Raw genomic sequence first — 57,671 nt, 5'->3', positions numbered from 1 at the left:
GGTGAACGGCGGCGCGCCCACCGAGGTCAAGGTCAGCGGCGTCGGGAACAACACGCCGTACACCACTTCGGTCCCGGTGACGCTGAACGCGGGCGCCAATACGATCCGGATCGGCAACGACCGGAGCGGCGCCCCGGATCTGGATCGGATTTCACTGGGTTAGCTCGCGCAGCACCCGGGCCGGATCGATGTCGATGGCGACGGCCGTGCCCGGGTGCTCGCTCGGCTCGCTCCACGCGACCGAGACCCACACGTCGGCGTAGTCACCGCGCTCGACGCGGGGCAGCCGCCAGGTGAGCCGGCCCCCGACCCGCTCGACGGCGTCGCCGCCGAGCAGCCGGGACCAGTACGGCGGCACGTGCTGCCCGGCTCGCGAGCACCGCCGCAGCATCTCGGCGCTCGGACCGCCGACGCTCACCACGGCGTCGGCGGTCTCGGCGCTGAAGGCGCTTTCCCACCGGCTGCCGTCTTCCGGCGCGCCCGCCAGTTCGGCGCGGACGACGAAGTCGTCGACGGATTCCCTGGCCAGCACCCGGAAGACGGTGACCTCCCGCGCGACGACCGGGTAGCCGCCGGGCAGCCGCGGCACGGTCGGCCCGGCCACCACGTCGAGCCGCACGAACGGGTGCCGCCACCGGCACAGGCGGGCGCCGGAGGCCAGCCCCCAGGTCAGCTCCGGTCTCGCGGGGACGTCCCAGCCACCGACGCGCACGGCGAACCGCACGGCCCCGAGCGGGGTGACGACGTCGAGCGCCCGCGGATCCGTCCGCGGCAGGACTTCGGTGTCCACCATGGACACATCCTTACCCCGCGCGGGGACCCGCGAAAACGCGCTGCGCGAACGTCACCCTTCCGGGGAGGATCGACGTCATGCAGGAAGCATTGGACCGGCTGCGTGGCGCGGTACCCGCGCTGCCGCCGGAAGGCGCGGTGGTCGAGCGGGACGGTCCGGTCGTCCGGACCCACTACGGCACGCACGGCGAAGCCGGTCACGGGCCGCTGCCCGCCGGTGACCTCGACACGCTCGTCGCCCGCCAGGTCGAGGCGTTCGCGCGCCGGAACGAGCCGATCGTGTGGCCGGTGTACGGCACCGACGCCGGACTCGCCGAAAGCCTGCGCGCTGCGGGCTTCACACCTGAGCCGGAACGCGCGGTGCTCGTCTGTCCGATCGGGACGGATCGCACGGAGCTGCCCGGGGTCGGTCACCACTGGCCGTGGCACCAGCGCGTCGCCGAGCTGGCCGCCGCGTCCGGTCCGCACCGCCGGCCGTACGCCGAGTTCCTCGCCGACGCGGCTCACCTGAGTCAGTCGAGCGAGGTGATCCTCGACGGCGACCGGGCCGCCTGGGCCGAGGCGGCCGGCGAGTTCATGGTCCTCGGCGGTGTCACCGACCCCGGCTTGGCCGCCGCGCTGGCCACTCACGACTGGCGCAGCCCGGAGCGTCCCGCCTGGTCGCGGCGCCCGCACGTGCGGTACTTCCTCGCCGAAGCCACCAGTGACCTGCGTGCCGCCTTCGAAGCGGCCGGGATGCGCGCGCTCACCACGGTCACCCGGTACCACCTGCCGTCACCCGGCGAACCCGCCCGGAGCCGTCCTGTTCGGACGCTGTTCTCCGAGCCGGAGCACGACGACATCTGGGCGCGCTTCGAGGAGCGGTTCGCCTTCCGGCCGGACACGAGGGTGTACCCCGGGATCACCGAACCCGCGGGCTCGGCGACCTGGCACGTCGGCGACCTCGACGACGCCCAGCTGGACGCGCTGACCGAGATCGTCCACACGGGACTGCGAGCGTGCGTCGAGCCCGGCGAAGAGCTGTACTGGCTCGACTGGCACCACGCGGGTTACCGCTTCGACCCGGCACGGGTCGACGGCGCCGGGCCACGTTGGCCCGGCGCCGTCTTCCCGGACGGGGACTACTACATCCACCTGACCGGCGACCTCCGCCTGGGCACGTTCGGGCACCCGTGGGAGGAGACGGTCTGCGTCTTCGGCGACCTGCTCACGCGCATTGCCCCCGACCTGACCACAGCCCTCGGCGCCCCCTTCCGCTCCACCCCAAGGCCGTGAAGGCCTCCTTACCGGCTCTTAGCGCCGGTAAGGAGGCCTTCACGGCTTTTGGCGAGAGGCGAGGTCAGAACCCTGAGGTGCCGTGCGGCGTGCCCAGGCCGGTCGGCCCGTCGTAGCCCGCGCCCGCCGTGCAGAGGTACGTCCCGCCGCAGCTGCCGTTCGATCCGGACGTCACGTCGTAGAGCCCGCTGGTGTGCGCGTACGGGTACGAACCCGACGTGACCGAGTTGCCCGCCAGCGCGTACACGCTCGCGATCACCGGCGAAGACAGGCTCGTGCCGCCGACCTGGACCCAGCCGTCGGCGCCCTGGGCGAGGCCCAGCGACAGCAGGAAGTCGCACCAGGACGAGCTGCCGCAGCTGTTGTACGTGTCGTAGACGCCGAGACCGGTGGCCGGGTCCGCGACGGCCGAGACGTCGGCGACCGTGCGCTTCGCACACCCGGTGTCGTGCTGCCAGGAAGGCTTGGCCTCCAGCGTCGAACACCCGCTGCCGCTGCCCTTCCACGCCGTCTCCGACCAGCCGCGCGTGGTTCCGGCCGCCTTGTTCAGCGTCGTGCCGCCCACCGCCGTGACGTACGGCGAGGAGGCCGGCCAGCTGACGCCGTAACCGGAGTCGCCCGAGGAAGCCGTGACGGCGATGCCCGGGTGGTTGAGGTGCGCGTCCGCGGCGAGGATCGTCGAGTCCTCGTTGCCGCCGTAGCTGTTGGAGATCGCCACCACGCCCGGCGTCGCCGCGGCCGTGTCGACCGCCGTCATCAGCGGGTCGGTGTCCGGGGAGTTGGCTTCCACCAGCAGGATGTGGCAGTCCGGGCAGGTCGCCGACACCGCGTCGAGGTCGAGGCTGATCTCCATCGCCCAGCCGTAGTCGGGTGCGGGCAGCGGGCTGGCCGCGCCGTTCTGGTTCACCTTCTTGAAGCAGCCGTTGGCCGTCGTGCACGGCGAAAGCCCGCGCGCCGAACGGAACTTCGCCAGGTCCGCCTCGGCGGTCGGCGCGTCCTGAGCGTCCACAATGGCCACCGTGCGGCCGTTGGCGTGCAGCCCGCCGAGGTTGTACGCGGCCTGGATCTCGGCCGGCCCGTACCCGACCGGAGTCGAGACGAGCAGCGGGCCGTTGCCCTTGGGCGAGCGGATCGCCTTGCCGAGGCAGTGGAACTTGCCGGTGGTGGCGCAGCCGAAGTTCACGACACCGCCGCTCTGTAGCGGTGTGGCTTCGGCGGTCGAGGTGGCCACCGTCAGCGGGGCCGCGATCAGGGAGAGGACTACGAGGGACCGGAACAGCCGTGGGGGCGCCATTGGCCTACTCCTCGGTAGGGGACGAGGTGTGGCACGGCATCGTCGCATGTCACTCGTTCGTGGTCACCCGACGGAAGGATGTTTCTCGGTTCAGTCATTCGCCCACCGGATGGCAAACAGGACCAAAGGTCACGAACTCCCTCACCCGCTCGCGTGATTGGTCCAGACGAATGTTATGCAAACGTGACTTGATCGCCACTGAGCGGGAGCTACTTTGTTGTGACTCGCAACAAATGCTCGTGGATCCCCAACGGCGGAGGTGTCACGGCGTGAACCGGACCATCGACAAGCTTCGACGACGCGGCCCGAGGTTCGCGCTCGTCACGTCCGCGCTGCTGCTGGCGGCGGGGCTCAGTGCCCCGGCCGCGCTCGCCGCGGACGACTACACCCAGAGCGCCGGCCAGCCGAGCGCGACGCAGGTGCAGATCGACTTCACGCCGACGACCCCGGCGCTGTACGTCGACGTCCACTACACCGGCGTGCCGAGCCTGGGCCAGCAGAACGTCCGGATGACCAACGGCTCCGGCACCTGGCGCACGATCGTCAACGGCGTGAGCAGCGGAAACGTGCTCGACTACTGGTTCACCTACGAAAAGAACGGTCCGCAGTACGACACCCCGCACTTCAGCTACACCGTCGGCGGCGGCACGGGGACGGTCGCCGCGCCGACGTTCAGCCCGCCCGGCGGCACCTACGCGAGCGCGCAGACGGTCACCATCAGCACCGCCACCGCCGGCGCGACCATCCGGTACACAGTGGACGGATCGACGCCGACCGCGTCCTCGACGCTCTACAATGGACCGATCAACGTCCCGACGTCCCGCACGGTCAACGCGATCGCGCTGAAGTCCGGGTCGGCGAACTCCGCGGTTTCGAGCGCGAGCTACACCATCGGCACCCAGGCGGGCTGCCCGACGCAGTCCGACACCCCGGACTTCGGGCCGAACGTGCGCATCTTCGACCCGGGCATGTCCGCGGCTGCGATCCAGGCCCAGCTGGACACCGACTTCAACAACCAGAAGGACACGCTGACCGCGCAGTTCGCCGAGCGGCGCGTCGCCCACCTGTTCAAGCCGGGCACCTACAACGTGCACGACAACGTCGGGTTCTACACGTCGGTCGCCGGCCTCGGCCAGAACCCCGGCGGCGTGGTGATCAACGGTGACATCACCGTGGACGCGTTCAACCCGTCCGACAACGGCGTCGCGCTGCAGAACTTCTGGCGGTCGGCGGAGAACATGGCGGTCAACCCCTCCAGCGGCAGCGACCGGTGGGCGGTGGCGCAGGCCGCGCCGTTCCGCCGGATGGACATCCGCGGCGGGCTGCAGCTGTACCCGGCGAGCTACGGCTACGCCAGCGGCGGCTACATCGCCGACACGAAGGTGTCCGGCCAGGCCGCGTCGGTGTCGCAGCAGCAGTGGTACACCCGCGACTCCTCGCTGGGCAGCTGGAACGGCGGCGTGTGGAACATGGTCTTCTCCGGCACCAGCGGCGCGCCGGCGAACACGTTCCCGAACCCGCCGGAGACCACGCTGGCCACGACACCGGTCTCGCGGGACGTGCCCTACCTCTACGTCGACGGCACCGGCAAGTACCGCGTCTTCCTGCCTTCCTTGCGCGCCAATGCGTCCGGGCCGAGCTGGGCGAGCGGCAGCACGCCGGGCACGTCCGCGCCGATGAGCCAGTTCTACGTCGTGAAGGCGGGTGACACGGCCGCGTCGATCAACAACGCGCTCGCCGCGGGCTGCAACCTGTTCTTCACGCCGGGCATCTACCACCTGAACCAGACGCTCAACGTGACGCGGGCGAACACGACGGTCCTCGGCATCGGCTACCCGACGCTGGTGCCCGACAACGGCGTCAACGCTATGCAGGTGTCCGATGTGGATGGTGTCCGGCTCAAGGGCCTGCTCTTCGACGCCGGCACGACGAACTCGCAGGCGTTGCTCACGGTCGGCCAGTCCGGCTCGTCGGCGTCGCACACCGCGAACCCGACGACGGTCCAGGACGTCTTCTTCCGCATCGGCGGCCAGCTCGCCGGGAAGGCGACGAACAGCCTGGTCGTCAACAGCAACGACACGATCATCGACCACATCTGGGCCTGGCGCGCCGACCACGGCAACAGCGGAACGGTCGGCTGGACCACCAACACGGCCGACACGGGCCTGCTGGTAAACGGCGCGAACGTGCTGGCCACCGGCCTGTTCGTCGAGCACTACCAGAAGTACCAGGTGATCTGGAACGGCCAGAACGGGAAGACGATCTTCTTCCAGAACGAGATGCCCTACGACGTGCCGAACCAGGCGTCGTGGAACGCGCCTTCGGGTGTCGCGGGGTATGCCGCCTACAAGGTGGGAGCGAACGTGACGGCCCACGAAGCGTGGGGCCTCGGGAGCTACTGCTTCTTCGACACGAACCCGGCGGTGTCGAGCTACCACGCGTTCGAGGTGCCGAACACCAGCGGCGTCCGGTTCCACAGCCTGCTGACGGTGTCGCTGAACTACCGCGGCACGATCACGCACGTCATCAACGACACCGGTGGCACCACACCTTCGGGCACAGTCCCGGTGAACGTGGTCAGCTACCCCTGATCGCGGCGGCCCCCGCACCCGGCCCGGTGCGGGGGCCGTCGTGCTTCAGGCGACGTGCCACACCGCGGCGGCGCCGTCGAGGACGTTCCGGTCGAGGCCGAAGTAGCCGCGTTCGGGCTTGGTGTCGGTGCGCTTGCGGCCGGCCGGGACGCCGGCCAGCCGCCAGGTCTTCGTACCTTGCTGCAGCACGCCTTCGTAGGTGTCCGGCTCCGGTTCGCCGAGGCCGATCGCGTCGCTGTGGCCGAGGCTGCCGACGACGAAGGCGTACCGGTCGCCGAGCAGCGACGCGACGATCGCGCCGGCGCCGGACCCCGAGCGTTGCAGGTGGCCGTTGTGCCCGAACACCAGGATCCGGCCGGGCTGCGAGCGGTGGATGTCCAGGAGGTTCTCGGCCATGAGCACCGCACGCATGCCCGCGAGGCGGGAGATCCTCGTGTCGCGGTCGCCGGGTTCGGCCGAAGCCGCGTGGTAGCGCAGCAGGCCACGACCGGCCATGGCGTGCACCTTGGCCCGCCACCAAGCGGCGTCCAGCCGCGGCGCTCGGGCGAGCAGCGCGGCGAGCAGATCGTCCGCGATGACACGCAGCTCGCGGGCCTCGGCCGTGGCGCCGGGCGACTGGGCCGGATCGAAGATCGCCTCGGACCGGCTCCACCGTTCGTCGTCGCCGGTCAGGGCCGCGATGTCGGCGTCGAGGCCCAGGTAATCGCGGGCGTGTTCGAGGTAGGTGCGCGGGCTGGGGGCGCTGAACATCTCGGTCGGGGCGTCGAAGCCGTGGAAGGTCAGCGGTTCGCCGGCGTTCTCGTTGTACTCACGCAGCCAGGCGATCAGCTGCCGGTTCGCGTCCACCTCGCCGAAGTTGTGCGAGAACCCGCCGTCGAGCGCGGCGACGCGATCGGTCTCCAGCGCGATCGCCCGGAAGCCGTGCCCGGCCAGCCGCGCGAACAGCTCGTTGCGGATGCGCCCGAAAGCCGGTTCGAAGTGCGTGGGCTCGCCGAGCCCGAGCAGCTCGGCGGTGAAGTCGGTGATGTCCATGTGGTTGAATCGTATCCTTGAATACTCCGTTGAGACCTGCTGACCTCGCCCGTGAGCACGGCATCTCCACGCAGGCGGTCCGCAACTACGAGCGCGACGGCTTCCTCCCGCCCGCCGAACGCACCGCCTCCGGCTACCGGGTTTACACCGAAACTCACGCGAGTGCCCTGCGTGCGTTCCTCGCCCTGGTGACGGCGTACGGGCACGCGACGGCCGGCGGCATCATGAACGCCGTCCACGACGACGACCTCGACCGCGCGCTGACGCTCGTCGACCGCGGCCACGCCCAGCTGTCCCGCGACCGCGAAACCCTCAACACGGTCCGCACGGCGATCGGCCACCTGACAACCGGGCCGGCCCCCGAGCGGGCCGCGACCGACTGGTCGATCGGCGAACTCGCGCACCGCCTCGGCGTGACGGCGGCGACCGTACGGGCTTGGGAACGCGCGGGAATCCTGATGCCCGGGCGCGATCGGACGACCGGATACCGCGTCTTCCGCGCGGCCGACGTCCGCGACGCGGAGCTGGCGCACCTGCTGCGTCGCGGGGGTTATCCGCTGGGCCAGATCGCGACGGTCGTCGAGCAGGTCCGGACCGCGGGTGGCACCGAGTCCCTGGTCCAGGCGCTCGAAACCTGGCAGCGGCGGCTCACCGAACGCGGTCTGGCGATGCTCGACGCGGCCGCCCGGCTCGGCGAGTACGTGCGGCTACGGCCGTGACCGCGGGTGCAGCCGGTCGTACTCGTGCGCGGCCGAGCGCTGGGTGCGCACCGGCAGGACCTTTTCCTGGTCCTCGTCGTCGATCTCGTTGAGCCCGAGCTGCACCGCCAGCCGGATCTGCTCGCGGTTCTCACGGACGACGGCGGAGAAGAAGTCGTCGATCCGCGGGTCGAGGAGCACTTCGAGCAGCACGCGGAACGACGTGTCGACGACCGTGCGCACGATCTCGTCGTGGAACGGCAACCGCTTCAGCTTCCCGAGCTGCGGGTCCGCGGCGATCTTCTCGGCGATGATCGTGCGGAGCTCGTCCTTGTGGGTACCGAGTGACTTGGCCAGGTTTTCCGGGTAGTTGCCCGTTTCCAGCACCTTGACGACCTCGTCGAGCACCGCGACGGTGATCGGCTTCTTGATCGCCTTGACGATCGGATCGGACAGCTTGTCGACGAGCCGGTAGGTGAACTGCTCGCCCACGGCCCGGTCCGCGGCCCGGCCGATCCGCACGAGCAGCAGCACGACGGTGACGAACTTGTGCCCCACCATCGCCGGGTGCGCGACGGGGATCATCGCGAACAGCTCGTACCAGTTGCGCACGAGGAACTTCTTGGCCCACCGCCGTTTCCGCCACCGCCACAGGAACTCGAGGAAGAACACCCCACAGATAGCGGCGTCCACGGTGAAGATCACCAGACCGGCATCCCGCGCCGGCGGACTGAGCACCATGAACCCCAGCAACCCGGCCGACCCCACGGCGAGGACGAACATGACCCAGTCGTCGGCGCGCACGTTGCCGGGCAGGATCCCGCTGTTGAGCTCGGGTTCGCTGGTGACCATGCCCGATGATGACACGCACCGCCCCGATCAGCCCGTCCGACTCAGGTGCGGCGGAGCCTCCGCGCCCGGATCGCGAACAGCGCCGTGCAGGCCGCCGCCGCGAGCAGCAACGCCGCGGTCGAGCCCGCCCACCACGGCCAGTCGTGCGTCCACAGGCGATCCGGCGGTCCGACCTGGTGAAGATCCACTGTGGATGCACCGGCGGCGTAGCCCCACCGCGCCGGCGCCAGCCAGGACAGCTGGGCCAGGACCGGCCGCCCGGCGACCGGGACCATCCCGCCGCACAGCACCAGCTGGGCCATCACCGTCACGACGAGCACGGGTGTCGTCTGCTCGGTCGAGCGCACCAACGCCGAACCGAGCAGGCTGAGCAGGCAGGACGCCAGTGCTGTCAGCCAGACGGCGATCCAGAGCTCGGCAACCGGGCGCGGCAGCAGCACAGCGGAGACCGGCCCGGGTTTGACCGTCGTCACGACACCGACGAGCACCGCGGCCTGGACAGCCGCGACGACGGTGAACACGCCGGCTTTCGCCAGCGCGTACGCACCGGGCCGCAGACCGACGGCCCGTTCCCGCAGGAAGATCGCCCGCTCGGCGATGGCCTCCCGCGCCGACGCGGCGGCGCCCATGAACGCCGCGCCGACGAAGACGAGCACGAGCATCTGCGCGGCTTCCGTCGGGTGCTCGGGCGCTGATCGCCGCAGTCCTTCGTGGCCGGGCACAGCCAGGGCGAGCACGGCCAGGACGACCGGGACGAGCAGGAGGAACAGGGCATACCCGGGATCGGCGAGGATGAGCCGCAGGTGCCGGGAGCCCAGTGTGCCGACCTGGTGCGCCAGCCCGGCGTGCACCGGCGGCGGCTCGGCGGCCGCCTCCGGCGGGGGCGCCGGGCTGACCGGGGACGGCTGGTGCGGTGGCGCGGTCCCCGAGACCACCCGGTGGAAGATGTCCGCCCAGTCGGCGGTGCCGAACCGGGCCCTCAGCTCCGCGGGCCGTCCGTTGAACACCGGCACGCCGCCGGGGGCCAGCAGCAGCACGCGGTCGCAGCCGTCGAGGTTGGTGACGTTGTGGGTGACCACCACGACCGTGCGACCCGCGTCGGCGAGTTCCCGCAACCGGCTCATGATCTGCTTGTCCAGCGCCGGGTCCAGGCCCGACGTCGGCTCGTCGAGCATCAGCAGCGACGGCGCGGTCAGCAGTTCGAGCGCGATCGAAACGCGTTTGCGCTGACCGCCCGACAGCCGGTGGATGGGGGTGCCCGCGTGGTCGGTGAGCCCGACCTCGGCCAGCGTTTCCGCCACCCGCCGCCGGCGCGCCGCCCCACCGGTGTCGTCGGGCAGCCGCAGCTTGGCCGCGTAGGTCAGGGCGCTGCGGGCGGTCAGCCGCCGGTGGACGACGTCGTCCTGTGGCACGACCCCGACCCGGCGGGCCACCGCCGAACGCTGCCGGTGCATGTCGTAGCCGTCGTAGGTGATGCGCCCGGTGGTGGGCGCGACCTCGCCGGACAGCACCTTGAGCAGCGTCGACTTCCCCGCCCCCGAGGGACCGACGACCGCGACCAGCTGCCCGGGACGCAGGTCGAGCGAAATCCCCGACAACAGCTGCTTGTCCCCGACGGCGAAGCCGACGTCGTCGGCCACGAGGCGGGTGCGTTCCCCGCCGGTCGTGACGAGGTTGTCCCCGTCGACCCGGAGATCGGTGGCCCCGACCGTGATCCGATCACCATCGGCGAGCGGCGACCGCCCGGCGACCGGGATGCCGTTGACCAGCGTCGGGTTCCGGCTGCCCAGGTCGGTCAGCCGCCACGCCCCACCGACGCGTTCCAGCCGCGCGTGGCGGCGGGAGACCTGCAGGTCCGCCAGCACGATGTCGTTGTCCGAAGCCCGGCCGATGGTGATCCGGACGCGGTTGCCGATCCACACGCCGGTCAGCTGGTCGTGGTCGGGGACGTCGGCACCTCGCCGGGGAGGCCGAGCAGTTCGGCGGTGCCGAGGACGAGGTAGCTCGAGTAGCAGCACGAACGTCCGGAAACGCCTTCGTACTGGATCCTCAGCCTCAGCACACCACTCACGTCGAGATCGATCGGCGTCGGCGTTCCGTAGACCACCGGCTTGTTGAAGATCTGCCGGCCGTCGGCGAAGATTTCGAGCTGCATCTTCAGCGAGGAATCGCTCGCGTTGTCGTCGATGCCGGCGGTCGCGGTGAACCGGCGGAACCCCTTGGAGATGGTGTACTCGATCCCCTGGGTGGTCGTCTCGGCCCGCACCTCGTTGCCCAGTGCGTGCAGGTAGTTCTTGCCGGCGATGTTGGCGTTCTGGACGCTGTTGCTCCAGTCGCCGGTCGACGGCTTCATCGAGTCGAGGTAGACCAGCTGGGCCTGGCGGGCCACCGTCAGCTTCACCGGGCCGCCGATCGCCGCCCCGGCCGCCGGATCCTGGGCGATGACCGTGCCGTCGGATGCGGTCGCGTCGATCTTGTCCTCGATGGTCGGCTGGAGGCCCGGCAGCGCATCCTGGGCGTCGGCGAGCTTCTTGCCGATCACGTTGGGCATCACGGTGGGCGTCGCCGTCGTCGTCGCCGTCGGCGAGTCGCTTGTGGACTCGACGGTCTGCGTGACGGTCGGGTGGGCCGTGGTCGGCTGCGGGGCTGCCGAGTTGCCCGAAGCGGGGCGGAGGACGAGCCATCCGCCTGCCAGCAGAACGACAACGGCGACCAGGACGAGCACGATCCGGCCTTGGCGACGTTTGCGTGGGGGCATGTTCCCTCCGGGCGGCATGGTCTGCGGTGCGGTCGTGAGGGGCATGGGCGGCGGGGGCGCGGGCATGCCGAAGACGGTTTCCGTGCCCAGGCCCGTTTCGTTCAGGGGTACCGGGGGCGGTGGCGTGGTGAGCGGGAGGACGAGCGGCTGGTTGATCAGCTCCAGCACCAGCGCGTCCAAGATCGTCGCGACCTGCTGCGCCGATTCCGGCCGGTCCGCCGGTCGCTTCGCCATCAGCCAGGTGAGCACGTCCCACAGCTGGTCGGGCACGCCGGCGGGGCGGCCGGGCATCGCGCTTTCGTGCAGCCGGATCACCGAGAACGTCGACTGCCCGGCGAACGGGGTGACGCCGCAGCACAGCTCGTAAAGCAGGATGCCGAGCGAATACAGGTCCGACGCGGGTGTCGCGTCGAGGCCCTTGCCGAGTTCGGGGGCGAGGTACTGGGGCGTGCCGGCCAGCAGCGACCGGCGCCCCAGATCGGTCGCGGTCGCGAGGCGCGAGATGCCGAAGTCGGTCAGGCGCGGCACGGTCCCGTCCATCAGGACGTTCTCCGGTTTGACGTCGCGGTGCACCACACCCGCCTGGTGCACGGCCGCGAGCGCCGACGCCACCCCGGCTCCGATGCGGGCGACTTCGGTCGGCAACAGCGTCTGCTTCTCGGTCAGGAGTGCGCGGAGGTCCCCACCGCTGACCAGGTCCATCACGATGGCCACGGTTTCGCCCTCGACGACGAGGTCGTGCACGCCGACGAGGTTCGGGTGCCGCAGCCCCACCAGGATGGACCGCTCCTGCAGGAACCGCGCCACCAGTTCCGGGTCCTCGACCAGCTCGTCGCGGAGCAGCTTGAACGCGTAGGCCTTCCCCTGCTCGTCGGAGCCGGCGAAGACCCGTCCCATCGCGCCCTTGCCCAGCAGGTCACCCAGCCGGTACCGGCTGCCCAACGGCTTCTCCATGCCCAGACCTCCGCGCTGAATTTCGATTGCCGACGCCCATGGGAATCAACTCGACAATGGGCCGTGTTACACACCGAATTGATACCGTGACATTCACGGCCGAAAGAAGACAAAAACGCGACAGAATCAGTCCTCTTCGGGTTTCTTCTTCCCGAAAAGGGCGTCGACGTAGGGAAAGAACCGCCAGACGACCACCGGGAGGTTCAGCAGGGCTCTCGTGATCCAGGCGCGGTTCCGAAGCTCGGCACGCCACCCGAGTGACTCGCCGATCCGGCGATCCGCCTCCACGACCAACGGCACCGCGGCCTCCTTGTCCCCGCACAGGGCGAGGGAGATGCCCAGGTCGAGCTGGGTTCGCATGGTGTCGGGGTGGTAGGGACCGATCGACTCCCGCTGCTTTTCCAGCAACGGCCGCAAAATGCCGGCGACGTCCTCGTACTGGTTGAGCTGGGCGTACGCCTGCGCGCTCGAGTAACGCAGCCAGTGGTACAGCGGGTGGTGTTCGCGGAAAACCCGCCGGACCCGGGGTTCGAGCTCCGAAAATTCGCGCAGTGCGCGTCTCGGCCGGCCTCGCGTCACCGATGTGCGGGCGCACCGGACGCCGGCCGCCAAGGTCAGCGGGCTGTCGTTCCCGAGGAGCCCGGCCAAGCTGTCACGGGCCGACCGCAGGCGCACCTCCAGCGCGTCCCAGCCCTCGTCGCGCGTCGTGAACTCGGTGAAATCCACGGACATTTCCGCTTCGGCGTACACGCCGATCGCCTCCAGCCGCAGCGGGTGCCGCTCGTGGTCGGGAGTGTCGTGCGCGCGGATGACGGCGTCGGCGATCGTGCGCGCCGCCTTGAGGTCACCGGTGATGATCTTCAGGCGAGCCAGTTCGAGCCGGGCCCGCGGGTCGTCGGTGCCCTCGAGGAGGCCGATTGCGTCCCGGAACCGCCCGCGCATCCGCCTGGCGACCGCCATGAACACCCGGGCCTCGATCTTTTCCCGCTCCGGCAACGGTTCCGGGACGTGGCCGGGCCACAGGGAGTCCGCATCCGCGTACCGGCCCAGCTGGTCGAGCGCGCGCACACACGTCAGCCGGGCTCGGAAGGCGTCCTCCGGGCTCCCCTCCGACACGAGTGGACGGCACACCTCGGCCGCCTCGGCGAAGTCGCCCGAATCGGCCAGCGCCGCGGCCGCGGCGACCCGGTCGGCGGCCGTCGCCCCCTCCGCGGTCAAGATCCGCTTCGCCACGGCCCGCGCGGCGACGACTTCTCCCTGCTCCCGGAACCAGTCCAGCCCCGATCGCAGCAACCGGGCTCGCTGGTGCGCGGGGACGCACTCGTGGACGGCGAGCGCCGCGGCGTGCGCGTGGAGGTGGCGGGTGTCCCCCGGCAGTTCGAGCACGGCCGAAGCGGTCCTGCGCGTGAGGTCGTCGTCAAGGCCGGCCGCGTCGCGGACCAGGGCGTGCACGTCCCACTCCGTGCCGAGGTGGATCAGCAGCGCACGCCGGGCGAGCTCGGCCACCGCGTCGGCGACCGGTTCACCCGGCAGAACACGCCGGACGAGGTCCGGCGGCACGGGGGCCCGGGAGATCGCCGCCGCGATCCGCAGGATCCGCCGCGCGGTCGACGAGCACTCGCCGACAGCCCGCGCCAGGACGTCGACGGCATCGCCCTTCACAGAGTCGAGGACATCGGCGAAACCGGTCTCGTCGATCGCGCCGCGGCCGTCGCGCAGGGCGGTGACCACGCTCGTCAAGACGATCGGATGCCCACCGCACCGCTCGACGAGCCGGCGCACGGCGGAAAGCTCGACGGGGTCGTCGGACCCGGTGATTTCGGTGTACAGCGCCGAACCTTCGTCCTCGGTCAGGCCAGTCAGCTCCACGACCGGCGCCGGCCATTGCGGGTTCCCGCTCCTCGTCGTGAGGACCGTCCGGACGAACGACGTCGGCATCACGAACTCGTCGAGCACCTCGGCGGGCAGTTCCGACGGAACGTCGTCGATGATCCACAGCTGCGACCGCCGGTCGGCTTCGATCCGGCGCGCGACACCCGCCCGCACTTCGTCCGGCGGCAAGCCTGCGACGTCGACGCCGAGTTCGGCGGCGATCGTCCGCAGACCCGCGTGGAACCGCACGGCCGCGCCGGCCGCGTCATCCTGCCCGAACAGCCCGATCCACCGCACGCCGCCGGGGAACGCGTCGCGGAAGAGAAACGCGTACTGCTCGGCGAGGCTGGTCTTGCCGAGCCCGGCGAGGCCCCGGACCACGGCGAGTGCCGAGGACGTCCGGGGCGTGGCGGGCGGCAGCTCGCGGGAGTGCAGGGCGCTGTGGATCCGCCAGAGTTCCTGGTAACGGCCGACGAACCGCCGCGGCCGCAGCAGCCGCGGCAGCATCGGTGCGGCGCTGCGAACCGCACCCAGCGGCGTGCCGGCCGCCCGGACCATTTCGGCGACCCGGCCGGCGATGCGGAAGCGGTCCCGCTCGTCACGAGGGCGGCCGAAGTACGCCGCGTCCTGCAGTTCCACGGGAGCGATGTGGTTCCCGTCGGCCTCGGGGTTGACCACGAGCACCCGCCGCCGGGGATCGCCGGCGGCCTGGGCCGCGAGGAACGCGGAAGTCAGCTCCCACTGACAGGCGTACCGGGTCGGGAACCTGCGCGAGTAGTAGGCGAGGAGCACGGTCGACGAGGCCAGCGCCGCGTCGAGGCCCTCGGTGATGCCCTCGAATTCCCGGATTCCCTCGCTGTCCCGGAAGACCCGCAGACCGGCGGCCTGCAGCGCCCGCTCGAGCTTGAGCACCTCGTCGATGTCCGACCAGGTGAAACTGAGGAAGACGTCACAGGGCTGCATCACCTGGACGCAGTCGCCGGGCCCGCTCGGGGTGTTACCCGCATCGGGAAAAGAAAAGCGCCGCGCGGACCCCGCGTTCCGGACTGTCGCGCTTTTGTCTTGTTTTCGGCGACCTTCACCCCGCCCGGATACGGCATCGTGGGAGAAGGCGATCGCGGGCGGGGGAGAGAATGGCGCGCACAGCGAACAGCCGGCTCGCTCCGGGCCGGACCAGCGGCTCAGGAGGCCGGCTGCCAGCCCACGCCGTAGGACCTCGCGGGCCGGAGGCCGTGGAAACGGGTGTGCACTTCACCGGCGTTGTCCAGGAAGAGCGGCTTGCGGGCCGGAAGCGGGTCCTCGGCGTCCTTGGAGAGGTCACCGTCGATGCGCCAGATGCGCAGCGGCGGTTCCCGCCGATCGAACCGGATGTTGAGGTCGAACCGCTCACACCAGAACTCCGGCGTGCAGCAGTAGAAGGGGGCCGGCAGTTCGTCCAGCCTGATGCGGAAGAAGAACTCGTGCTGGTCGCCCGCGTCGAGCGGCCGGGGCGGCCGCAGGTTGAACGCGACCCGGCTGGAGCTGACCATCCGCACGGAGTGCACCTCGCCCCCGGCCACGACGTCGATGCCGAGTCCGGAAAGGTCCGGCTGGCCGGTGGTGCGGGCCGGCCGGGCGAGGGAGATGGCGTGGTCGATCTCGGAGAGCCCGGCGACGTGGCTGACCACCTTCCGGGTCTCGAACACCTCGGCGGCGGCACCCGTCAGGTTCAGCCGGACCGCCAACGCCGACGTGTGCCAGGGCCCGTCCTGGCTGATGGCCGAGACCCCTTCGAACGGCGGCGGTCCCCCGTACGCGGCCTCGGCGATCAGGTAGATGACGTCGTCGGCGCGGCGCTGCATCGTGCGCACGTTGCGGTCGGCTCCGGTGCCCAGCAGTTCGAGCCGCTGGGTGTAGCGCTCGTTCGCGCCGGTGCCGAAACCCAGGACGATCCGCGCCGTTTCCTGCTGCGGTTCGGGCAGCCTTTCGATCAACCTGCGGAGGGTGTCGACGACCTTGCCGCGGACCGTCCCCGGGTTGTCCCCCTCGTGGACACCGCAAACTTCGCGCAAGCGTTCGCCGACGACACCGGGCAGGGTCTTCGCTTGGATACCCAGCCCCTTGCGAAGCAGTTTCAGCTCCGTTGAGAGAGCGTTGATCTTCGCGTCGGCCGCCTCCTGAGCCAAGCCGCCACCTCCGTCTTGGTCGTTGCCGGGAAGTCTACTCATCTTCCCCGCGTACCACGACGCCTCACCTGTTTCCCGGTGTTTCCGGTTCACGGAAACACCGCAGGTCAAAAGCGGTATCCCTGATTTCTCTTGACAGGCAACAGGAAACGCCTGTCATCGAGGAAATCGCCGGGTCAAGCTTGGCTCGTCGAAATCCTTCGGCGACCAAGGAACTCGCCGCACGGAAACGTCGGCGACGCGATCCGGAAAGGGTGAAACCGATGCACACGCACCTCATCATCGTGCTCGGCCAGCTGGTCTCCCTGCTGGGCTGACCAGGTACACGCCGGCGGGCCCGGGCCGCCGGCCGTCCCTTCCCCACGTTCGCCGAATACAGGATGATCGACCCATGCCGGACTTTGGAGCGGAATTGAAGCGTCGCCGGACGTCAGTTGGCATGTCACTGACCGGACTGGCCGCGGCCGTCCATTTCACCAAGGGCTACCTCAGCAAGGTGGAGAACGGCAAGGCCCGGGTGAACCGGGATCTGGCCATGGCCTGCGACCAGGCTCTGGGCGCCGGCGGAGCACTTCTCGCACTCGCCGTCGAATCGGCAGCCTCCGCGCGCCGGAACGCCGGCGGCATCGTCGGGCTGCCCGACAGCGGACGATACTTCGTCGGCCGCGAAACCGAGCTCGAAGCACTTTCCGCGCTGCTTCTCCGCCCGGACGCGGCCCGCGTCGGCGTGGTGCACGGGATGGCGGGAGCCGGGAAGACGGTACTGGCCGTCGCCGCCGCCCGGCGGGTCGCGAGCGCGTTCCCGGACGGCTGCCTCTTCTTCGACCTGCGCGGGCACACCCCCGGCGCCGTCGAGCTTTCGCCCGGCGAAGCCCTGCACCGGCTGCTGCGACTGCTGGACGTTCCGGCAGATCAGGTCCCCGCCGACGAAGACGGCCGGGCCAACCTGGTCCGCGACCAGCTGCGCGGCCGGCGGATGATCCTCGTGCTCGACAACGTGCGGTCCGTCGAACAGATCCGGGCCATCGTCGACGGCGAGACGTCGTCCCGGATCCTGGTGACCAGCCGGGGCCGGCTCCCCGCCCTCGACGACGCCTGGCACTTCCCCGTCGAGGTCCTCCCCCTCGACCACGCCGTGAAGCTGCTCCGGTCCGTCGCCGGCGACCACGCGCCGGAGGACGAGGGCGTGGCGACCGAAATCGTCCGGTACTGCGGGCAGCTGCCGCTCGCGGTGCGCGTCGTGGCCGCGCGGTTCGTCGCAGGCGGCTGGACGGCGGCGAAGCTGCGCGACCGGCTGGCCGACGAGACCACCCGGCTCGGCGCGCTGGAGGACGACGAGCGAAGCGTCTCCACCGCCTTCACCGTCTCCTACGATGCACTTCCCGACGACCAGCGGCGGCTGCTGGGGCTGCTCGCCCTCCATCCCGCGGCCGCCGCGGAAACCGGTGCCGTCGAGGCACTCGCCGGTCTCGGTACCGGCGAGGCGGACCGCCTGGTGGATCGGCTGCACGACGCACACCTGGTCGTCCGCGACGAACGGGGCTACGTCGAGCTCCACGACCTGATCCGCACCTTCGCGGCGAAGCACGCCCTCCCCGAAGTCGGACCGGACGACCGCGAAGCAGCAGTGCGCAGGCTCGTCGACCACCTCGTCGCGATGACGCTCGCGGCGGACGAGCTCGCCGAGCCCCATCGGTTCCGGCCGGTCACCGGCCTGCCGGCCCCGGCCGCCGTGGCCTTCTCGGACGCGGACGGCGCACTCGCGTGGCTGGCCGCGCAGTGGCCGACGCTCGCCGACACGGTCGACGTCGCCGCCCGGCACCGGCTGTACGACCGCTGCTGGCAGCTCGCGTTCCTCCTGCGCGCGTTCTTCTTCCGCGAGAAGCTGTTCGAGCCGTGGATGCGGACGCACGAGCGCGCGCTCGAGGCCGCCCGGGCGGTGGGTGACCCGAGCACGACGGGAATGATCCTCAACAACCTGGGTATGGCCTGCATCGAGGCCGGCCACGTCGACGACGCCGTCCGCCTCCACGAACAGGCCCAGGAGCAGTTCGCGCTGGCCAGCGACGACCGGGGCGCGATCGACGCCTTGTCCAGCCTGGCGTGGGCGCGCCTGTACCGAGGCGAAGCCGAACGGGCCCTGACCGAGTTGACGACGGTGCTGGGCGTCTACCGCCGGACCGGCCGGACGAGGAACGTGGTGATCGCGCTTCGCGGAATCGCCCTCGCTTCGGTGGCTCTCGAGCGGTTCGCCGAGGCACTGCCCGCCGCACGGGAGGCGACCGAGCTCGCTCAGCTGCCGATCGATCGGGCTATGTCGGTGAACTGTGAAGCCTGGGTGCATTTCCGCGCCGGCCGGTGGGACGACGCCGAGTCCTGCTATCGCCGCGCGGCCGAGGTGGCGGACGACGCGGGCAGCGATTACGAGCGGGCACGGGCGCTCACGGGCCTGGGCAACACCGCGGCCGGCCGCGGAGACCGGCAGGCGGCGGCGCGCTGGTGGGCGGAGGCCGCCGCGTATCGGGTCACTCTCAATCCTGCGGTGCTCGGCGAGGCCCAGTACCAGAACCGGCTGACGTACGCGAAGTGATCAGAAGACGATGAAGAAGATGAGCCGCCTCGCCTGCCAGGTCCAGATCCGCCACGTGTACCGGAGGGCCAGCGCGGCGAGGCCCAGGCTGATCAACCCGGCGAAAACCGAGCTTTGCGCGAACAGAACGAACCCACCGATGGTGAGCAAGATGGTCCACGCCGTCCAGAGCAGGCCGTAGCCCGCGCGGCTGGCCTGGCTGTACGGCCGTACTTCGGCCTGGCTTCCGATCGGCTGCGGTTCGGCACTCATTGTTTTCTCCTTTTCGTGGGGCAGAATCGTGCTCACCGGAAGGTGATCTCGAGATCTTTCAACTTGTCGTCCGGATGCGTTCGGCAATAGCCCAGCAGGTCACTCCGGTACCGCGGGGCGACGATGCGGCCCGCCGCGTCGACGCGGTCACGCGCGGGAGACCCCCATCGGGCGGCCAGGTCCAGCTGCTGGGTTTCCCCGAGACCGGCGTATTCCTGGCAGGTCACGTCTAACGGGTCGGCCGTGCAGGCGGCGGCGCCCCCACCGGTCAGCGTGATCACGATCGCGACGAGCAGAATCCTCGCGTTCATCGTTCCTCGAATCTTCGGGCGGCTTCAGGAATGGACGCCGCATTCATGAGGACCAGTCGCGACCACGGCGAAATCCGTTGCAACGCACCCCGCGTTGTCTCGCTTCTGTCGCGTGGGACACCCACCGCGTAGCTCGCCGTCGTGGTTCTCACCTGCGAAAAACCAGTCAAAAACACGACACTTCCCGGCCACCCGGCCGCCGGTGGTAGCGAAGCCCCACGTCGTACCGATCAACGCCGGAGAAGCCGAATCGGTCGTGAGGTCGCCGTTATGACTACGCATTGAGTTCCGAAGACCGCGGTCGCCGTCGGCTTCCAGCCGGCGGCAGACCGCCCGGAAGCACGGTCTCCGCTCGCGCCACCGAGCCGTGAGCGACCGCCCGGGTTTCCGGGTCCGGCCGTTTCCTGCAACAGGAAACGCCTTGTCGAGTCACATTACCGGCGCGCACCATCAAGGTATTCCGCGAACACCGCGGACCCGTCGAACCCCGGCAATCGGGGAAACCTTGAGGAGCCCGCCATGATGGTCGTCTGTTCTGTTTCCGCCCTCGTCCGCACGGCTCTGTTCATCGTCGCGCTCGCGCTGGTCGCCGGCCTGGCCCTAGCCGGACCTGCCGCACCGGCGTCCACGCCCGGCTCCGGCCGAACGGTGTCCACCACGGAACCCGTTGAGCACTGAGGGATCGTCGTGAACCCCGCGATGAACCGTCAGGCCGGTTGTCCGGGCCTCAGGTGCTCGATCAGCCGGGCCGGCTGGTCGGCGTACTGCCGCACGAACTCCGGCGAAGCCGGATCCTTGCCCGTCAGGCCCTCGACCACGTTCGGCAGCGTCACCAGCGCCATCGCGGCGGCCATCAGCAGCACCTTCAGGCTCGCCGGGTCGCCACGGCCCAGCAGCCGCCCGTCGGCCTTCATCGCCGTGATCTGGTCCATCGATCCCGCCAGCGCTGGGTCCGCGCCGTGTGGTCCGGATCCGGCTCGGCGCCCTCGTACTCCAGAACGGACCAAGCCACCAGGCGCATGCCTTCGCGGCCCGTCGTTCCGTCCGACGCGTGCCGCCCAGCGCGGACTCGCCGGTGCCGAGCTCCCGCTGGATGGTGGGCAGCGCCACCGCCACACCTCAGCAGAGGAGGGTCAGCCTCCCAGAACCTCCCGCAGTTTCGCCGCGAAGGCTTCCGGCTGCCCGGCATAACCGAACTCACCACCGAGGAAACCCCCATGGTGGCTCGGAAACACCGTCGCTTCCTGCCCGAGCAGCGCGGCGGTCGCCAGCGCCGTGCGCCCGGTGAAGACCTCTCGCGACTCCTCGCCGACAGCGATCACGACACGCGTCGGCGCCTCCGTCAACGCCGCCACGTCGAGCTCGTAATCCGTCACCGCCAGCGACCTTTCCGACAGCAGCGGGTCGTCGCGGCGGCCGTCGTCTTCGGTTGGCAGTCCGAACTGGGCCGGGTCCGCCGGTGGGAGCGCGAAGTAGTCCTCGGTGAACTCGCCCTTCCACGCCCCCAGCTGCATGAACGCCGCCATCCCGGCGCTGAACCCGCGGGCCTGGTACGCGTCCCGCATCGCCTTGCTCGCGCGTTCGGCCGCCGCGGCGTCGGGGAGCGTCTTGACCAGCGGTGGCTCGTGGGCGACCAGGGTCGTCACGTCGCCGGGGTGGGCGGTCACCAGCGCGAGCCCGGCGATCGCGCCCCCGCTGCTGCCGAACACGTCGACCGGGCCGGCGCCGAGTGCCTGGATCACCGCGTGGATGTCCTCCGCCTGGACGGCGGGCACGTGGTCGTCCCGCCCGTCCTTGCGGACGCTGCGCCCGAGCCCGCGCGGGTCGTAGGTGACCACGGTCCGCTCCGGGAAGTACGACGCCAGCGTGCCGAACCCCTCGGCCGTCATCGGCTGCCCGATCATCAGCAGCGACGGCCGCGGGCTCTCGGCGGGCGCCGGCCCGTGGACGTCGTAGACGATGTCGGCTTCGGGCGTTTCCAGCGTGTGCGTCGTGGCCATCGTTTCCTCCCCGGTTCCGGACTCCCCACGGAGACTAGACCGGACCACCGACAGTTTCCGGTGGTCACGACCCGAGGGCCACTCCTTCGAGGACCGCCTTGACGCCGCTCAGGCCGGGCACCTGCACCGGAACCGTCGTGTAGTAGGGGTAGTTGAAGACGCCCTGCCCCAGGGCGAACGAGGAGTTGTCGCCCCAGCCCCAGACCGTGCCGTCCGCGCGGACCGCGTAACCGCCGCCGCCGAAGAACCCGATGGCCTTGGCGTCGGTCAGGTCGCGCACCTGGACCGGAACCGCCGAGGAGCAGCCCGGGCCGGGGTTGACGCAGTCGAAGCCGTTGCCCAGCTGGCCCTTCCGGTTGTCACCCCAGGCGAAGACCGTGCCGTCGGTCCGCAGAGCGTAGGCATTCGACCAGTTGCCGACGACGGCGGAGACGCCCGTCAGCCCCGGCACCGCCACCGGCGTGCGGGACACGCAGCTCGAGGTCGTGCACGCGACGCCGTTGCCCAGCTGGCTGTAGGTGTTGTCGCCCCAGGCCCACACCGTGCCGTCGGTCTTGATCGCGTAACCGCTGTAGCCGTCCCCGCTGCTGATGGCCTTGACGCCGGTCAAGCCGGAGACACGCACGGGCACGGCGGAACTCGCCGCGGTGGAGCCGTTGCCCAGCTCGCCACGGGTGTTGCTGCCCCAGGCCCAAACGGTGCCATCGGACTTCAGCGCGTACGCGGTGTCCCGCGCGGCGGCGATGGCGGTGACCCCGGTGAGCCCGGCGACCTGCACCGGCGCGTCGGCGTTCTGCCCCCACTGCCACACGGTGCCGTCGGAGCGCCGCGCGTAGCCCTGGTTGTGACCGGCCGCGATCGCCGTGACCGACGTGAGGCCCACGACCGGCACCGGTGCGGCCGAGGTGCCGCTCGACGACCACCCGTTGCCCAGCTCACCGGTCCAGTTGTAGCCCCAGGCGCGCACGGTTCCGTCGGCGCCGAGGGCGTACCCGTGGGAAGCCCAGCCCGCGACGGCGACGACGCCGCTCAAGCCCGCCATCGGCTTCGGGACCACGACGTATCCATCGCCCTGCCGCCACGAGTAGCTGCCCCACGCCGACACGCACCCGGCCTGGCAGTCGGCCGGCGGCAGGGTGAAGTAGCCGGAAAGGTCGGCCGTCACGTCGACCGAGCCGGCGCGGTTGTGGACGTAGACCGCGCGCGTCTGGTCGTAGGGGGTGCTCGCGGCCGGGCCGACGGGCGACACGAGGGGCGCGGCCGCCACCGAGATGGTCTGTCCGGGCGTGAGGGTCAGGGTCGGGTCCGGCTGGTTCTCCGAATTGCGGTCCCACGCGGTGACGGCGGTGTTCGCGGTCGCCGAGTAGCCGGTCAGGTTCAGGACGACGGCGAGCGCGTTCGACGGGATCGACGGCTGCAGCCAGTACGAGAGGTCGCTGTTCGCGCCGATCTTCCTGGGCTTGCCGTCCGTGGTGCCGAGCCCGGTGCGCGTGTCCAGCACCCGCTCCGGGGCGACCGGCGTGAACAGGGCTCCGTAGTCGGTGGCGTAGAAGCCGGCCAGCGCCACGTACGTGCTCACGTTGCCGGCGAGGTTGTACAGGTCGATCGACCGGTCCGCGCCGATCTTGACGGTGACCAGGTTCGAGCCCTGGCCGCCGGGGTACGCGGCGACGTTGGCCATGGTCGGCCGCGGGGTGCTGTGCGGGAAGACCGTGACGTAGGTGGCCGCGGTCGGCTCGGTCAGCGTCAGGGTGAGGGTCACGGCGGTGGCCGTCGCGGGGACCCGGTCCGCCAGGCTCAGCTTGGTGGTGACGCCGGCACCGATCTGGGCGAGCGGCAGCCCCGACTGGCTCAGCGGCGTGTACCGCGAGCCGGGATCGGTCGAGTAGTAGCCGACGATGCTGGCGATGAGGTGGGTGGAGCCGGCCTCGTTGTAGAAGTCCAGCGTCCGGTCCGCGCCGGCCTGCACGGTGACCTGGTTGGAGCGTCGCTTGCCGGCCTGCACCAGCAGGTTCGGGAGGGCCGGCCGGGCCTGGCCGTGTGGGAACACCGTGATAGCGGTGTCGGCGGTCGGGCTCTCCGCCCAGAGGTTGAGCACGACGGCGGTGCTGTTCGCGGGCGCGAGCGCGGCCGCGCTGCCCGTCACGGTGGTCTTGGCGCCCACGGCCCCGACCGGGATGCCGACCCCGCGAACGGTGTCGAGGAAGCGCGTCGGCTGGACGGCGGTGAAGCTCGACGGCGGCGAGCTGAGCGCGGCCGCGGTGGCGGTGAAGCCGGTGACGAGCGAAGCGAGCGTGAAGAGCGCGGCGGCCAGGGCGACGGTCACCGACGAGCGTGCTGTGCGCATGATTCCCCCAAAGAACGCCCGGTCACGGGCCCGGACGGGACTCTATGCCGGTTCACAGTGGACGGATAGCGTCCGTTCGGCTTACCGCGGTATGCGCACAGTGGAGCCGGTGGAGACCCGCCCGGGAGTCGAACCCGGTAGCAGCGGCTTTGCAGGCCGCCCCATGACCGTCATGACACGGGTCGTGGCGTCGCGCGCCGTGGTGTCGATCCACGTCGGCGGGGCTTATGAGGCCTCGCTGGCTGCCGAACCGCGCGCGTGAGTGGCCGACCGGACTCGCACCGGCTTCGCCCGGGGCCACAGCCCGGGGCCTCGTCTCCTTCGGCATCGGCCACGGTGCCCCTGCCAGGATTCGAACCTGGACTGGACGCGTTCTGAGCGCGTTGCCTCTTCCAATTGGGCTACGGGGGCGTAGCGCGTCCGGGAGTCGAACCCGGGTCTCCCGAGTGAGAACCGGGGATCCGTACCGCTGGACCAACGCGCCGTGGTGCCCCCGCCAGGACTCGAACCTGGGACCCGCGGCTTCGGAAGCCGCTGCTCTGTCCTGCTGAGCTACGGAGGCGCACCCGCGTCGCCCGCACTTTCGCGGCCGAGACAGGCGCAGGGAAATGAAGTTTTCAAAGAGCACCGGCGGAAGGAGTCGAACCCTCGGGCCGCGGTTTTGGAGGCCGCGCCGCTTCCGAAGCACGCCGATAAGAAAATGGCACAACAAAAAAACCGCCCGGCTCGGTTTCCCGATGGGCGGCTCCCTGGCATGACGGGCTAGGTCATGGCGGGAAGCCGTGTCGCCGCAGGTGGAGACACATGAGTTCGCACGGCGCGACGGTGGCGGTGTGCCACGCCTCTCGCCTCAGCATGTGCGTCATGGTCTCTCCTCGGTTCGTTCGTGTGGAACCATCATCGGGCACTGACGCCGCAAGGTCAATGCATTTATGCGCGCCGGTGACCACCCGGCCTATTCGGCAGCAATTCTTCGTGAGCTCGGCAGCTGTCCGCCCACGGGGATACCGGAAGTCGGCCGCCCGGGAAGGGCGGCCGGTGACGAGAGCCGCCAAGGGGGCTCGAACCCCTGACCTTCTGTTTACAAGACAGATGCTCTACCAGCTGAGCTATAGCGGCCTGGCGCCGGAGCGCCCGCACCCAGTGTATCGGGCCGCCTTCCATGATCCGCTCGGGAGGCAGGATCGCCTGGTCGCGGCCACTATGGAGCGACGTGGTGGACGCCACTCCATGATCCATGCAACGGTCGGCGGGTACCCGTCGATGGTCCGGTGGAGAGAACGAGGAGGTGGATGGATCATGAAGATCAACGAGCGCACCAACGGGGGCACCGTGACCAGATGGCCCCTCCTCGAACCTCCCGAAACACCGAAGCCGCGAGCCCACCGTCCCAACCTCCTCAAGCGACGCCCGTGGCACGTCCTCGAAGCTCCGACCGGCGAGCTGCCCGCCGTCGACGCCGAAGAGGCGATGGGTCCGAACCTGCCCGACGAGGCCACCGTCAACTTCGTGCTCGACCTCTCCCTGCGGATCGGCGAAGTGCAGATGGCCAGCGGTGCCGGCGCTTCCGACGTCACCGCGACGATCCTCGCCATCGCCGGGGCGCTCGGGCTGCCGCACTGCGAGGTCGACGTCATCTTCACGTCGATCACCGTGACCTGTCACCGCGGCACCGACCTGACGCCGATCACCGCGCTGCGCGTCGTGCGCAGCCGGAGCCTCGACTACACGCGGCTGACCGAGACCGAGAAGCTCGTCCGCAAGATCGTCCGCGGGCACATGGGGGCCGAGCAGGCGCAGACCGAGCTCGAGCGGATCACGTCGGCGCCGCACCCGTACCCGCGCTGGGTCGCGACGCTGTCCTGGGGCGGGGTCGCCGCGTTCGTCACCATCCTGCTCGGCGGCGGGTTCGACATCGCGCTCGTCGCCTTCGTCATCAGCGGCGTCATCGACCGGGTCGGCCGGGTCGTGAACCGCTACGGGCTGCCGTTCTTCTTCCAGCAGGTGGTCGGTGGCCTGGTCGCGACGCTGTCGGCCATGGTCATCGTCAGCAGCAACGTCCTGACCACCGACAAGCCGACACTGGTGGTCGCGGCCGCGGTCACCGTGCTGCTGTCCGGGCTGTCGACCGTCTCGGCGGTGCAGGACGCCATCACCGGCTACAACGTCACCGCCGCCGGCCGCACCATGGAGACGGCGCTGATGTCGGCGGGCCTGATCGCCGGGGTCGTGCTGGCGCTGCGGATCGCCGTCATGCTCGGCCTGCCGCGCACGCCGCTGCCCGAGGTGACCGGGTCGACGCCGCAGCAGCTGCCGCTCGTCGTGCTCGGCGGGGCCGGCGCCTCCGCCTGCTTCGCGCTCGCGAGCTACTCCAAGATGCGCGCGATGCTGGTCGCCGCGGCGGCCGGGGGCATCGGCGCCGCCGTCTACGGCTCGCTCATGCTGGCCAAGCTCGACGGCGTCAGCTCGTCGGCCGTGGCCGCGACGCTGGTCGGGTTCTGCGGTGGCGTGCTCGCGCGGCGACTCGGCGTCACCCCGCTGGTGGTCGCCGTGTCCGGGATCACTCCCCTGCTTCCGGGCCTGTCGACCTACCGTGGTCTGTACCGGATCGGCGTCGAGCCGGGCGGCGACATCTCCACGCTCATGACGGCCGTCGCGATCGGGCTTGCCCTGGCAGCGGGCGTGGTACTCGGGGAATGGCTCGCTCAGCCGGTGCGCACCGGGCTGGGCAGGCTCGAACGGCGGTTCGCCGGACCACGCATGGCCGGTCCGCTCGAACCGACGGAACGGAGCTTGGAGTAACCCAGAGGTCACGGGCTGTTCATCGCTCACGCGATAGGGTTTCACTCTGGGGCCGCGACCCAGGACGCGAGGAGCAGCAGCTGTGAGTGACCAGAAGGAGAACACGAACCAGGCCGATTTCGTCGTGGTGGCGAACCGGCTTCCGGTGGACCTCGAACGCACGGCGGACGGCGAACGCCGCTGGACGGCCAGCCCGGGCGGGCTCGTCTCCGCCCTCGAGCCGTTCCTGCGCTCGAGGAAGGGCGCCTGGGTGGGCTGGCCGGGCATCCCCGACGTCGACGTGGAGGAGTTCGACGACGACGGGCTCGTGCTGCACCCGGTCTCGTTGAGCGCCGACGAAGTCCGCGACTACTACGAAGGTTTCTCCAACGCGACGCTCTGGCCGCTCTACCACGACGTCGTCGAGCGCCCGGTGTTCGACCGGGCGTGGTGGAACAGCTACGTCAAGGTCAACCGCCGGTTCGCGCAGGCCAGCGCCGACGTCGCCGCCCCGGGCGCGACCGTCTGGATCCAGGACTACCAGCTCCAGCTGGTGCCGGCGATGCTGCGGGAGCTGAGACCGGACCTGCGCATCGGCTTCTTCCTGCACATCCCGTTCCCGCCGGTCGAGCTGTTCATGCAGATGCCGTGGCGCGCGGCGATCATCCGCGGCCTGACCGGCGCCGACCTCGTCGGCTTCCACCGCCCGGGCGGGGCGCAGAACTTCCTGTGGCTGTGCCGCCAGCTGATCGGCCTCGAGTCGACGCGCGGCGCGGTCGGCGTGCGGTCGCGGCCGGGCACCATGCAGGTCGGCGACCGGACCGTCCGCGTCGGGGCCTTCCCCATCTCCATCGACGCCGCCGGCCTCGACAACCTCGCCCGCACCAAGGGTGTCCAGGAGCGGGCCGCGCAGCTGCGGCGCGACCTCGGCAACCCCAAGACGGTCCTGCTCGGCGTCGACCGCCTCGACTACACCAAGGGCATCGACCTGCGGCTGCAGGCCCTGCACGAACTGCTGCACGAGGGCAGGCTGCAGCCGGACGACGTCACGTTCGTCCAGCTCGCCACCCCGAGCCGGGAGCGTGTCGAGCACTACCAGCGGATGCGCGGCGAAATCGAGCAGATGGTGGGCCGGATCAACGGCGAGTTCGCCCGCGTCGGCCACCCGGTCGTGCACTATTTGCACCAATCCGTGGACCGCACCGAGCTGGCCGGCTTCTTCTCGGCCGCGGACGTCATGGTCGTGACGCCCCTGCGTGACGGCATGAACCTCGTGTGCAAGGAGTACGTCGCCGCCCGGCACGACCTGGGCGGAGCGCTCGTGCTCAGCGAGTTCGCCGGCGCGGCCGCGGAGCTCTCTAGCGCATTCCTCGTGAACCCCCACGACCTGGACGGGGTGAAGGACGCTCTGGTGGCTGCCATTACCCTCGACCCGGCAGAGGGCCGTCGCCGGATGCGCGCCATGCGTCGCCAGGTCCTCACGCACGATGTCGATCGTTGGGCGCGCTCTTTCCTACAGGCGTTGGGTGCCGAAGCGGTCGATTGACCCGAACGACCACGCACGAGCTCCTGAGGAGGAGTGTTGACTGCCGAGGCCCTGCCCGCCGAGTTGCGGCGCGCGATCGTGCAGATCGCCCGTACTCCGCGTCTGCTGGTCGCCTGCGACTACGACGGCACGCTGGCACCCATCACGCTGAACCCGGACGAGGCACGGCCGCTGCCGGAGTCCGTCGGCGCCCTCAGATCGCTCGCCGGTCTGCACGAGACCACCACCGCGGTCATCTCCGGCCGCGCGCTGCGTGACCTCGCCACGCTCTCGCGGCTGCCGTCCGAGGTGAACCTCGTCGGCAGCCACGGCTCGGAGTTCGACATCGGCTTCATCCACGCCCTCGACGAGAAGGCGCGGGAGCTGCACCGGCGGCTGGAGTCGGAGCTCGAACAACTCGTGCTGGACGTCCCGGGCGTGTCGCTCGAGGTCAAGCCGGCCAGCATCGCGGTGCACGTGCGCCGAGCCGAGCACGAGGCGGGCCGCCGCGTCCTGGCCGCCGTGCACTCGGGTCCCTCGAAGTGGGAGGGCGTCTCGACCACCGACGGCAAGGAGGTCGTCGAGCTCGCGGTCGTCCAGACGGACAAGGGCCGCGCGCTGGACATCCTGCGCCACCAGGTCGGCGCGACGGCGGCGATCTTCCTCGGCGACGACGTCACCGACGAGAAGGCCTTCGCGCGCCTGTCCGGCCCGGACCTGGGCATCAAGGTCGGCGACGGCGAGACCCTCGCCGGGTTCCGCGTGCCCGACACCGTGGACGTCGCGCTGGTCCTCGGCTTCCTCCTGGAGGAGCGCCGCAACTGGCTCTACGGCGAGTCGGCGCCGCCGATCGAGCGGCTGTCGATGCTGGCCAACGAGCGCTCGGTCGCGCTGCTGACGCCGGACGCCAAGCTGACCTGGCTGTGCCACCCCGGCCCGGACGCGCCCGCGGTGTTCGCGGACCTGCTCGGCGGCGAAGGCGCCGGGCACTTCTCCATCAAGCCGCACCGCAACGGCCTCCCGCTCGGCCAGCGCTACCTGCCGAACACGATGACGGTCGAGACGCGGTGGTCGCGCCTGCTCGTCACGGACTACCTCGAGCCGGAAAGCGCTCCACATCGGACGGACCTGGTCCGCGTCATCTCCGGCGAGGCGGCGGCGTCCGTGAAGTTCGCGCCGCGCCCCGAGTTCGGTGGTGTGCCGGTGAAGCTGGAAGTCACCGAAGGCGGCGTGCGGGTCCTCGGCACGTCGGAGCCGTTCGTGCTGTACTCGCCGGGCGTCGAGTGGACCATCACCTCCGACGGCCTGCACGACACCGCGACCGCGCTCGTGCAGCCGACGCCGACCCAGCCGGTCGTGCTCGAGCTGCGTTGCGGCACCACGGACCTCGGCCCGCACGAACTGTCCGAAGTGGAGCGACGCGACCGCGCGGGCCGCTACTGGAGCGAGTGGACGTCGAAGCTGCAGCTGCCGAAGGTGCAGACCGACCTGGTGCTGCGCTCGGCGCTGACGCTGCGCGGCCTGGTCAACACCGACACCGGCGGCGTGCTGGCGGCGGCGACGTCGTCGCTGCCGGAGGAGATCGGCGGCGTCCGCAACTGGGACTACCGCTACTGCTGGATCCGCGACGCCGCGATGACCGTGCGGGAGCTCGTGCACCTCGGTTCGCTCGAAGAGGCCGAGGGCTACCTGCGCTGGCTGCACGGCGTGCTCGCCACGCTGGCCGGCCCGGAGCGCCTGCACCCGCTGTACACCTTGGCGGGCAGCGTCATCGGCGCCGAGGCGGTCATCGAGTCGCTGCCCGGTTATGCCGGTTCCCGCCCGGTTCGCGTCGGCAACCTGGCGAACCACCAGGTGCAGCTGGACGTCTTCGGCCCGGTCGTCGAGCTGGTCGGCACGCTGGCCACGGCCCGCGGCGAGCTGCGCGACGAGGACTGGCAGATGGTCCGCGCGATGGCGGAAGCCGTGACGCGACGCTGGAACGAGCCGGACCACGGGATCTGGGAGGAGCGGCACGTGCCGCGCCACCGGGTCTACTCGCGGGTCATGTGCTGGGTGACGATCGACCGCGCGATCAAGCTCGGGCAGCAGTACGGCCGGGAGATCCCCGGCAGCTGGCCGGGCCTGCGCGACGAGATCAAGACCGACGTCCTCACCCACGGCTGGAACGACGAGGTCCAGGCGTTCACCACGGCCTACGACGGCACGGACCTGGACGCGGCGTCGCTGTTCGTCGGGCTCACCGGGCTGATCGACCCGGCCGACGAGCGGTTCCAGCAGACGGTGACCGCGATCGAGGCGGAGCTGCGCAGTGGGTCCACTGTGTACCGTTACCGCCGCGACGACGGCCTGCCGGGCGGCGAGGGCGGCTTCCACATCTGCGCGGCGTGGCTGATCGAGGCGTACCTGCTCACCGGGCGGCGCACCGAGGCGCAGGAGCTGTTCGACCAGATCGTCGCGGCGGCCGGCCCGACGGGCCTGCTGCCGGAGCAGTACGACCCGATCGCGGAACGCTCCCTCGGCAACCACCCGCAGGCGTATTCGCACATCGGGCTGATCCGCTGCGCCAACTTGCTGGCGGCCAGTTAGCCCTTTCGGTCTGAATCTTCGTGAAGGCCACCTTGAGGAACTTCAAGTTCCTTATGGTGGCCTTCACGGCTTTCGGAGGTGAGGTGGGTGCAGGGGACGTTCGGGCAGGTCGAGTTCGTGCCGCTGCCGCCCCGGTTCGCCGACCGGGTGCGCTGGGGGTCGGTGGTCGTCGGGTGTTCGATGGTCGCCGGGATGGTGCTGCTGTTCGGGCTCACCACGTACCTGCAGGGCATCGTCCACGGCCACGCGCTCCCGGACACCCTGCTCGGCAAGGCCGCGGCGGTGCTGCCGCCGCTGGGCGTGCTCGCGCTGGCCGTGCTGGTGCTGACGTGCCGCCGGTGCCTGCGCGGCAACTACCTCGTGGTGGCCAGCGCCGTGGCGACCCGGAACGCGCTCGTGTTCACGTACGTGCTGACGCTCGTGCTGATTCTCGGGTCCTTCGCCGTGCCGATCGTGTTCCAGGTGTGGAACGACGCGCCGGAGCTGCAGGCCCCGGACCTGCTCACGACGTTCTCGACGCTCGCCTTCGCCACCATGGGTTTCCTGGCGGGGATGGTCTACGTGCGGCCGTCGATGCGGACGCTGCGGAAGTTCAGCGACCACCCGATCTGGTAGGTCCACTTTAGACAAGTCATAGCCGGGCACCGGCCCGCCGAGCGTGCACAGATTTCTTTGCACAATTTCCTTTGCATGGCTACAGTGGCGTCATGACCAGCGCTCCACCACCCGAAGAACTGGACCCGGACGCCCTCAAGGCCGTCACGCACCCGTTGCGCCGCCGGATACTCGGCGTGTTGTCGGCGGGCCCCGCGACGGCCACGAAGCTCGCCCGAGCCCTGGGCGAGAACACCGGCGCGACCAGCTACCACCTGCGTGAGCTGGCGCGGTTCGGGTTCGTCGAAGACGTCCCCGAGCTGGCCCGGGGCAAGGAGCGGTGGTGGCGGACGCGCCCGCGGGACATCCGCTGGCCGCGTCGCAGTGAGCAAAGCGCCGAATCCCGGGTGCTGTTCGACGACATGCAGCGTCAGGGGTTCGAGGAAGACCTCGAAAAGCTCGACCGGTTCGCGGAAAAGCGCGACGAGCTGCCCGGCGACTGGCCGGACGCACTGCTCTACGCGCGCGGCGGCACCTGGCTCACCGCTGACGAGCTGCACCAGTTCTGGAACGACTACATGGAGCTGTTCCGCCGGTACTGGCGCGCCGAGGAGGACCGGTCACCGGAAGCGCGGCGCGTGCTCGTGCGCCTGCTCGCGTTCCCGGATCCAGGGGAATGACATGACACCAGGGGGTTTCACATGCTCAAGGGGGCTCTACTGGCCGGGGTGATCCTGGCCGTCACGGCGTTGGCGCCACCGGCTTCGGCGGCGGCGGACGGCGACGTGACTTTCGAAAACGGCGGGGTGACGTTGCACGGCACCGTCGTCGCACCGGCCGGCGGCACGAAGCTGCCGGGCCTGGTGATGGTCCACGGCTCGGGGGCACACAGCCGGGAGGACTACCGCGACCAGGCGGAAGCCTTTGCGCGGCAAGGGATCGCGACACTCATCTACGACAAGCGGACCGAGGGCTACTCGCAGTTCGAACGCTCGTACTCGACACTCGCGGACGACGCGCTGGCCGCCGTCGAGGCACTGCGGAAACGTCCCGAGGTCGATCCGGCGCGGGTCGGCGTCTGGGGGCTGAGCGAAGGGGGCTGGGTAGCGCCACTCGCCGCGTCGAGGTCTTCGGACGTCGCGTTCGTGGTGACGCTGGGGGCGAACGGCGTCCAGCCCGCGCGGCAGCAGGCGTGGGCGATCGAGAACCAGCTGCGCCGCCTGGCCATGGACGGCTCGATCGTGCGGATGGCATCGTCGACGATGATCCGCCAGCTCGTCGGCGGCGGGGTGTTCCCCGAGGCGCGCTACGACCCCGTGCCGGTGCTGAAGAGCCTGCGTCAGCCGGTGCTCGGGCTGTGGGGCGCGAAGGACGTCCTGACCCCGCCGGGCGAGGCGGTCCGGATCTTCCGGGACTCCGTCGCGCACCACACGCTGCGGGTCTTCCCGGACGCCCAGCACCAGCTGCGGCGCACCACGGACGGCTTCGACAAGCTGCCCGGGTACGCACCCGGCTACCTGGAACTGGTCGGCACGTGGGTGCACGGCCTATCGGCGGCGTCGGCGACGTCGAGCGCCGACCCGCCGCCGGCGCAGGACCGGCAGAGCGCCGCCGTGACCGCGCCGGCCTGGTACGAGTCGCCGTGGCTGCAGCCGGCCGTGCTGGTATTCCTGCTGGTGGCGTTCGGCTGGGGGCTGGTCCGCGGTGGTGCCCGTCCGGCTCGCTGGCTGGCGGCGACGGGGTTGCTCGCGGTGCTCGGGTTCGTGGTCGTCGACGTGCTGATCCAGACGACGATGGGCAAGGGACTGGGCCCGGTGATCCTCGGGCGCCCGCTGCCGTGGCTGGCGCTGCAGCTGCTCTCGCTGGGCGCGGTGGCCGCGACGATCGCCACGGCGGTGGCGTGGTGGCGCGCCCGTACGCTACGGCTGGGCGTGCTGCTCGCCGGCGGCGTGGCGTTCGTACCGTGGGCCATCTACTGGGGATTGCTGACCCCGTGAACGGCCGGCTCAGAGCGCCCCAATGTGGCATTGGGTGCGTCCAACGCACCCAATGTGGCGTTCGGTGCGTCCAACGCACCCAATGTGGCGTTCGGTGCGTTGGACGCAACCAACGCCACATTGGGGCGCTTGAAGCCCGGCCGCTGGGCCGTCCGGGCGCATCCGCCCCGCTGAGCGGGAAACCGTTGGCACGGTGGGTGACCCGCCGTGTCGACTATTGACAGGGCCCGCTTGCAGGGTGTGTGATCTCACCCATAAATAGGAAACTTTCCTAACTATTGGCGCCGGTGGTCCGCCGACCAGATCCGCCCCGGTCACCCCCTGTCCCCCGACCCACGCAGGAGGCTCCCAGTGGCACCCCGTCCACCGTGGCGCGCGGTACTGGCCGGTACCGCCGTCGCGGCGCTCGGCCTCACCGCGCTCAGCCCGGTAAGCGCTTTCGCCGCCGACACCGACTACGAGTCCGAGAACGCCACCATCGTCCAGGGCGCGGTCGAGTCGAACCACGCCGGCTACTCCGGCACCGGGTTCGTCAACTTCGACAACGTCGTCGGCAGCTACGTCGAATACTCCGTGAACGCCGCCCAGGCGGGCACGCACACGCTGACCTTCCGCTACGCCAACGGCACCGCCGACAACCGCCCGGTCAAGCTCACCGTGGACGGCGGCGACAAGGGCACCGTCGACTTCCCCGCCACCGGCGCGTGGACGACGTGGAAGACCGTCACCGCGACCGTGCAGCTGACCGCCGGCGTCAACAAGGTCCGCACCACCGCGACCACCGCCAACGGCGGCCCGAACGCCGACAAGCTCACCGACACCTTCACCGCGCCGGTCGACCCCGAACCGCCGTCGGCGCCGACGAACCTCAAGGCGAGCAACATCCTGCCCACCGCGGCGACCTTCACCTGGACCGCCTCGACGGACAACGTCGGCGTCGTCCGCTACGAGATCAACCGCGGCGGCAACATCCTCAAGACCGTCGACGGGAACACCACGACGGCCACGGTCGACAACCTGACCCCGAACACCGCCTACGACATCTCGGTCGGCGCGTTCGACGCCGCCGGCAACCCGTCGCAGCAGAGCAACGTCGTCACCTTCACCACCCCGCCGAGCGACGACACCACCCCGCCGACCGTGCCGGGCAACCTGCGCACCACCGGCGTCACCGCGAACAGCGTCTCCCTGGCGTGGAACGCTTCCACCGACGACGGAGGCACCATCGCCGGCTACGACGTCTACCAGGGCGCCACGAAGGTCGCGACCACGACGTCGCTGAGCACGACGGTCACCGACCTCAACCCGAACACCTCCTACACGTTCACCGTGAAGGCCCGCGACCCCGACGGCAACAGCTCGGCGGCGAGCAACGCGGTCACCGCGAAGACCAGCGCCCCCGGCGGTGCGGGCGGGATCCCGGAGTACGACCGGGACATCGCGAAGGTTGACCTCGGCTGGGCGGTGGACTTCCTGCCGAACGGCAACGCGCTGGTGACCGAGCGGGACCGGTTCGAGATCCTGCTCGTGACGCCGTCCGGCCAGAAGACCACGCTGGGCAAGGTGCCGGGCGCGGTCGGCACCAACGGCGAAGGCGGCCTGCTCGGCCTCGCGATCTCGCCGAACTGGGCGAGCGACCACGCGATCTACCTCTACCACACCGCTTCCGGCGACAACCGGATCGTGAAGATGACCTACGACGGCACCACGCTGTCGTCGACGTCGACGCCGGTGCTGACCGGGATCGCGAAGAACCGCTACCACAACGGCGGCCGCCTCAAGTTCGGCCCGGACGGCAAGCTGTACGCCACCGTGGGCGACGCGAAGAACAGCGACAACGCGCAGAACAAGAGCTCGCTCAACGGGAAGATCCTGCGGCTCAACCCGGACGGCTCGGCGCCGAGCGACAACCCGTTCTACGCCACCGGCGGCAACGCCCGGTACGTCTGGAGCTACGGCCACCGCAACCCGCAGGGCCTGGCCTGGGACTCCCGCGGCCAGCTGTGGGCGGCGGAGTTCGGCGAGAGCAGCCAGGACGAGCTCAACCTGATCCAGAAGGGCGGCAACTACGGCTGGCCGAGCTGCGAAGGCACGCAGGGCAGCTGCAGCGGCTACATCGCCCCGAAGAAGACGTGGCCGACCTCGCAGGCGGGCCCGTCCGGGGTCGAGATCGTCAACGACTGGATCTACATCGCCGGCGTCACCGGTGAGCAGCTGTTCGCCACCCAGATCAACTCCGCCGGCACCGGCGTCGGCACGGTGTCGACGCTGTTCTCCGGCCGCTGGGGCCGCCTGCGCTCGGTCACGAAGACGCCGGACGGCGGACTGTGGCTGACGTCGACGAACAACGACAAGAACGGCGGCACGCCGTCGGTGCTGGACAACGTGATCGTGCGGCTGAAGTTCCCCGGCGGCACGCCGAGCGGCTTCAAGCTGACCAGCTCCGCCTTCGCCGACAACGCCACCATCCCGGACAAGTACACCTGCGCCGGCGACGGCACGGCGGGCCAGGACCCGTCGCCGCCGCTCGCGTGGGGCGCGTCCGAAGGGGCGAAGGGCTACGCCGTCGTGTTCGCCGACGTCGCCAACGACGGTAACAAGCTGCACTGGGCGATCTGGGACGTCCCGGCGGCCACCCGCTCGCTGCCGGAGGGTCTCGGGGCGGGCTACACGGTGCCGAACCAGGGTGGCGCCAAGCAGAAGGCCATGGGCAGCGGGGCGAACGCGCAGAAGTTCTTCGGCCCCTGCCCGGGCGGCTCCAGCCACCCGTACACGTTCACGCTCTACGCCCTGAACACCGCGACGGTCCCGGGCCTGACGTCGTCCTCGACGATGGCCCAGATCGAAACGGCGATCAAGGGCGCCTCGACGGCCAACGTCAAGCTGCGCGGCAAGTCCAGCGCGTCGGCCGGTTAGAAGCCGCGGCAGGGGTGACCGGAGCGGCGCCGGTCACCCCTGCCGCTCCCTTTCCAAGACACTGCCGCCCTACTGTGACTCCGCCACCCGGCGCAGGTGAGCGTCGACGTCGAAGCCGTGTTCCTCCAGCCGGCGGCGGGCCAGCAGGAGCTCGTCGGGGGTGAACAGCTCGGCGTACTCCTCGCGGAGCATCGTGGCCTCGGAGCTGCGGCCGAGCTGGTTCTTCTCCCAGAGAACGGTGAACCCGCCGGCGGTGCCCGCCCCGCGGAGCAGCAGCCGGGCCGCCTCGACGCCGCCGTGCTCCCGCACCATGCGCTCGAACTGGGCCGGCCGGTAACCGAAGTCCTTGGCCAGGACGCGGCACCCGTCGAGCAGATCCTCGGTGAACCGCGCGGCGAGCCGGGGATCGGCCGGGACGGGAGCGGCAGGTTCGGGCATGGGACACCTCTCGACGGAACGGCTTCCCAGATTAATCGCGAACCGGCCCGGTTTCGCTACGCCATTCGAGCAACGAATCGGCGAAGTGCACTCTCCGTGTCGCCGGAAACCGACAAAAGCGGCGAACTGAAACTGTCGGTGAGCTCTGGCACGCTGACCCGTATGCGTACCGTGGTCCACGGCGATGCTCATGTCCACTATGGACAGATCTCCGTCCACGACGAGGCCGGGCCTCACCAGCCGAACAAGCCGCCCATGATCCGGGCGCAGCGGGCCGTCATCGCGTCCGCGTCCTCGTCCGGACGGTCGATCCACCAGCTGATCAGCGAGTCGACCACGCCGGTCCACACCTGCGCGACGGCCTCGATGTCCACCGGGTCCGCCAGGCCGCGTGACGTCAGCAGCTGCGTCGCGCCGAGCAGGGCGAACGCGTCGAGGCGGCGCCGGTAGTCCGCGGCCGCGGCGGCGATGTCGCCAGTGGACGGCACCGTCGGGTCGCGCAGCAGGCGCCACGCGTAGCGGTCGTGGTCGAACGTCGTGAAGATCGCCGACAGCACCTTCAGCGGCATCTGGTCGGGCTCGCCGCCGGCGGCCATGGTCGTCGCCACGCCTTCGGTGAGCCGGTCGCCCGCCCGGTGCAGGCAGGCCAGGTAGAGCCCCTCCTTCGAGCCGAAGTACTGGTACAGCAGCGGCTTGGTGACGCCGACCCGCCGCGCGATCTCGACCATGGACGCGCCCGAGTACCCCGCCCGGCCGAACTCCTCGGTGCCGGCCACGACGAGCTGGGCCACGCGCTCTTCGCGCGGCATGCCCTTGGTCCCGACCGCCCTTGACTCCGTCACCCGCGAGAGCCTACCGTGCGTAAAGTGACCCGAGGGTAAGTTACCGGATGGTCAGATCAGAGGAGGCAACGTGGCCGAGTTCCTGGCACACCTGCGCGACCCCGTGCTGTTCGCGGTTCCGGTGTTCCTGCTGTTCGTGACGATCGAGATCGTCGCGGTGCACGTACTCGGCCACGACGACAACGTCGTCGGCTACAGCGTCGCGGACACCCGGACGAGCATGCTGATGGGCACGGTCGCCGTCGGGGTCAACGCGCTGTTCCGGCTGGTGATGCTCGTCGTCTTCGCGGCGCTGTTCGAGCTGGCGCCGGTGCGGTTCGACCCGCGCGACTGGTGGACGTGGGTGCTCATGCTGCTCGGCCAGGAGCTGGTGTTCTACGCCTACCACCGCGCCAGCCACCGCGTGCGGCTGCTCTGGGCGGGCCACCAGGTGCACCACTCCAGCGAGCACTACAACTTCTCGACCGCGCTGCGCCAGAAGTGGACCCCGTACTTCCAGCTGCCGTTCTGGTCGGTGCTCGCGCTGTGCGGGATCCCGCCGTGGATGATCCTGACCGGACTGTCGATCGACCTCGTCTACCAGTTCTTCGTGCACACCGAGAAGGTCGGCAAGCTGCCGCGCTGGTTCGAGTACGTCTTCAACACCCCGTCCCACCACCGCGTCCACCACGGCAGCGACGCCGAATACCTGGACGCCAACTACGGCGGCATCCTCATCGTCTGGGACCGCCTGTTCGGCAGCTTCGTGCCCGAAGGCAAGCGGCCGACCTACGGGCTGACCAAGAACATCGGGACGTACAACCTGCTCAAGGTCGGCTTCCACGAGTACGGCTCGATCCTGCGCGACCTGCGCGCGGCCCGGACGTGGCGGGAGCGCGCGGGGTACGTGTTCGGGCCGCCCGGCTGGCAGCCCGGGCTACGCGATGTCCCGCAGGGCGAGGCTGTTCAGGGGCGGGCGCTGCGGTGAGGTGAGGTCGGTCAGCACGATCTCGCGTTCGACGCCGGGCGACGTCCCGCGCCGGAACTGCGCGAGCATCGTCGCCGGCGGGACCGCCGTGACCAGGCGGCCGTGGCGTTCCAGCCGGTCGAAGAGCGTCTGCATGATCTGCCCGGCCATCCGGCCCAGTGCCTGGGTGCTCTGGTGGCGGTGCGCGCGGTGGCCGAGGTCGACCTGGGCGAGCGCGTCGAGGCCGCGCAGCTGGAGCAGGTCGATGAGGTGCCCGATCTCGACGCCGTAGTTCGCGACGAACGGGATGCTCTCCAGCACCTCCCGGCGGCCCGCGTACTCGCCCGCGAGGGGCTGGACGAACCCGGCGAGCTCCGGCCAGAACATGTTGAGCAGCGGACGCGCGACGAGTTCGGTGACCCGGCCGCCGCCGTCCGCCTCGCTGCCGAGCGGGCGGTGGTAGAAGCCCTTGACGTAGGCGACCGACGGGTCGGTGAGCAGCGGCCCGAGCAGTCCGGTGACGTAGTCGGTGGTGAAGTCGTAGAGGTCGCCGTCGACGAAGACGACGAGGTCGCCGCTCGTCGCGGCGACGCCCTTCCACAGCGCTTCGCCTTTGCCGGCCAGCCCGTCGAGCCCGGGGAAGACGGCGTCCTGCGCGACGACGGTGGCCCCCGCGGCGGCGGCCACCTCGGCGGTGGCGTCGGTGGAGTGGCTGTCGACGACGAGGATCTCGTCGACGAGCGTGCCCTGGAGATCGTCCCGGATGGCGCCGACGATCGCGCCGACGGTGGCTTCCTCGTTCCGGGCCGGGATGACCACGGAGACGGTGGTGCCGCGTTTGGCCGCGACGAGCTCCCGGGTGGTCCAGTCGCCGGCCTTGCTGCTGCGCCGGGCGAGCCAGGTGCCGATTTCCGGCGAAACCTGCAGCATGCGTTTCCCCTTCCCTCGTTCGCCTCCGAGGTTCGGGGTGCCGCGTTTCGGGCACCGCTCCACGGCGCTACCGCGGTGTTACGAGATGGCGGGCCGCGTTAAACCGGCTGACGGCCGCGGGCGCCGCGCTCTAGGCTCACGGCGAACCGAGGGGGATCACCAGTGCTCGAAGCAGTCCGGCCGTTCCGCTGGGACCTCGTGCGCCCGGACCACCTCGGCACCCTGCTCGACGGCGTTCCCGAGCCCGGCCTGTGGTTCCTCGACGAGCTGATCGACTGCGCCGCGAAGGTGCTCGCGCGGTCCGGGGACGGCGAGCTGTACTTCGTCGGCCGGTCCGCGGACTCCGTGTTCGACCTCCTCGGCGGCGCGCTGCCGGACCCGGGCCGGCTGCACCTGCTGCCGCTCTCCACCGGATGGATCGACCACCCGCAGCTGGGCCCGCTCCGGCCGGCGGAGGTGGCGCAGCTGCGGGCGAACCTGGCCGCCCACGGCCTGGCGCCGGAGGACCTCACCCGTGGCTCCCGGCCGATCACCTTCGTCGACGTGGTGTCGTCGGGCGGTACCTTCGGGCACCTGCTGGAGATCCTGCGAGACTGGGCCGCCGGCGAGCGGGCGGACTGGCCCGCCATCCGGCGGCGGATCCGGATCGTCGGCCTGACCTGGCGCGGACCCACCAGCCCGAAGACCCACCGGTGGCACCAGCACGCCGAATGGGTGCGGGACCTGCCTGCCGGCTCGATCCGGAACGTCTCGGTCGAGCCGACGGTGATCAGCTACCTCGCCGACCACCAGCCGAAGCTCACCCGATCGTTCCGCCGGGACATGTGGGCCGTCGAAGAGGTCCGCTCCCCGGCGCACGACGACCGCACCCGCCGGGCGCTGGCCGAAGCCGTGGCCATCGTCGAGGCCGGCCGCTCCCCCGCGGTGCGGAAGAAGCTCGTCCGCGGGGTGAGCCGGGAACCCGCGATCGCCGAACCGTGGCTGCGGGATCTCATCAGGCGGCTCGCTCCGAAGGGAAGCACATGACCACCGCGGACGAAGACAAGGACCGGCGGTACCGGCTCGACGCCCTCCTGCTCATCGTCCAGGACGAACTGGCGGCCGCGGGGTTGCCGGTCGTTCCCGGCGAACGCCCGGTCGGCGTGGCCGGCGCCGTCGCGGCGGTCGACCTGCCGGACCTGGGCGGGGTGCTCGTCGACTGGCAGGTGCACACCGTGCTCGCCGACGCCGCGCAGGAAGCCTGGGGCGACGACCCGCACCGGGAAGGTCCCGAGTGCGCCGAGTTCAACGGGCTGCTGTCCGAGATCCACGCGGCGATGGGCGAGGCGATACGCAGGATCCTGACCGCGGCGGGCCTCGAGGTCACCAGCAGCGGCAACGACTACGCACCGAACGAGCTGCTGGTGACCCGGCGCCTCGCCCCTTCACCCTGGCAGGCCCGCCGCAGCGCGCAGCTCAGCCGGCGGCACGAATCGATGCGCGTGGCCTGGAACGAGCGCCACGCGGCCGAACGCCGGCAAGCCGCCGGAGAAGACTGAGCCGCTAGGCGTCTTCCTCTTCGAGCATCTCCGGCGTGACCGCCGACTCGGTGTCCGGGATGTTCAAGTCCTTGGCGCGCTTGTCCGCCATCGCCAGCAGGCGGCGGATCCGCCCGGCCACCGCGTCCTTCGTCATCTGCGGGTCCGACAGCTGGCCCAGCTCCTCCAGGGACGCCTGCCGGTTCGACAGCCGCAGCTTGCCCGCCGCCAGGAGGTGGTCCGGGGCCGTGTCGCCGAGGATCTCCAGGGCCCGCTCCACCCGGGCCGCCGCCGCGACCGCCGCGCGGGCCGACCGGCGCAGGTTCGCGTCGTCGAAGTTGGCCAGGCGGTTCGCCGTCGCGCGGACTTCGCGGCGCATGCGGCGTTCCTCCCACTGCAGCACGCTCGCGTGCGCGCCCAGGCGCGTCAGCAGGGCACCGATCGCGTCACCGTCCCGGACCACCACGCGGTCGGCGCCGCGGACCTCGCGGGACTTCGCCTGGATGCCCATCCGGCGGGCCGCGCCCACCAGGGCCAGCGCCGCCTCCGGGCCCGGGCACGTCACCTCGAGCGACGACGAGCGGCCCGGTTCGGTCAGCGACCCGTGCGCGAGGAACGCGCCCCGCCACGCCGCTTCCGCGTCGGCCACTCCCCCGGACACCACGGCCGCGGGCAGCCCGCGCACCGGGCGGCCGCGCTGGTCGATCAGCCCGGTCTGGCGGGCCAGGCCTTCACCGTCCTTGACCACGCGCACGACGTACCGGGTGCCCTTGCGCAGCCCGCCGCTGGCCGTGATGACGTGGACGTCCGAATGGTGGCCGTACAGCTCGTGGATCTCCTTGCGCAGCCGCCGCGCGACGGAACCCGTGTCCAGCTCCGCCTCCACGACCACCCGGCCGGCCACGATGTGCAGGCCGCCGGCGAAGCGAAGCAGCGACGCGACCTCCGCCCGGCGCGGCCCGATCTTCGTGATCTCCAGCCGGCTCAGTTCGTCCTTCACCGAAGCGGTCATCGCCATTACTGCCCCTCCCTGCCTTTCGCTCCTCCCCCGTGCTCCCCGCCCCTGCCGAGACCGAGAGCCTCCCGCATCGTCCGCGCGAGCGCATCAGGATCATGCCGTCCCGCCACTTCCGGGTCGGCCACCGCCCCCAGGAGCGCCCGGCCGCCGAGCCGTTCCGCCGCGCGCCGGAGATTCGCCGGGTCGGGCACGGAATCGCGGTCCGCGATCACCGCGTCGACCCGCAGATCGGGCGCGTGCTCGAAGAGTACGTCGAGATGCCGCTCCGGAGAGAATCCCGCGGTTTCCCCCGGCTGGGGGACAAGGTTGAGCACGAGCACCTTCGTCGCGGCCGTCCGCACGAGCGCGTCGTGCAACCCCGGCACGAGCAGGTGCGGGAGAACACTGGTGAACCACGAGCCGGGGCCGAGGAACACGACGTCGGCGTGCAGCACCGCTTCCACCGCTTCGTCGCACGCCAGCGGCGGCCGCCCGGACCGGCCGGGCGAGCGCAGGCTGACCCGCCGCACCTGTCCCGGTGTCGTGGCCACCGCGACCTGGCCGCGGATCGTGCGCAGCGCCGCCGGGTCCTCGCTGTCGAGGCCGCTGACCTCGCCTTCGATCTCGAGGGGCTCCGGCGACATCGGCAGCACCCGGCCCGAGACGCCCATCAGCCGGCAGGCCTCGTCGAGCGCCGCGACCGGGTCACCGAGGACCTCGAACAGCCCGGCCAGCAGCAGGTTCCCCACCGCGTGCCCGGCCAGTGCGCCGTCACCGCCGAAGCGGTGCTGGAAGACTTCGGCCCACAGCGTGCCGCCGTCCTCCGCCGCGAAGGCCGCGAAGGCCTGCCGGAGGTCGCCCGGCGGCAGCAGCCCGAGTTCGCGCCGCAGCCGGCCGGACGATCCGCCGTCGTCGGCCACGGTGACGACCGCGGTGACGTCGGGGGTCACCCGCCGCACCGCGGACAACGTGGCGTGCAGCCCGTGGCCGCCCCCGAGGGCGACCGCGCGCACGTTATTCACGACCAAGGTCGCGGTGCACCACCTTCACGGCCATACCGTCCTCTTTGGACAGACGCTGGGCGAGCTCGACGGACAGCGCCACGCTGCGGTGCTTGCCGCCGGTGCAGCCGACGGCGAGCGTCAGGTACCGCTTGCCTTCGCGCTTGTAGCCGGCGCCGATCAGCCGCAGCAGCTGGTGGTAGCGGTCGAGGAACTCCTCGGCGCCCTCCTGCGAGAGGACGTAGTTGCGGACCTCGCCGTCGAGGCCCGTGTGTTCGCGCAGCTCCGGGATCCAGAACGGGTTCGGCAGGAACCGGACGTCCATCACCAGGTCGGCGTCCATCGGCAGGCCGTACTTGTAGCCGAAGGACAGCACGGTGACCCGGGTCTGGGTGCTCGCCTCGGAGCCGAACGCGTCCTCGATCTTGGCCCGCAGGTCGTGCACCGACAGCGACGACGTGTCGAGCACCAGGTCGGCCTCTTCGCGCAGCGGCTCCAGCAGCGTCCGCTCGGCCGTGATGCCGTCGGCGAGCCGGCCGTCTCCCTGCATCGGGTGCCCGCGGCGGACGGCCTCGAAGCGCCGCACCAGCACCGCGTCGGTCGCCTCCAGGAACAGCACGCGCGGCTTGTAGCCGCGGGCGTCGAGGTCCTTGATGACCGAGGCGAGGTCGTCGGTGAACGCGCGCGAGCGCACGTCCATCACCACCGCCACCTTGGTGATCGCGCCGCGCGCCTGCGCGCCCAGCTCGACCATGGTGGCGATCAGCTCCGGGGGCAGGTTGTCGACGACGAACCAGCCCAGGTCCTCCAGGCACTTGGCCGCCGTGCTGCGGCCCGCCCCGGACAACCCGGACACGACCGCGACCTCCATGCCGGAGCCGCGGATCTCCTCTTGCGCACTCACTGTGTTTCCCTACTCCCCTGCTCCTGTGCCGTTGCTCGCGCCGGACTCCCCGGCCAGCGCGGCGACCACGGCCTCCGCGGTGCGCCTGCCGAAGCCGGGCACCGCCTCGATCTCTTCGACCCTGGCCTGCTTGAGCTTCTTCACCGAGCCGAAATGCTTGATCAGCGCGGTGCGGCGAGCCTGCCCCAGCCCGGGCACACTGTCCAATTCGGACGTCTGCAGCCGCTTCGAGCGCTTCTCGCGGTGGTAGGCGATGGCGAAGCGGTGGGCCTCGTCCCGCAGCCGCTGCAGCAGGTACAGCGCCTCCGACGTCCGGGGCAGGATCACCGGATCGGGGTCGGCGGGCAGCCAGACCTCCTCCAGTCGCTTGGCCAGCCCGACCACGGAGATGTCGGTGATGCCGAGCTCGGCCAGCACGTCCGCGGCCGCGGTGGCCTGCGGGCCCGCGCCGTCGACGACCAGCAGGTTCGGCGGGTAGGCGAACTTCTTCGGCCGCCCGGTCTCCGGGTCGAGACCGGGCGTGCTCGACTCCTCCGCGGTTTCCTTGAGGTAGCGGTAGAACCGGCGGCGGACCACCTCGGCGATCGAGGCGACGTCACCCTCCGTGGCCGCCTCCCGCAGCGCGAAGCGCCGGTACTCGGACTTGCGCGCGAGCCCGTCCTCGAAGACGACGAGCGACGCGACGACGTCGCTGCCCTGGATGTGGCTGATGTCGATGCACTCGATGCGCAGCGGCGCGGTGTCGAGGCCGAGGAACTCCTGCAGTTCGGTGAGCGCCGCCGAGCGGGCCGTCAGGTCACCCGCCCGCCGCAGCTTGTGCTGCGTGAACGCCTCGCCCGCGTTGCGCTGCACGGTCTCCGCGAGCGCCTTCTTGTCGCCGCGCTGCGGCACCCGCAGCTGGACTCGCGAGCCGCGCAGCCCGGTGAGCCACTCCGCGACCGCTTCGGCGTCCGCAGGCAGCTCCGGCACGAGCACCTCGCGCGGCACGACCGGGCCGGCGTCGACGTCGTCGCGGGCGTCGAGCTCGGCTTCGTCGCCGTAGAACTGGGTGAGGAAGTGGTCGACCAGCGCCGGGACGTCCATCTCCTCGGCCTTGTCGATCACCCAGCCGCGCTGGCCGCGGACCCGGCCGCCGCGCACGTGGAAGACCTGGACGGCGGCCTCCAGCTCGTCGTGCGCGAACGCGACGACGTCGGCGTCCGTGCCGTCGCCGAGCACCACGGCCTGCTTCTCCATGGCGCGGCGCAGCGCGCCGAGGTCGTCGCGCAGCCGGGCGGCGCGCTCGAACTCGAGCTCTTCGGACGCGGCCGCCATCTCGGCTTCGAGGCGCTTGATCATCGCGTCGGTCTTGCCGGCGAGGAAGTCGCAGAAGTCTTCGACGATGGCTCGGTGCTCGTCGGCCGAGACCCGGCCCACGCACGGCGCCGAGCACTTGTCGATGTAGCCGAGCAGGCAGGGACGGCCGATCTGGCCGTGCCGCCGGAACACCCCGGCCGAGCAGGTGCGGGCCGGGAAGACGCGCAGCAGCAGGTCGAGCGTCTCGCGGATGGCCCACGCGTGCGCGTACGGGCCGAAGTAGCGGACGCCCTTCTTGCGCGCGCCGCGGTAGACGTGCAGGCGCGGGAACTCCTCGTTCAGCGTCACCGCGAGCACCGGGTAGCTCTTGTCGTCGCGGTAGCGGACGTTGAACCGCGGGTCGAACTCCTTGATCCAGTTGTACTCGAGCTGGAGCGCCTCGACCTCGGTGGTGACGACGGTCCATTCGACGCTCGCGGCCGTCGTGACCATCTGGCGCGTGCGCGGGTGCAGGCCGGAGAGGTCGGCGAAGTAGGAGTTCAGCCTGCTGCGGAGGCTTTTCGCCTTGCCGACGTAGATGACCCGCTTGGTCGCGTCGCGGAATTTGTACACGCCAGGGGCATCCGGGATGCTCCCCGGCGAGGGACGGTAGGTGGTCGGGTCAGCCACTCCTCCAGACTATGGGGCACCACCGACAGTTCTCGGTGGGCCCCCGGCTCCCCCGCCGGAAGTAGGGTGTTCGTCCGGTTCCGACCTTCGTCGGTGTCCGGACCTGTGACGCGGTGGTTACTTTCCGGCCGTCCCCTCCGAAAGGATCACCACCGTGGCCTCTCTCCGTCTTCTCGGTGCTGCTTCCGCGGCCGCCGTCGCGCTGACGCTCGCCGGCGGCGCGGTCGCCTCCGCGGGCGTCCAGCCGAACATCGTCGGCGGCACCACCGCCCCGACGGTCTCCTGGGGCGCCCAGGTGTACGTCAACACGCCTGGCCGCGACTACCAGGGCTTCAACTGCTCGGGCACGGTCATCGCGTCGCGCTGGGTGCTGACCGCGGTGCACTGCCTCGACCAGGACGGCTCGGGCATGTACGTCCGGGTCGGCAGCAACACGCTGCTGTCGGGCACGAAGATCGCCGTCGACGGCGAGTACGAGTCCCCGAACGGCGACATCGCGCTGCTGCACCTGGCCTCGGCGACCAGCACGTCGCCGATCTCGCTGGGCAGCGCGGACCCGGCGACCGGCAGCACGAACCAGATCTACGGCTGGGGCCGCACGACCCCGACCGGCCCGCCGGCGACGTCGCTGAAGACGGCGAACGTCCAGGTGACGGGCCGGTCGACGGACGCCTACGGCGGCCGCGCGATCCAGAGCGTCGGCGTCAACGGCTCGGCGTGGAAGGGCGACTCGGGCGGGCCGGAGGTCTCCGGCGGTGTCCAGGTCGGCGTCGCGTCGACGGTCCAGAACCAGAGCGGCTCCAACACGCGGGGGACGAACAACTACGCGAGCGTGGCGGCGAGCCGGTCCTGGATCCGGACGACGGCGGGCGTCTGAGTTCTCCTTTGTCCGTGAAGGCCTCCTTACCGGCGCTAAGAGCCGGGAAGGAGGCCTTCACGGACTTTTCTGTCGGTGGGGTGTGGGATGCTCGCGGGCATGCGGATCGCCACCTGGAACGTGAACTCCATCGTCCCCCGCCTGCCGCGCGTGCTGGACTGGCTGGAGAAGACGGCGCCGGACGTGCTGTGCCTGCAGGAGCTGAAGACCACGACGGAGAAGTTCCCGCTGGCCGAGGTGGAGGCGCTCGGGTACGAGGTCGCGGCGTACGGGCTGAGCCGCTGGAACGGCGTCGGGATCGTGTCGCGGGTGGGCCTGTCCGACGTCGTCCGCGGGCTGCCGGGCGAGCCGCAGTTCGACGGCGCTTCGGAAGCCCGCGCGATCGGGGCCACGTGTGGTGGCGTGCGGGTGTGGTCGGTGTACGTGCCCAACGGGCGTGAGCCGGACAACCCGCACTACGCGTACAAGCTGGAGTGGCTGTCGTCGCTGCACTCGCTGGTGGCTTCGGAGGTGTCGTCCGGGCCGTTCGCGGTGCTCGGGGACTTCAACGTGGCACCGACGGACGCCGACGTCTGGGACATCGCCCTGTTCGCGGAGTCGACGCACGTGACGAAGCCGGAGCGCGATGCGTTGGCCCGGCTGCGGGACCTGGGGTTGTCGGACGTGTTCCCGCGACCGCTGAAGTACGACCACCCGTTCACGTACTGGGACTACCGGGCGGGGAACTTCCCGAACAACAAGGGGATGCGGATCGACCTGGTGTACGGGAACGACGCTTTCACTTCCGCCGTCACGGACTCCTATGTGGACCGTGAGGCACGCAAGGGGAAGGGGCCGTCGGACCACGCGCCGATCGTGGTCGACCTGACCCTCTGACGCCCGTCCCAAGCGCCCCAATGTGGCGTTGGTTGCGCTCAACGCACCGAACGCCACATTGGGTGCGTTGGACGCACCGAACGCCACATTGGGGCGCTGGAGAAGCTGCGCGTCAGCCGCCGGTGGCCGCGCGGTGCAGTTTCCGCAACGCCCGCACCGCCTCCACCGCCCGGTCCCGGTCGACCGCCTGGATCGCCATCACCGCGTGGTACTCGTCGTCCGGCAGCTCCAGCCGTGCCCACGACGCGCCGTCGGGAAAACTCACCGACAGCACCTCGCTCCACGCGAACCGCCGCGTGACCAGCACGTTCCGGACCTCGATTCCCTCCGCATCCGCCCGCACCCGCGCGATCGCGAACAGCATCACGCCCGCCGCCAGCAGGATGCCGATGCCCACCATCGCCGCTTGGTCGGAACGCTGGAAGCGCACGCCCGTGTCGCCGTTGCGCAGCAGGACCGCCACCACGATGAACACCGCCAGCAGCGCCACCGCCAGCACGCTGCACATGATCACCGCCCGGCGCGGACGGATCACCAGCGAAGTCGCCACGCTCACTGGAAACCTCGCTCGGTCCACGGCTGGCGCAGGCTCCGCAGCACGTGCGCGGAGTCCAGGGCCGCCACCGTCGCCTCGTAGCCCTTGTCCTCCTTCGAGCCCGGACGGCCCGACCGGTCGACGGCCTGTTCGTGCGTGTCGCACGTCAGGACGCCGTTGCCGACCGGGGTGCTCTCGTCGAGCGCCACCCGGGTCAGGCCCGCCGTCACCGCGTCGCACACATACTCGAAGTGCGGCGTGCCGCCGCGGATGACCACGCCCAGCGCGACCACCGCGTCGTGGTTGCGGGCCAGCGCCTGCGCCACCACCGGGAGCTCGACCGCGCCCGCGACGTGGACGACCGTCGGCTCCTCCTCCAGCTCCGCTTCCTTCGCCGCGACCAGCGCCCGCTCCAGCAGGACGTCGGTGATGTCCGCGTTCCAGCGGGTGGCGACGATGCCGAGCTTCAGCGCCTTGCAGTCGGAGAGGTCCAGCTTGACGTCCGGACGGCCTTCGCCGCTCACAGTGCTCCTCCGTCGGGATGCTCGCCCGCGCCGACCTGGTCGTAGTGCTCCAGCTGGGCCAGGTCGTGGCCCATCCGGTCACGCTTGGTCCGCAGGTAGCGCAGGTTCTCGGGGTTCGGGGAGATCGGCAACGGCACGCGGCCGGTGACGCGCAGGCCGTAGCCCTCCAGGCCGATCCGCTTGGCCGGGTTGTTCGACAGCAGCCGCATGGTGCGGACGCCGAGGTCGCACAGGATCTGCGCGCCGGTGCCGTAGTCGCGGGCGTCGGCCGGGACGCCGAGCTGGAGGTTGGCGTCCACCGTGTCGGCGCCGTCGTCCTGCAGCTGGTAGGCCTGCAGCTTGTGCAGCAGGCCGATGCCGCGGCCCTCGTGGCCGCGGATGTAGAGCACGACGCCGCGGCCTTCGGCGGCCACCGCTTCCAGCGCCGCCTCCAGCTGCGGGCCGCAGTCGCAGCGCAGCGAGCCGAAGACGTCGCCGGTCAGGCACTCGGAGTGCACCCGCACGAGGATGTCCTGGCCGTCGCCGATTTCGCCGTAGACGAACGCGACGTGCTCGATGCCGTCCAGCAGCGAGTCGTAACCGACCGCGCGGAACGTGCCCGCGGCCAGCGGGATGCGCGCTTCGGCGACGCGCTCGACCTGCTTTTCGGTGCGACGGCGGTAGGCGATGAGGTCGGCGATGGTGATGATCGCGAGGTCGTGGTCGGCGGCGAACACCTCGAGCTCGTCGCGGCGCGCCATGTCGCCTTCGTCCTTCTGCGACACGATTTCGCAGAGCACGCCCGCCGGCGAGAGCCCGGCCATCCGGGCCAGGTCGACCGACGCCTCGGTGTGCCCGGGCCGGCGCAGCACGCCGCCTTCCTTCGCGCGCAGCGGGACGACGTGCCCGGGACGGCGGAAGTCCTTCGCGGTGGAGGAAGGGTCGGCCAGCAGCCGGATCGTGTGCGCGCGGTCGGCGGCGGAGATGCCGGTGCTGATGCCCTCGGCGGCGTCGACCGTGACGCTGTACGCGGTCCCGCGCGCGTCCTGGTTGGTGTGGTACATCGGCGGCAGGTCCAGCCGGTCCGCCTCGGACTCGGTCAGCGCCACGCAGACGTACCCCGAGGTGTAGCGGACCATGAAGGCCAGCAGTTCCGGCGTCGCCTTCTCGGCGGCGAAGATGAGGTCGCCCTCGTTCTCGCGGTCCTCGTCGTCGACCACGACGACCGGGCGGCCCGCCGCGATGTCCGCGATCGCCCGCTCGATGGCGTCGGCGTCGAACACCGCCCCGGCACCGCACGGCGTCCAGCCTGCTTCGGGCTCTGCCGCACTCGTCTCGCTCATGACCGCTCCTCCGTGCCGCCGTCCCGATTGTGCGCCTGGTCGCGGATATGTGCCTCGGCCAGCTTTTCCACGTACTTCGCGACCACGTCGACCTCGAGGTTGACCAGGTCGCCTGCCTCGCGGCGGCCCAGGGTGGTCACTTCCAGGGTGGTCGGGATCAGGGCCACCTTGAACTGGTCGTCGGTCACCGCGGCCACCGTCAGCGAGATCCCGTCGACGGCGATCGAGCCCTTCTCGACCACGTACCGGGCCAGGTGCTTCGGCAGCGCGAACGTCGTGACGCCGTTCTCGTCGCGGCCGAGGAACACGCCGGTCCCGTCGACGTGCCCCTGCATGATGTGCCCGCCGAGCCGGCCGCCGGCCGGGGTGGCGCGCTCGAGGTTGACCCGGTCGCCGACCGCGACCTTGGCCAGGCTGGAGCGCTCCAGCGTCTCGTTGACGACGTCGACGGTGAACTCGCCGCCCGTCACCTCGACGACCGTGAGGCAGACGCCGCTGACCGCGATCGAGTCGCCGTGCCCGGCGTCACTGGTGACCAGCGGGCCGCGGACGCGCAGCCGGGCCGCGTTGGTCAGCTGCTCGACGGCGGTGACTTCGCCGATCTCCTCGACTATGCCGGTGAACACGTGCGCTGCCTCCTTGAGAGCCGGTCCTTCCATCCAACACCCGCCGCGGCCCGGTGGCTTCTCCGGTCCGGGTCACGAGATGTCAGCCGGCCCGGCCGCGGGCCGCCTGCTCACGCAGCGCGGCGACCGCCTTGCCCGGGTCCGCGGCGCCGTAGACGGCGGATCCGGCGACGAAGCAGTCGACCCCGGCCTCGGCGGCCTGCTCGATGGTTTCGCTGTTGATCCCGCCGTCGATCTCGACGACCAGCTTCAGGTGCCCGGTGTCGACCAGCCGCCGCGCGGTGCGGACCTTCTCCAGGACGTCGGCGATGAACGACTGCCCGCCGAAGCCCGGCTCGACCGACATGACCAGCAGCGTGTCGTAGTGCTTGAGCGTGTCGAGCCACGGCTCGAGCGCGGTGCCCGGCTTGATCGACAGGCCGGCCTTCGCCCCCGCCGCGCGCAGGTTCTTCGCCAGCGCGACCGGGTCCTTCGCGGCCTCGGCGTGCACGGTGACGTTGTAGGCGCCCGCCTCGGCGTAGCCGATCGCCCAGCGGTCCGGGTCGTCGATCATCAGGTGGCAGTCGATCGGCACGTCGGTGCTCTTGAGCAGCGCCTGGACGACGGGCAGGCCGAGGGTCAGGTTGGGCACGAAGTGCGCGTCCATGACGTCGACGTGGACCCAGTCGGCGCGGGTTTCCGAGCCACCGGCCACGGCGGCGATCTCCTCGCCGAGCCGGGCGAAGTCCGCCGCGAGGATGCTGGGTGCGATCAAAGGTCGGTCTGCCACGTCCCGAGTGTAGGAGGACGGCGCTAACGCTCGCTAACCGGTTGTGACCAGGATCTGGCTCCCGAGAGGGAGGTCACGGACGCTCCGACCGCCCTACGCTCGCCGGTATGCCCGGATTCCTCCAGTCCTTGACGCGGATCGGCAGCTACCGCAGCCTTCCGTACGCCTTCGTGGGTCTCATGATGGCCGCGCCGGTGTCCCCGTTCGCCTTCGCCGTCGCGGTGTCGTTCGACGCCGACTCGCGGGTCCGCGCCGTCATCGCCGCGGTCGCGCTCGCGGTGCTGATGGGGCTCCTGGGCCTGCTGGGACCGGTGCGGCGGCTGGCCGTCGCGCTCGCGAACGGCCTGCTCGGCGTCGGCCTGCCCGCGCCGGCCCGGCGCCCGGACGCCGGCTCGCGGCTGCGGTCGGGCCTGTGGTTCGCGCTGCACACGGCGGCGAGCGCGGTCCTGGCCACCGTGCTGGGGTTTCTCGCGATCACGATGTTCGTGCCGCTGGCGTGGCTGACCGGCGGCCAGGCCCGGATCAGCTTCTTCTGGAACGACGTCCCGCTCGGCGTGTGGACCATCCCGTTCGGCCTCGCGATGGTCTTCCTGGCGCTCGTGCTCGCCGCGGCCGCCACGATCGGGTTCCGGGTCGGCGCCACGACGCTGCTGGGGCCGTCCGCGGCCGAGCTCTCGGCGGCCGCCGAGCGGCGGGCGGCCGTCCTCGCCCAGCGCAACCGGCTGGCCCGCGAGCTGCACGACTCCATCGGGCACACGCTCACGACGTCGACCATCCAGGCGGCGGCCGCGGCCGAGCTGGTCGAGGCGGACCCGGCCCAGGTCCGGCGCGCCCTCGGCACGATCGAAGAAGCCTCCAGGAGCGCTCTCGAGGACCTCGACCACGTCTTGGGCCTGCTTCGCGAGGAGCCGGCCACGAAGGAGCCGACGCGCACGCTGACCGAAGTCGACGTCCTCGCCGTGCGGGCGCGCGAAGCCGGGCTCGACGTCCGCCTGACCGTCACCGGGCCGGTCGCCGCGCTGCCCGCCGCGGTGTCGCGCGAGGGCTACCGGATCGTCCAGGAGGGCCTGACCAATGCGCTGCGGCACGCCGGCCCCGGCGAGGTGGACGTCCGGATCGAGGCCGGACCGGACCGGCTGGCCATCGCCGTCGTCAACGCACTGCCCGGCGAGCGGCCCCGGACCGGGCGCCACGGGCTGGCCGGGCTCGCCGAGCGGGTCGAGGCCCTGCGCGGCGAGCTCGACGCGGGCCCGGACGACGGCCGCTGGCGGCTCAGCGCCACCATCCCGCTGCGGGCGGGCGCATGACCCCCGCTGTGCTGATCGCCGACGACGAGCCGCTGGTCCGCACCGGGCTGCGGGCCCTGCTGGAGCAGCAGGGCCTCCCGGTGGTCGGCGAGGCGGCCGACGGCGGCGAGGTGCTGCCCGAGGTGCGGCGGACCCGGCCGGACGTCGTGCTGATGGACGTCCGGATGCCCGGCACCGACGGCATCGAGGCCACCCGGCAGGTGCTCGCGGCCCTGGAAGAACCGCCGAAGATCCTCGTCGTCACGACGTTCGACAACGACGACTACGTCCACGAAGCGCTGCTGGCCGGGGCGAGCGGGTTCCTGCTGAAGCGGGCGCGCAAGGAGGAGATCGCCCACGCCGTGCGGACCGTCGCCGCCGGCGAGTCGCTGCTGTTCCCGGAGGCCATCCGGCGGCTGGTGAGCGGCCGGACGGCGGGCGGGAAGCACGCGCGGGCGGCGAAGACGCTCACCCGCCGCGAAGCCGAGGTGCTCCGGCTCATCGCCACCGGACTGTCCAATCAGGACATCGCGGCGGCGCTGGTGATCAGCCTCGAGACGGTGAAGACCCACGTGGGCAACATCTTCACGAAGCTGGGGGCCGGCAACCGCAGCCAGGCGGTGGTCATCGCGTACGAAGCCGGGGTGGTCCGGCCGGGGCACCTGGCCGGCCCCTGACGTCGTGGTGGGGTCAACCCCAGGATTTTCCCGGTGGTCTCCCCCATGTTCCCCGGGCGTCCCGGCTCCCTACCGTGGAAGGACCGAGACACCAGGGGGTTCTTTCATGCGGAAGTCACTGTCCGGCAGACGGATCGTCGCCGCCGGCACGCTCGTCGCGCTCCTCGCGGCGACCACCGCGGCGCCGGCGCTCGCCGCCGTCGACCCGGTTCAGCACAGCCTCGACGTGCTCACGACGCAGCAGGGCGTCCCGGGCGCCGAAGCCGTCGTCCAGGACGGCGGGCGGACGCGGGTCGTGCGCAGCGGCGCCGGTGACGTCGCGACCGGAAAACCGTTCCCGCGCAACGGCTCCTTCCGCGCGGGCAGCGTCACGAAGTCGTTCACCGCCACTGTCGTGCTGCAGCTCGTCGGTGAAGGCCGGGTGAAGCTGGACGCGCCGGTCGAGCGGTACCTGCCGGGCCTGCTCCCGGACCGGCGGATCACCGTGCGGCAGGTGCTGCAGCACACGAGCGGGCTCTACAACTACACGGACGACCTGAACCGGACCGACCCGGAAGCCCTGCGGCACCGTGGAGCCGAACCGGCGGAGCTGGTGGCGATGGCGCTGAAGCACCCGGCGCTGTTCCCGCCCGGGACGAGCTGGTCGTACTCCAACACCAACTACATCGTGGCCGGGATGCTCGTCGAGCAGGTCACCGGGCACGCGCTGGACACCGAGATCGCCCACCGGATCACCCGGCCGCTGGGCCTGCGCGACACGTACCTGCCGCGCCGCGGCGATGAGAAGCTGCCCGTGCCGCACGCGGTCGGCTACCTGCCGATCGGCGGCAAGCTGGTGGACTTCAGCGACTTCGACGCGACGATCGCGGGCGCGTCGGGCGGCCTGGTCACCACCCCGGCCGACCTCAACCGGTTCTACGGTGCCCTCTTCGGCGGAGAGCTGCTGCGACCGGCCCAGCTGGCCGAGATGCGGCGCACGGTCCCGGCGGATCTCGGCGTCCCGGGCGCACGCTACGGCCTGGGCCTCGGCAACGTCCCGTTGTCGTGCGGCGAGTTCTGGGGGCACGAAGGCGGGATCCCCGGCTTCACGAACCTGGCGGGCGTCGGCCCGAACGGACGTCGCAGCACGGTGGTGGCCAACCTGAACCCGGCACCGGACGGCGCGGCGCACCTGTTCGCCGTCACCGAAGCGGCGTTGTGCTCCTAGGCCCGAAAATTGTCGGTGCCTGCCGGTAGCGTGGAAAACGGGGGGCGCCCCCGCGAGCCTGCTCAGGGCAGCAAGTCGAGGGCCTCGGTCCACGGCCGCCGGACGTCGAGCCGGTGCAGCGTCACCCCGGCACCCGCGAGGGTGTCGAGGTGGCGCTGCCACGCCGGGTGGTGCACCCGGGTGTCCTGGATCTGGTAGGCCACGACGATCGTGATCCCGGGGGCGCCGAGCACGTCGCCGAGCACGGTCAGGGCCTGGTTGTCGGCGATGCCGAGGGCGAGCTTGGCGACCGAGTTCGCCGACGCCGGCGCGAAGAGGAACACGTCCGGATCCGGGTGCGGCCGCGGTTCCCCCGGCAGCCGGGAGACGCTGCGGACCGGCAGGTCGGTGCCCGCGGCGACGGCCTCGAGCCCGCCGGCCGCCTCGAGCCAGCGGTACGCGGTCGGCGTCAGCGTGATCGCCGGCCGCCAGCCGCGTTCGGCGGCGGGTTTCACCAGCTCGGCGGCGAACCGGACGTCCAGCCCGCCGCACGAGCCGGCGACCAGCCCGAGGTCTCTCACGGTTTACGCAGCACGGCGCAGAACATCGCATCCGTGCCGTGGCGGTGCGGCCACAGCTGGACGTACGGGCCGTCGCCGAGCTCCGGCACGCCGGGGAAGAACTCGCGCGCATCCAGGACCTCGGCCTTGAGCCGCCGGGCCGTCTCCGCGAAGACACCTTCGGTCTCGGCCAGGTGCGGCGAGCAGACGACGTAGGTCAGCGCGCCGCCGGGCCGCAGCAGGTCGTAGGCCGCGGTGATCAGCTCGCCCTGCAGCTTGGTGAGGTCCGCGACGTCGGACGGCTGACGGCGCCAGCGCGCCTCCGGCCGCCGCCGCAGCGCGCCGAGCCCACTGCAGGGCGCGTCGACGAGGATCCGGTCGTACCCCGGCTCCAGCCCGCTCTCACGCCCGTCGGCGACGCGGACGGTGACCGGCAGCCCGCTCGTGGCCTTCTCGACGAGCTTCGCGCGGTGCGGCGCCTTCTCGACGGCGTCCACGGCCGCCCCGCTCAGCGCGGCCAGCGCGCCGAGCAGCGCCGCCTTGCCGCCGGGGCCGGCGCACAGGTCGAGCCAGCGCTCGTCGGAGCCCTCGAGGGGCACCTTCGTCGCGGCGATCGCGCAGAGCTGGCTGCCCTCGTCCTGGACCGCGGCCAGCCGTTCGCGGACCGGCTCGGCGTCGGCGGGGTCGCCGGCCCCGGCGGGCAGGCGCACGCCGTAGGGCGAGTAGGGCGCCGGGTCGCCGCCGGTGATCGCGGCGAGCTCGTCGGCGCTGATCTCGCCGGGGCGGGCGACGAGGTGCACCTCGGGGCGGGCGTCGTCGGCTTCCAGGGCGGCCTTCAGGTCGGCGCCCTTGTCGCCCAGCGCTTCGGCGAACGACCGTGCGATCCAGCGCGGGTGCGCGGTGCGCAGCGCGTAGGCCCCGATGGGGTCGGCGGCTTCGTCCGGCGCCAGCTCGTCGAGCCACGCCGCTTCGTCCTTTTCGGACACCTTGCGCAGGATGGCGTTCGCGAAACCCGTGGCCCACGAACCGGCTTCCGCGCGCACGAGGTCCACGGTGGACGTCACGGCGGCGTGCTCGGGGATGCGCGTGCGCAGCAGCTGGTAGACGCCGAGGCGCAGCGCGTCGAGCACCGCCGGGTCGGTCTTGGACAGCGGGCGCTCGGCGCACGACTCGATGATCGCGTCGAGCAGGCCCTGCGCCCGCGAAGCGCCGTACGCCAGCTCGGTGGCCAGCGCCGCGTCCCGGCCGGTGATCCGCCGCTCGCGCAGCAGGTCCGGCAGGACGAGGTTGGCGTAGGCGTCCTTCGTCCGGACAGCCGCGAGGACGTCGTAGGCGGCCTGCCGGGCGGAGTCCACCTCCGGCGGGCGGCGCGGCCCCTCCTTGCGCGGTGCCGGGCGGCCCCGCTGCGGCCGTGACGGGCGTCGTTCCCTGTGGTCGTTCACCGGAGGCGCTCTCCTTGGTCGATCCTCGTGCCGCGCGCCCAGTCGGTGGCCGCCATCCGTTTCTTGCCGGGTGCCTGGACTTCGCCGAGCCGCAGCGGCTTCGTCGCCGTCCCGACCAGCACCCGTTTGCGTTCGACCACGATCTCGCCCGGCGGCGGGCCGGGTTCGTCGAGCACCGTGACCGGGCCGAGCTTGAACCGTTCCCCGCGGAACTCCGCCCACGCACCGGGGTCCGGGGTGACCGACCGGATCTGCCGGTCGACAGCCGAAGCGGGATCGGCGAAGGACACCCGCGCGTCCTCGACCGTCACCTTCGGCGCGTAGCTGACCCCTTCGGCGGGCTGTTCGCGCGCGACCAGGCTGCCGTCGGCCAGACCGTCCATGGTGGACAGCAGCAGCTTGGCCCCGGACTCCGCGAGCCGCCCGAGCAGCACACCGGCGGTGTCGGTGGCGCCGATGGTCTCGGTGACGACCCCGTAGACCGGGCCCGCGTCCAGCTCCTTGACGATCCGGAAGGTCGACGCACCGGTGATCTCGTCCCCGGCCCGGATGGCGGCCTGCACCGGCGCGGCTCCCCGCCACGCGGGCAGCAGCGAGAAGTGCAGGTTCACCCAGCCCAGCCGCGGGATGTCGAGAGCGGCCTGCGGCAGCAGCGCCCCGTACGCGACGACCGGGCAGGCATCCGGCGCGAGCTCGGTGAGCCGGGCCAGGAAGGCCGGGTCCCCGGCCCTCGCGGGCGTCAGGACTTCGATGCCGTGCTCATCGGCGAGCGCGCCGACGGGCGACCGCACGACCCGCCGGCCACGCCCGGCCTGCGCATCGGGCCGGGTGACGACGGCAACGACCTCGTGCCGGCCGGAGTCGAGCAGGGCGCGCAGGGCGGGGACCGCGGGGTCGGGGGTGCCGGCGAAGACGAGCTTCATCGGCCCACCCCCGGCGGGAGCAGGGTTTCAGGTGGCTGGAACATCGAGCCTGAGTCTAGAAGGCCCCGGTACGCCGGGCGCGCCAGTGCCCCGATGTGCCGATCCGCAGGTCAGGCCGGGGTACTGTGACGTGGCCGGGCGCACCGACCGCAGGTTGTCCACACCCCGGCCGCGATGTGGACAACTCCGCTCGCGGCGGCCCTTTTTCGGCTTTTCGTCGGGCACCCCCGATACACTGGACTGGGGAAGCCCCCCTGGGAGGGCGATTTCTAGTGGTTGTTGCAATACTGCTGTTGGTTGTGGGTGGTGTTGAGTAACTGTGTCATGCGTTCGGTGGGGCTGT

Annotated in this window: 48 protein-coding genes and 5 tRNA genes (1 of these 53 running past the window's edge); 20 read left to right on the top strand and 33 right to left on the bottom strand. The window is 71.1% G+C overall.

All coding sequences use genetic code 11. The features are described from left to right. Window positions 1-163: the 3' end of an alpha-L-fucosidase gene (locus tag AB0G28_RS22920; protein ID WP_361092215.1), read on the top strand. It extends 2,648 nt beyond the left edge of the window; only the last 163 of its 2,811 coding nucleotides appear in the window; its start codon lies off the left edge, out of view; the stop codon is at window positions 161-163. Here the strand turns inward: AB0G28_RS22920 and AB0G28_RS22915 are convergent. Beyond that, the gene (locus AB0G28_RS22915) at window positions 152-793 is read right to left on the bottom strand and encodes a hypothetical protein (RefSeq protein WP_361092212.1); all 642 of its coding nucleotides are present in this window, start codon (window positions 791-793) and stop codon (window positions 152-154) included. The genes AB0G28_RS22920 and AB0G28_RS22915 overlap by 12 nt on opposite strands. Window positions 794-870: 77 nt before the next feature. On the opposite strand from AB0G28_RS22915, the gene AB0G28_RS22910 reads away from it, so the two are divergent. Beyond that, window positions 871-2,067 (top strand): DUF2716 domain-containing protein, encoded by a 1,197-nt coding sequence (locus tag AB0G28_RS22910; RefSeq protein WP_361092209.1) that lies wholly within the window; start codon window positions 871-873, stop codon window positions 2,065-2,067. Between the two features lie 64 nt (window positions 2,068-2,131). Here AB0G28_RS22910 and AB0G28_RS22905 read toward each other — a convergent pair whose 3' ends face one another. Next, window positions 2,132-3,361, bottom strand: coding sequence for a S53 family peptidase (locus tag AB0G28_RS22905; protein WP_361092206.1), 1,230 nt, complete (start codon window positions 3,359-3,361; stop codon window positions 2,132-2,134). Window positions 3,362-3,630: 269 nt separating this feature from the next. Between AB0G28_RS22905 and AB0G28_RS22900 the strand changes: the two genes are divergently transcribed. Continuing rightward, complete coding sequence (locus AB0G28_RS22900; RefSeq protein WP_361092203.1) at window positions 3,631-5,952, top strand: chitobiase/beta-hexosaminidase C-terminal domain-containing protein; 2,322 nt, start codon at window positions 3,631-3,633, stop codon at window positions 5,950-5,952. 45 nt (window positions 5,953-5,997) lie between these two features. Here AB0G28_RS22900 and AB0G28_RS22895 read toward each other — a convergent pair whose 3' ends face one another. Beyond that, window positions 5,998-6,984, bottom strand: coding sequence for an erythromycin esterase family protein (locus tag AB0G28_RS22895; RefSeq protein WP_361092200.1), 987 nt, complete (start codon window positions 6,982-6,984; stop codon window positions 5,998-6,000). 29 nt (window positions 6,985-7,013) lie between these two features. Between AB0G28_RS22895 and AB0G28_RS22890 the strand changes: the two genes are divergently transcribed. Beyond that, the gene (locus AB0G28_RS22890) at window positions 7,014-7,703 is read left to right on the top strand and encodes a TioE family transcriptional regulator (RefSeq protein ID WP_361092197.1); all 690 of its coding nucleotides are present in this window, start codon (window positions 7,014-7,016) and stop codon (window positions 7,701-7,703) included. Here AB0G28_RS22890 and AB0G28_RS22885 read toward each other — a convergent pair. From AB0G28_RS22885 to AB0G28_RS22865, 5 genes are all read right to left on the bottom strand, one after another. Continuing rightward, window positions 7,692-8,534 (bottom strand): ion transporter, encoded by an 843-nt coding sequence (locus tag AB0G28_RS22885; protein ID WP_361092194.1) that lies wholly within the window; start codon window positions 8,532-8,534, stop codon window positions 7,692-7,694. The two genes, AB0G28_RS22890 and AB0G28_RS22885, sit on opposite strands and share 12 nt — an antisense overlap. A 41-nt stretch (window positions 8,535-8,575) precedes the next feature. After that, a complete protein-coding gene (locus tag AB0G28_RS22880; RefSeq protein WP_361092191.1) occupies window positions 8,576-10,456 on the bottom strand; it encodes an ATP-binding cassette domain-containing protein in 1,881 nt (626 codons plus the stop codon). A 5-nt stretch (window positions 10,457-10,461) separates the two neighbouring features. Beyond that, a complete protein-coding gene (locus AB0G28_RS22875) occupies window positions 10,462-12,246 on the bottom strand; it encodes a protein kinase (protein ID WP_361092188.1) in 1,785 nt (594 codons plus the stop codon). Between the two features lie 126 nt (window positions 12,247-12,372). Then, a complete protein-coding gene (locus tag AB0G28_RS22870; RefSeq protein ID WP_361092184.1) occupies window positions 12,373-15,081 on the bottom strand; it encodes a TIR domain-containing protein in 2,709 nt (902 codons plus the stop codon). Between the two features lie 218 nt (window positions 15,082-15,299). After that, window positions 15,300-16,283, bottom strand: a complete 984-nt coding sequence (locus AB0G28_RS22865) for a hypothetical protein (RefSeq protein WP_361092181.1) — start codon at window positions 16,281-16,283, stop codon at window positions 15,300-15,302. 391 nt (window positions 16,284-16,674) lie between these two features. Between AB0G28_RS22865 and AB0G28_RS22860 the strand changes: the two genes are divergently transcribed. Then, window positions 16,675-18,873, top strand: a complete 2,199-nt coding sequence (locus tag AB0G28_RS22860) for an NB-ARC domain-containing protein (protein WP_361092178.1) — start codon at window positions 16,675-16,677, stop codon at window positions 18,871-18,873. On the opposite strand, the gene AB0G28_RS22855 is transcribed toward AB0G28_RS22860, so the two are convergent. From AB0G28_RS22855 to AB0G28_RS22810, 10 genes are all read right to left on the bottom strand, one after another. Then, complete coding sequence (locus tag AB0G28_RS22855; protein ID WP_361092175.1) at window positions 18,874-19,125, bottom strand: hypothetical protein; 252 nt, start codon at window positions 19,123-19,125, stop codon at window positions 18,874-18,876. 32 nt (window positions 19,126-19,157) lie between these two features. After that, the gene (locus tag AB0G28_RS22850; RefSeq protein ID WP_361092172.1) at window positions 19,158-19,436 is read right to left on the bottom strand and encodes a hypothetical protein; all 279 of its coding nucleotides are present in this window, start codon (window positions 19,434-19,436) and stop codon (window positions 19,158-19,160) included. Between the two features lie 707 nt (window positions 19,437-20,143). After that, window positions 20,144-20,368, bottom strand: coding sequence for a hypothetical protein (locus AB0G28_RS22845; RefSeq protein WP_361092169.1), 225 nt, complete (start codon window positions 20,366-20,368; stop codon window positions 20,144-20,146). A gap of 201 nt (window positions 20,369-20,569) precedes the next feature. Then, window positions 20,570-21,436, bottom strand: a complete 867-nt coding sequence (locus tag AB0G28_RS22840; protein WP_361092166.1) for an alpha/beta hydrolase — start codon at window positions 21,434-21,436, stop codon at window positions 20,570-20,572. A 64-nt stretch (window positions 21,437-21,500) separates the two neighbouring features. Next, complete coding sequence (locus tag AB0G28_RS22835) at window positions 21,501-23,783, bottom strand: hypothetical protein (protein ID WP_361092163.1); 2,283 nt, start codon at window positions 23,781-23,783, stop codon at window positions 21,501-21,503. Window positions 23,784-23,893: 110 nt separating this feature from the next. After that, window positions 23,894-23,967 (bottom strand) — tRNA-Cys (locus tag AB0G28_RS22830). Between the two features lie 153 nt (window positions 23,968-24,120). Next, window positions 24,121-24,194: transfer RNA gene (locus AB0G28_RS22825), tRNA-Leu, on the bottom strand. Between the two features lies 1 nt (window position 24,195). Next, window positions 24,196-24,267, bottom strand: a tRNA-Glu gene (locus AB0G28_RS22820). Between the two features lies 1 nt (window position 24,268). Further along, window positions 24,269-24,345: transfer RNA gene (locus tag AB0G28_RS22815), tRNA-Arg, on the bottom strand. Window positions 24,346-24,829: 484 nt separating this feature from the next. Then, window positions 24,830-24,902: transfer RNA gene (locus AB0G28_RS22810), tRNA-Thr, on the bottom strand. 180 nt (window positions 24,903-25,082) lie between these two features. Here AB0G28_RS22810 and AB0G28_RS22805 point away from each other — a divergent pair. The 7 genes from AB0G28_RS22805 to AB0G28_RS22775 all read left to right on the top strand — a co-directional run bounded on the left by AB0G28_RS22805 (window position 25,083) and on the right by AB0G28_RS22775 (window position 36,185). Next, complete coding sequence (locus AB0G28_RS22805) at window positions 25,083-26,585, top strand: threonine/serine exporter family protein (protein WP_361092160.1); 1,503 nt, start codon at window positions 25,083-25,085, stop codon at window positions 26,583-26,585. Between the two features lie 82 nt (window positions 26,586-26,667). Continuing rightward, window positions 26,668-28,110, top strand: a complete 1,443-nt coding sequence (locus AB0G28_RS22800; protein WP_361092157.1) for a trehalose-6-phosphate synthase — start codon at window positions 26,668-26,670, stop codon at window positions 28,108-28,110. 33 nt (window positions 28,111-28,143) lie between these two features. Continuing rightward, window positions 28,144-30,678, top strand: coding sequence for a trehalose-phosphatase (otsB, locus tag AB0G28_RS22795; protein ID WP_361092154.1), 2,535 nt, complete (start codon window positions 28,144-28,146; stop codon window positions 30,676-30,678). 87 nt (window positions 30,679-30,765) lie between these two features. Continuing rightward, window positions 30,766-31,293 (top strand): hypothetical protein, encoded by a 528-nt coding sequence (locus AB0G28_RS22790; protein WP_361092151.1) that lies wholly within the window; start codon window positions 30,766-30,768, stop codon window positions 31,291-31,293. Between the two features lie 92 nt (window positions 31,294-31,385). Beyond that, window positions 31,386-31,952, top strand: a complete 567-nt coding sequence (locus tag AB0G28_RS22785; RefSeq protein WP_361092148.1) for a helix-turn-helix domain-containing protein — start codon at window positions 31,386-31,388, stop codon at window positions 31,950-31,952. A 48-nt stretch (window positions 31,953-32,000) separates the two neighbouring features. Beyond that, a complete protein-coding gene (locus AB0G28_RS22780; RefSeq protein ID WP_361092418.1) occupies window positions 32,001-33,269 on the top strand; it encodes an alpha/beta hydrolase in 1,269 nt (422 codons plus the stop codon). A 351-nt stretch (window positions 33,270-33,620) separates the two neighbouring features. Continuing rightward, window positions 33,621-36,185 (top strand): PQQ-dependent sugar dehydrogenase, encoded by a 2,565-nt coding sequence (locus tag AB0G28_RS22775; RefSeq protein WP_361092145.1) that lies wholly within the window; start codon window positions 33,621-33,623, stop codon window positions 36,183-36,185. Between the two features lie 69 nt (window positions 36,186-36,254). On the opposite strand, the gene AB0G28_RS22770 is transcribed toward AB0G28_RS22775, so the two are convergent. Together AB0G28_RS22770 and AB0G28_RS22765 are read right to left on the bottom strand one after the other, a co-directional pair. Beyond that, entirely contained in the window at window positions 36,255-36,623 is a 369-nt protein-coding gene (locus AB0G28_RS22770) for a hypothetical protein (protein ID WP_361092142.1), read from the bottom strand. A 233-nt stretch (window positions 36,624-36,856) separates the two neighbouring features. Then, window positions 36,857-37,465, bottom strand: coding sequence for a TetR/AcrR family transcriptional regulator (locus AB0G28_RS22765; RefSeq protein WP_361092139.1), 609 nt, complete (start codon window positions 37,463-37,465; stop codon window positions 36,857-36,859). A 70-nt stretch (window positions 37,466-37,535) separates the two neighbouring features. Between AB0G28_RS22765 and AB0G28_RS22760 the strand changes: the two genes are divergently transcribed. Next, window positions 37,536-38,432, top strand: coding sequence for a sterol desaturase family protein (locus AB0G28_RS22760; RefSeq protein WP_361092136.1), 897 nt, complete (start codon window positions 37,536-37,538; stop codon window positions 38,430-38,432). Here AB0G28_RS22760 and AB0G28_RS22755 read toward each other — a convergent pair. Beyond that, window positions 38,382-39,341: a glucosyl-3-phosphoglycerate synthase gene (locus AB0G28_RS22755; protein ID WP_361092133.1), complete on the bottom strand. Its 960-nt coding sequence runs from the start codon at window positions 39,339-39,341 to the stop codon at window positions 38,382-38,384. The genes AB0G28_RS22760 and AB0G28_RS22755 overlap by 51 nt on opposite strands. A gap of 162 nt (window positions 39,342-39,503) precedes the next feature. Between AB0G28_RS22755 and AB0G28_RS22750 the strand changes: the two genes are divergently transcribed. Continuing rightward, complete coding sequence (locus tag AB0G28_RS22750; RefSeq protein WP_361092130.1) at window positions 39,504-40,367, top strand: hypothetical protein; 864 nt, start codon at window positions 39,504-39,506, stop codon at window positions 40,365-40,367. Then, window positions 40,364-40,879: a hypothetical protein gene (locus AB0G28_RS22745; RefSeq protein ID WP_361092126.1), complete on the top strand. Its 516-nt coding sequence runs from the start codon at window positions 40,364-40,366 to the stop codon at window positions 40,877-40,879. Before AB0G28_RS22750 ends, AB0G28_RS22745 begins: the two co-directional genes overlap by 4 nt. Before the next feature lie 4 nt (window positions 40,880-40,883). Here AB0G28_RS22745 and whiA read toward each other — a convergent pair whose 3' ends face one another. From whiA to uvrC, 4 genes are read right to left on the bottom strand one after another with little or no spacing between them, the layout of a single operon-like run. After that, window positions 40,884-41,876 (bottom strand): DNA-binding protein WhiA, encoded by a 993-nt coding sequence (gene whiA, locus AB0G28_RS22740; protein ID WP_020645248.1) that lies wholly within the window; start codon window positions 41,874-41,876, stop codon window positions 40,884-40,886. Continuing rightward, window positions 41,876-42,868, bottom strand: coding sequence for a uridine diphosphate-N-acetylglucosamine-binding protein YvcK (gene yvcK, locus AB0G28_RS22735; RefSeq protein WP_361092415.1), 993 nt, complete (start codon window positions 42,866-42,868; stop codon window positions 41,876-41,878). The genes whiA and yvcK overlap by 1 nt, the downstream gene beginning before the upstream one ends. A 1-nt stretch (window position 42,869) precedes the next feature. Beyond that, window positions 42,870-43,727, bottom strand: coding sequence for an RNase adapter RapZ (gene rapZ, locus AB0G28_RS22730; RefSeq protein ID WP_003101350.1), 858 nt, complete (start codon window positions 43,725-43,727; stop codon window positions 42,870-42,872). A 42-nt stretch (window positions 43,728-43,769) separates the two neighbouring features. Beyond that, window positions 43,770-45,725 carry an excinuclease ABC subunit UvrC gene (uvrC, locus tag AB0G28_RS22725; protein WP_361092122.1) on the bottom strand — a complete coding sequence of 652 codons (1,956 nt, stop codon included), beginning with the start codon at window positions 45,723-45,725 and terminating at the stop codon, window positions 43,770-43,772. 154 nt (window positions 45,726-45,879) lie between these two features. Here uvrC and AB0G28_RS22720 point away from each other — a divergent pair, with 154 nt between their 5' ends. Together AB0G28_RS22720 and AB0G28_RS22715 are read left to right on the top strand one after the other, a co-directional pair. Beyond that, window positions 45,880-46,602, top strand: a complete 723-nt coding sequence (locus AB0G28_RS22720) for a trypsin-like serine protease (protein ID WP_361092119.1) — start codon at window positions 45,880-45,882, stop codon at window positions 46,600-46,602. Between the two features lie 99 nt (window positions 46,603-46,701). Continuing rightward, window positions 46,702-47,478, top strand: a complete 777-nt coding sequence (locus AB0G28_RS22715; RefSeq protein ID WP_361092116.1) for an exodeoxyribonuclease III — start codon at window positions 46,702-46,704, stop codon at window positions 47,476-47,478. 112 nt (window positions 47,479-47,590) lie between these two features. On the opposite strand, the gene AB0G28_RS22710 is transcribed toward AB0G28_RS22715, so the two are convergent. The 5 genes from AB0G28_RS22710 to rpe all read right to left on the bottom strand — a co-directional run bounded on the left by AB0G28_RS22710 (window position 47,591) and on the right by rpe (window position 51,239). Then, window positions 47,591-48,034 carry a PH domain-containing protein gene (locus tag AB0G28_RS22710; protein ID WP_361092113.1) on the bottom strand — a complete coding sequence of 148 codons (444 nt, stop codon included), beginning with the start codon at window positions 48,032-48,034 and terminating at the stop codon, window positions 47,591-47,593. Next, complete coding sequence (gene ribH / locus AB0G28_RS22705; protein WP_176176252.1) at window positions 48,031-48,537, bottom strand: 6,7-dimethyl-8-ribityllumazine synthase; 507 nt, start codon at window positions 48,535-48,537, stop codon at window positions 48,031-48,033. The genes AB0G28_RS22710 and ribH overlap by 4 nt, the downstream gene beginning before the upstream one ends. Further along, complete coding sequence (locus tag AB0G28_RS22700) at window positions 48,534-49,859, bottom strand: bifunctional 3,4-dihydroxy-2-butanone-4-phosphate synthase/GTP cyclohydrolase II (protein ID WP_361092109.1); 1,326 nt, start codon at window positions 49,857-49,859, stop codon at window positions 48,534-48,536. Before AB0G28_RS22700 ends, ribH begins: the two co-directional genes overlap by 4 nt. Next, window positions 49,856-50,485, bottom strand: coding sequence for a riboflavin synthase (locus tag AB0G28_RS22695; RefSeq protein ID WP_361092106.1), 630 nt, complete (start codon window positions 50,483-50,485; stop codon window positions 49,856-49,858). The genes AB0G28_RS22700 and AB0G28_RS22695 overlap by 4 nt, the downstream gene beginning before the upstream one ends. A gap of 82 nt (window positions 50,486-50,567) precedes the next feature. Further along, window positions 50,568-51,239: a ribulose-phosphate 3-epimerase gene (gene rpe, locus AB0G28_RS22690; protein ID WP_361092412.1), complete on the bottom strand. Its 672-nt coding sequence runs from the start codon at window positions 51,237-51,239 to the stop codon at window positions 50,568-50,570. A gap of 122 nt (window positions 51,240-51,361) precedes the next feature. On the opposite strand from rpe, the gene AB0G28_RS22685 reads away from it, so the two are divergent. The 3 genes from AB0G28_RS22685 to AB0G28_RS22675 all read left to right on the top strand — a co-directional run bounded on the left by AB0G28_RS22685 (window position 51,362) and on the right by AB0G28_RS22675 (window position 54,424). Continuing rightward, complete coding sequence (locus AB0G28_RS22685) at window positions 51,362-52,561, top strand: histidine kinase (protein WP_361092103.1); 1,200 nt, start codon at window positions 51,362-51,364, stop codon at window positions 52,559-52,561. After that, window positions 52,558-53,217, top strand: a complete 660-nt coding sequence (locus tag AB0G28_RS22680) for a response regulator transcription factor (protein ID WP_361092100.1) — start codon at window positions 52,558-52,560, stop codon at window positions 53,215-53,217. Before AB0G28_RS22685 ends, AB0G28_RS22680 begins: the two co-directional genes overlap by 4 nt. A 106-nt stretch (window positions 53,218-53,323) precedes the next feature. Further along, window positions 53,324-54,424 carry a serine hydrolase domain-containing protein gene (locus AB0G28_RS22675; protein ID WP_361092097.1) on the top strand — a complete coding sequence of 367 codons (1,101 nt, stop codon included), beginning with the start codon at window positions 53,324-53,326 and terminating at the stop codon, window positions 54,422-54,424. Window positions 54,425-54,486: 62 nt separating this feature from the next. On the opposite strand, the gene AB0G28_RS22670 is transcribed toward AB0G28_RS22675, so the two are convergent. The 3 genes from AB0G28_RS22670 to fmt are packed head-to-tail and all read right to left on the bottom strand — an operon-like array spanning window position 54,487 to window position 57,328. After that, window positions 54,487-54,984: a flavoprotein gene (locus tag AB0G28_RS22670; protein ID WP_361092094.1), complete on the bottom strand. Its 498-nt coding sequence runs from the start codon at window positions 54,982-54,984 to the stop codon at window positions 54,487-54,489. After that, a complete protein-coding gene (locus AB0G28_RS22665) occupies window positions 54,981-56,405 on the bottom strand; it encodes a transcription antitermination factor NusB (protein WP_361092091.1) in 1,425 nt (474 codons plus the stop codon). The genes AB0G28_RS22670 and AB0G28_RS22665 overlap by 4 nt, the downstream gene beginning before the upstream one ends. Next, window positions 56,402-57,328: a methionyl-tRNA formyltransferase gene (gene fmt / locus AB0G28_RS22660; protein ID WP_361092088.1), complete on the bottom strand. Its 927-nt coding sequence runs from the start codon at window positions 57,326-57,328 to the stop codon at window positions 56,402-56,404. Before fmt ends, AB0G28_RS22665 begins: the two co-directional genes overlap by 4 nt. Window positions 57,329-57,671: the final 343 nt, after the last annotated feature.

Source organism: Amycolatopsis sp. NPDC021455 (genome assembly GCF_040640995.1).
GTDB lineage: Bacteria > Actinomycetota > Actinomycetes > Mycobacteriales > Pseudonocardiaceae > Amycolatopsis.
This window is presented reverse-complemented; position numbering and strand designations above follow the sequence as displayed.

Excerpts from the sequence above, each read along its gene's own strand:
- AB0G28_RS22855 (WP_361092175.1), bottom strand. The coding sequence starts at position 19,125 with ATGAGTGCCGAACCGCAGCCGATCGGAAGCCAGGCCGAAGTACGGCCG.
- AB0G28_RS22875 (WP_361092188.1), bottom strand. The coding sequence starts at position 12,246 with ATGGAGAAGCCGTTGGGCAGCCGGTACCGGCTGGGTGACCTGCTGGGC.
- AB0G28_RS22675 (WP_361092097.1), top strand. The coding sequence starts at position 53,324 with ATGCGGAAGTCACTGTCCGGCAGACGGATCGTCGCCGCCGGCACGCTC.
- AB0G28_RS22840 (WP_361092166.1), bottom strand. The coding sequence starts at position 21,436 with ATGGCCACGACGCACACGCTGGAAACGCCCGAAGCCGACATCGTCTAC.
- fmt (WP_361092088.1), bottom strand. The coding sequence starts at position 57,328 with ATGAAGCTCGTCTTCGCCGGCACCCCCGACCCCGCGGTCCCCGCCCTG.
- AB0G28_RS22785 (WP_361092148.1), top strand. The coding sequence starts at position 31,386 with ATGACCAGCGCTCCACCACCCGAAGAACTGGACCCGGACGCCCTCAAG.
- AB0G28_RS22685 (WP_361092103.1), top strand. The coding sequence starts at position 51,362 with ATGCCCGGATTCCTCCAGTCCTTGACGCGGATCGGCAGCTACCGCAGC.
- AB0G28_RS22885 (WP_361092194.1), bottom strand. The coding sequence starts at position 8,534 with ATGGTCACCAGCGAACCCGAGCTCAACAGCGGGATCCTGCCCGGCAAC.
- AB0G28_RS22755 (WP_361092133.1), bottom strand. The coding sequence starts at position 39,341 with ATGCTGCAGGTTTCGCCGGAAATCGGCACCTGGCTCGCCCGGCGCAGC.
- rapZ (WP_003101350.1), bottom strand. The coding sequence starts at position 43,727 with ATGGAGGTCGCGGTCGTGTCCGGGTTGTCCGGGGCGGGCCGCAGCACG.
- AB0G28_RS22715 (WP_361092116.1), top strand. The coding sequence starts at position 46,702 with ATGCGGATCGCCACCTGGAACGTGAACTCCATCGTCCCCCGCCTGCCG.
- AB0G28_RS22745 (WP_361092126.1), top strand. The coding sequence starts at position 40,364 with ATGACCACCGCGGACGAAGACAAGGACCGGCGGTACCGGCTCGACGCC.
- AB0G28_RS22870 (WP_361092184.1), bottom strand. The coding sequence starts at position 15,081 with ATGCAGCCCTGTGACGTCTTCCTCAGTTTCACCTGGTCGGACATCGAC.
- AB0G28_RS22680 (WP_361092100.1), top strand. The coding sequence starts at position 52,558 with ATGACCCCCGCTGTGCTGATCGCCGACGACGAGCCGCTGGTCCGCACC.
- AB0G28_RS22805 (WP_361092160.1), top strand. The coding sequence starts at position 25,083 with ATGAAGATCAACGAGCGCACCAACGGGGGCACCGTGACCAGATGGCCC.
- AB0G28_RS22850 (WP_361092172.1), bottom strand. The coding sequence starts at position 19,436 with ATGAACGCGAGGATTCTGCTCGTCGCGATCGTGATCACGCTGACCGGT.
- whiA (WP_020645248.1), bottom strand. The coding sequence starts at position 41,876 with ATGGCGATGACCGCTTCGGTGAAGGACGAACTGAGCCGGCTGGAGATC.
- AB0G28_RS22895 (WP_361092200.1), bottom strand. The coding sequence starts at position 6,984 with ATGGACATCACCGACTTCACCGCCGAGCTGCTCGGGCTCGGCGAGCCC.
- AB0G28_RS22770 (WP_361092142.1), bottom strand. The coding sequence starts at position 36,623 with ATGCCCGAACCTGCCGCTCCCGTCCCGGCCGATCCCCGGCTCGCCGCG.
- AB0G28_RS22835 (WP_361092163.1), bottom strand. The coding sequence starts at position 23,783 with ATGCGCACAGCACGCTCGTCGGTGACCGTCGCCCTGGCCGCCGCGCTC.
- AB0G28_RS22915 (WP_361092212.1), bottom strand. The coding sequence starts at position 793 with ATGGTGGACACCGAAGTCCTGCCGCGGACGGATCCGCGGGCGCTCGAC.
- AB0G28_RS22910 (WP_361092209.1), top strand. The coding sequence starts at position 871 with ATGCAGGAAGCATTGGACCGGCTGCGTGGCGCGGTACCCGCGCTGCCG.
- AB0G28_RS22700 (WP_361092109.1), bottom strand. The coding sequence starts at position 49,859 with ATGAGCGAGACGAGTGCGGCAGAGCCCGAAGCAGGCTGGACGCCGTGC.
- AB0G28_RS22845 (WP_361092169.1), bottom strand. The coding sequence starts at position 20,368 with ATGGACCAGATCACGGCGATGAAGGCCGACGGGCGGCTGCTGGGCCGT.
- AB0G28_RS22905 (WP_361092206.1), bottom strand. The coding sequence starts at position 3,361 with ATGGCGCCCCCACGGCTGTTCCGGTCCCTCGTAGTCCTCTCCCTGATC.
- AB0G28_RS22860 (WP_361092178.1), top strand. The coding sequence starts at position 16,675 with ATGCCGGACTTTGGAGCGGAATTGAAGCGTCGCCGGACGTCAGTTGGC.